This window comes from Gilliamella sp. A7, from assembly GCF_002142015.1.
Taxonomy (GTDB): domain Bacteria; phylum Pseudomonadota; class Gammaproteobacteria; order Enterobacterales; family Orbaceae; genus Gilliamella; species Gilliamella apis_A.
In genome coordinates, this window is the sequence record NZ_NASN01000012.1 from 1 (window position 1) to 57,671 (window position 57,671).

General features: G+C 34.2%; 55 protein-coding genes (1 of these 55 running past the window's edge). 28 read left to right on the forward strand and 27 right to left on the reverse strand.

Annotation, left to right across the window (positions count from 1 at the left end):
• The first annotated feature begins 799 nt into the window (after positions 1 to 799).
• From rppH to gltP, 10 genes are all read left to right on the forward strand, one after another.
• Positions 800 to 1,372, forward strand: coding sequence for an RNA pyrophosphohydrolase (rppH, locus tag B6D18_RS04845; protein ID WP_086363414.1), 573 nt, complete (start codon positions 800 to 802; stop codon positions 1,370 to 1,372).
• Positions 1,369 to 2,238, forward strand: a complete 870-nt coding sequence (lgt, locus tag B6D18_RS04850) for a prolipoprotein diacylglyceryl transferase (RefSeq protein WP_086363415.1) — start codon at positions 1,369 to 1,371, stop codon at positions 2,236 to 2,238. Before rppH ends, lgt begins: the two co-directional genes overlap by 4 nt.
• Positions 2,235 to 3,029 (forward strand): thymidylate synthase, encoded by a 795-nt coding sequence (gene thyA, locus B6D18_RS04855; RefSeq protein WP_086363416.1) that lies wholly within the window; start codon positions 2,235 to 2,237, stop codon positions 3,027 to 3,029. Before lgt ends, thyA begins: the two co-directional genes overlap by 4 nt.
• Before the next feature lie 236 nt (positions 3,030 to 3,265).
• Positions 3,266 to 4,216, forward strand: a complete 951-nt coding sequence (locus B6D18_RS04860; protein ID WP_086363417.1) for a Kdo(2)-lipid IV(A) acyltransferase — start codon at positions 3,266 to 3,268, stop codon at positions 4,214 to 4,216.
• Positions 4,217 to 4,268: 52 nt separating this feature from the next.
• Complete coding sequence (rlmM, locus tag B6D18_RS04865; protein WP_086363465.1) at positions 4,269 to 5,342, forward strand: 23S rRNA (cytidine(2498)-2'-O)-methyltransferase RlmM; 1,074 nt, start codon at positions 4,269 to 4,271, stop codon at positions 5,340 to 5,342.
• A 20-nt stretch (positions 5,343 to 5,362) separates the two neighbouring features.
• A complete protein-coding gene (locus B6D18_RS04870) occupies positions 5,363 to 7,231 on the forward strand; it encodes a penicillin-binding protein activator (RefSeq protein WP_158092521.1) in 1,869 nt (622 codons plus the stop codon).
• Positions 7,191 to 7,565 (forward strand): YraN family protein, encoded by a 375-nt coding sequence (locus tag B6D18_RS04875; RefSeq protein ID WP_086363419.1) that lies wholly within the window; start codon positions 7,191 to 7,193, stop codon positions 7,563 to 7,565. Before B6D18_RS04870 ends, B6D18_RS04875 begins: the two co-directional genes overlap by 41 nt.
• Positions 7,566 to 7,581: 16 nt before the next feature.
• Positions 7,582 to 8,160 carry an SIS domain-containing protein gene (locus tag B6D18_RS04880; protein WP_086363466.1) on the forward strand — a complete coding sequence of 193 codons (579 nt, stop codon included), beginning with the start codon at positions 7,582 to 7,584 and terminating at the stop codon, positions 8,158 to 8,160.
• A gap of 97 nt (positions 8,161 to 8,257) precedes the next feature.
• The gene (gyrA, locus tag B6D18_RS04885) at positions 8,258 to 10,951 is read left to right on the forward strand and encodes a DNA topoisomerase (ATP-hydrolyzing) subunit A (RefSeq protein ID WP_086363420.1); all 2,694 of its coding nucleotides are present in this window, start codon (positions 8,258 to 8,260) and stop codon (positions 10,949 to 10,951) included.
• Positions 10,952 to 11,041: 90 nt separating this feature from the next.
• The gene (gene gltP, locus B6D18_RS04890) at positions 11,042 to 12,352 is read left to right on the forward strand and encodes a glutamate/aspartate:proton symporter GltP (RefSeq protein WP_086363467.1); all 1,311 of its coding nucleotides are present in this window, start codon (positions 11,042 to 11,044) and stop codon (positions 12,350 to 12,352) included.
• A 129-nt stretch (positions 12,353 to 12,481) separates the two neighbouring features.
• On the opposite strand, the gene rpmG is transcribed toward gltP, so the two are convergent.
• The gene (gene rpmG / locus B6D18_RS04895) at positions 12,482 to 12,649 is read right to left on the reverse strand and encodes a 50S ribosomal protein L33 (RefSeq protein WP_034884348.1); all 168 of its coding nucleotides are present in this window, start codon (positions 12,647 to 12,649) and stop codon (positions 12,482 to 12,484) included.
• Positions 12,650 to 12,664: 15 nt separating this feature from the next.
• Entirely contained in the window at positions 12,665 to 12,901 is a 237-nt protein-coding gene (rpmB, locus tag B6D18_RS04900; protein WP_034884345.1) for a 50S ribosomal protein L28, read from the reverse strand.
• A gap of 382 nt (positions 12,902 to 13,283) precedes the next feature.
• Here rpmB and aroE point away from each other — a divergent pair, with 382 nt between their 5' ends.
• The 5 genes from aroE to argA all read left to right on the forward strand — a co-directional run bounded on the left by aroE (position 13,284) and on the right by argA (position 18,338).
• Entirely contained in the window at positions 13,284 to 14,114 is an 831-nt protein-coding gene (gene aroE / locus B6D18_RS04905) for a shikimate dehydrogenase (protein WP_086363421.1), read from the forward strand.
• Between the two features lie 138 nt (positions 14,115 to 14,252).
• On the forward strand, positions 14,253 to 14,606 hold the full coding sequence (locus B6D18_RS04910; protein ID WP_086363422.1) for a DUF1870 family protein: 354 nt from the start codon (positions 14,253 to 14,255) through the stop codon (positions 14,604 to 14,606).
• Positions 14,607 to 14,805: 199 nt separating this feature from the next.
• Entirely contained in the window at positions 14,806 to 15,321 is a 516-nt protein-coding gene (aroL, locus tag B6D18_RS04915) for a shikimate kinase AroL (RefSeq protein ID WP_086363423.1), read from the forward strand.
• A 249-nt stretch (positions 15,322 to 15,570) separates the two neighbouring features.
• The gene (locus B6D18_RS04920; RefSeq protein WP_086363424.1) at positions 15,571 to 16,773 is read left to right on the forward strand and encodes an MFS transporter; all 1,203 of its coding nucleotides are present in this window, start codon (positions 15,571 to 15,573) and stop codon (positions 16,771 to 16,773) included.
• 236 nt (positions 16,774 to 17,009) lie between these two features.
• Positions 17,010 to 18,338 (forward strand): amino-acid N-acetyltransferase, encoded by a 1,329-nt coding sequence (gene argA / locus B6D18_RS04925; protein ID WP_065578259.1) that lies wholly within the window; start codon positions 17,010 to 17,012, stop codon positions 18,336 to 18,338.
• A gap of 234 nt (positions 18,339 to 18,572) precedes the next feature.
• Here argA and mutH read toward each other — a convergent pair whose 3' ends face one another.
• The 5 genes from mutH to rpiA all read right to left on the reverse strand — a co-directional run bounded on the left by mutH (position 18,573) and on the right by rpiA (position 23,056).
• The gene (mutH, locus tag B6D18_RS04930) at positions 18,573 to 19,247 is read right to left on the reverse strand and encodes a DNA mismatch repair endonuclease MutH (RefSeq protein WP_086363425.1); all 675 of its coding nucleotides are present in this window, start codon (positions 19,245 to 19,247) and stop codon (positions 18,573 to 18,575) included.
• Between the two features lie 74 nt (positions 19,248 to 19,321).
• Positions 19,322 to 19,870, reverse strand: a complete 549-nt coding sequence (locus B6D18_RS04935; protein ID WP_086363426.1) for an NADPH-dependent FMN reductase — start codon at positions 19,868 to 19,870, stop codon at positions 19,322 to 19,324.
• 81 nt (positions 19,871 to 19,951) lie between these two features.
• On the reverse strand, positions 19,952 to 20,488 hold the full coding sequence (locus B6D18_RS04940) for a Dps family protein (RefSeq protein ID WP_086363427.1): 537 nt from the start codon (positions 20,486 to 20,488) through the stop codon (positions 19,952 to 19,954).
• 597 nt (positions 20,489 to 21,085) lie between these two features.
• Positions 21,086 to 22,327 (reverse strand): phosphoglycerate dehydrogenase, encoded by a 1,242-nt coding sequence (gene serA / locus B6D18_RS04945; protein ID WP_086363428.1) that lies wholly within the window; start codon positions 22,325 to 22,327, stop codon positions 21,086 to 21,088.
• A 69-nt stretch (positions 22,328 to 22,396) separates the two neighbouring features.
• Entirely contained in the window at positions 22,397 to 23,056 is a 660-nt protein-coding gene (gene rpiA / locus B6D18_RS04950) for a ribose-5-phosphate isomerase RpiA (RefSeq protein ID WP_086363429.1), read from the reverse strand.
• Positions 23,057 to 23,267: 211 nt separating this feature from the next.
• Here rpiA and B6D18_RS04955 point away from each other — a divergent pair, with 211 nt between their 5' ends.
• The 4 genes from B6D18_RS04955 to B6D18_RS04970 all read left to right on the forward strand — a co-directional run bounded on the left by B6D18_RS04955 (position 23,268) and on the right by B6D18_RS04970 (position 26,365).
• A complete protein-coding gene (locus B6D18_RS04955; RefSeq protein ID WP_065578265.1) occupies positions 23,268 to 24,173 on the forward strand; it encodes a LysR family transcriptional regulator ArgP in 906 nt (301 codons plus the stop codon).
• Positions 24,174 to 24,255: 82 nt separating this feature from the next.
• Positions 24,256 to 25,326 carry a uroporphyrinogen decarboxylase gene (gene hemE / locus B6D18_RS04960; RefSeq protein ID WP_086363430.1) on the forward strand — a complete coding sequence of 357 codons (1,071 nt, stop codon included), beginning with the start codon at positions 24,256 to 24,258 and terminating at the stop codon, positions 25,324 to 25,326.
• Complete coding sequence (locus tag B6D18_RS04965) at positions 25,323 to 25,916, forward strand: YjaG family protein (RefSeq protein WP_086363431.1); 594 nt, start codon at positions 25,323 to 25,325, stop codon at positions 25,914 to 25,916. Before hemE ends, B6D18_RS04965 begins: the two co-directional genes overlap by 4 nt.
• Before the next feature lie 176 nt (positions 25,917 to 26,092).
• Complete coding sequence (locus B6D18_RS04970) at positions 26,093 to 26,365, forward strand: HU family DNA-binding protein (RefSeq protein ID WP_065558407.1); 273 nt, start codon at positions 26,093 to 26,095, stop codon at positions 26,363 to 26,365.
• Between the two features lie 157 nt (positions 26,366 to 26,522).
• Here B6D18_RS04970 and ybaK read toward each other — a convergent pair whose 3' ends face one another.
• The 4 genes from ybaK to glyQ form a co-directional block, all read right to left on the reverse strand.
• Positions 26,523 to 27,008, reverse strand: coding sequence for a Cys-tRNA(Pro) deacylase (gene ybaK / locus B6D18_RS04975; protein WP_086363432.1), 486 nt, complete (start codon positions 27,006 to 27,008; stop codon positions 26,523 to 26,525).
• Between the two features lie 86 nt (positions 27,009 to 27,094).
• A complete protein-coding gene (locus B6D18_RS04980; RefSeq protein WP_086363433.1) occupies positions 27,095 to 27,472 on the reverse strand; it encodes a hypothetical protein in 378 nt (125 codons plus the stop codon).
• Between the two features lie 498 nt (positions 27,473 to 27,970).
• Entirely contained in the window at positions 27,971 to 30,043 is a 2,073-nt protein-coding gene (gene glyS / locus B6D18_RS04990) for a glycine--tRNA ligase subunit beta (protein ID WP_086363435.1), read from the reverse strand.
• Between the two features lie 10 nt (positions 30,044 to 30,053).
• Complete coding sequence (gene glyQ, locus B6D18_RS04995; RefSeq protein ID WP_086363436.1) at positions 30,054 to 30,986, reverse strand: glycine--tRNA ligase subunit alpha; 933 nt, start codon at positions 30,984 to 30,986, stop codon at positions 30,054 to 30,056.
• Between the two features lie 203 nt (positions 30,987 to 31,189).
• Here glyQ and envC point away from each other — a divergent pair, with 203 nt between their 5' ends.
• Positions 31,190 to 32,401 carry a murein hydrolase activator EnvC gene (envC, locus tag B6D18_RS05000; RefSeq protein WP_086363437.1) on the forward strand — a complete coding sequence of 404 codons (1,212 nt, stop codon included), beginning with the start codon at positions 31,190 to 31,192 and terminating at the stop codon, positions 32,399 to 32,401.
• Complete coding sequence (locus B6D18_RS05005) at positions 32,398 to 33,210, forward strand: divergent polysaccharide deacetylase family protein (protein ID WP_086363438.1); 813 nt, start codon at positions 32,398 to 32,400, stop codon at positions 33,208 to 33,210. Before envC ends, B6D18_RS05005 begins: the two co-directional genes overlap by 4 nt.
• Positions 33,211 to 33,216: 6 nt before the next feature.
• Here the strand turns inward: B6D18_RS05005 and rapZ are convergent, their stop codons facing one another.
• The 4 genes from rapZ to dsbB all read right to left on the reverse strand — a co-directional run bounded on the left by rapZ (position 33,217) and on the right by dsbB (position 36,105).
• Positions 33,217 to 34,065, reverse strand: coding sequence for an RNase adapter RapZ (rapZ, locus tag B6D18_RS05010; RefSeq protein ID WP_086363439.1), 849 nt, complete (start codon positions 34,063 to 34,065; stop codon positions 33,217 to 33,219).
• 101 nt (positions 34,066 to 34,166) lie between these two features.
• Positions 34,167 to 34,763, reverse strand: a complete 597-nt coding sequence (locus B6D18_RS05015) for an XTP/dITP diphosphatase (RefSeq protein WP_086363440.1) — start codon at positions 34,761 to 34,763, stop codon at positions 34,167 to 34,169.
• A gap of 77 nt (positions 34,764 to 34,840) precedes the next feature.
• Positions 34,841 to 35,497 carry a bifunctional tRNA pseudouridine(32) synthase/23S rRNA pseudouridine(746) synthase RluA gene (gene rluA, locus B6D18_RS05020; RefSeq protein ID WP_086363441.1) on the reverse strand — a complete coding sequence of 219 codons (657 nt, stop codon included), beginning with the start codon at positions 35,495 to 35,497 and terminating at the stop codon, positions 34,841 to 34,843.
• Between the two features lie 74 nt (positions 35,498 to 35,571).
• The gene (gene dsbB, locus B6D18_RS05025; protein ID WP_086363442.1) at positions 35,572 to 36,105 is read right to left on the reverse strand and encodes a disulfide bond formation protein DsbB; all 534 of its coding nucleotides are present in this window, start codon (positions 36,103 to 36,105) and stop codon (positions 35,572 to 35,574) included.
• 150 nt (positions 36,106 to 36,255) lie between these two features.
• Between dsbB and rluC the strand changes: the two genes are divergently transcribed.
• Together rluC and B6D18_RS05035 are read left to right on the forward strand one after the other, a co-directional pair.
• On the forward strand, positions 36,256 to 37,236 hold the full coding sequence (rluC, locus tag B6D18_RS05030) for a 23S rRNA pseudouridine(955/2504/2580) synthase RluC (protein ID WP_086363443.1): 981 nt from the start codon (positions 36,256 to 36,258) through the stop codon (positions 37,234 to 37,236).
• 26 nt (positions 37,237 to 37,262) lie between these two features.
• The gene (locus B6D18_RS05035; protein ID WP_086363444.1) at positions 37,263 to 37,922 is read left to right on the forward strand and encodes a histidine phosphatase family protein; all 660 of its coding nucleotides are present in this window, start codon (positions 37,263 to 37,265) and stop codon (positions 37,920 to 37,922) included.
• Between the two features lie 60 nt (positions 37,923 to 37,982).
• Here the strand turns inward: B6D18_RS05035 and B6D18_RS05040 are convergent, their stop codons facing one another.
• From B6D18_RS05040 to proS, 3 genes are all read right to left on the reverse strand, one after another.
• The gene (locus tag B6D18_RS05040; RefSeq protein WP_086363445.1) at positions 37,983 to 39,434 is read right to left on the reverse strand and encodes a M48 family metalloprotease; all 1,452 of its coding nucleotides are present in this window, start codon (positions 39,432 to 39,434) and stop codon (positions 37,983 to 37,985) included.
• A gap of 139 nt (positions 39,435 to 39,573) precedes the next feature.
• A complete protein-coding gene (locus tag B6D18_RS05045) occupies positions 39,574 to 40,155 on the reverse strand; it encodes a dual specificity protein phosphatase family protein (protein WP_086363446.1) in 582 nt (193 codons plus the stop codon).
• An 18-nt stretch (positions 40,156 to 40,173) separates the two neighbouring features.
• Positions 40,174 to 41,889 (reverse strand): proline--tRNA ligase, encoded by a 1,716-nt coding sequence (proS, locus tag B6D18_RS05050; protein WP_086363447.1) that lies wholly within the window; start codon positions 41,887 to 41,889, stop codon positions 40,174 to 40,176.
• Positions 41,890 to 42,063: 174 nt separating this feature from the next.
• Here proS and B6D18_RS05055 point away from each other — a divergent pair, with 174 nt between their 5' ends.
• Positions 42,064 to 42,459, forward strand: a complete 396-nt coding sequence (locus B6D18_RS05055; protein WP_144063952.1) for a hypothetical protein — start codon at positions 42,064 to 42,066, stop codon at positions 42,457 to 42,459.
• 178 nt (positions 42,460 to 42,637) lie between these two features.
• A complete protein-coding gene (locus tag B6D18_RS05060) occupies positions 42,638 to 43,996 on the forward strand; it encodes an L-serine ammonia-lyase (protein ID WP_086363449.1) in 1,359 nt (452 codons plus the stop codon).
• Positions 43,997 to 44,113: 117 nt separating this feature from the next.
• Here the strand turns inward: B6D18_RS05060 and B6D18_RS05065 are convergent, their stop codons facing one another.
• From B6D18_RS05065 to xerD, 5 genes are all read right to left on the reverse strand, one after another.
• Positions 44,114 to 45,598 (reverse strand): NAD(P)H-hydrate dehydratase, encoded by a 1,485-nt coding sequence (locus tag B6D18_RS05065; RefSeq protein WP_086363450.1) that lies wholly within the window; start codon positions 45,596 to 45,598, stop codon positions 44,114 to 44,116.
• 70 nt (positions 45,599 to 45,668) lie between these two features.
• Positions 45,669 to 47,063, reverse strand: coding sequence for a UDP-N-acetylmuramate:L-alanyl-gamma-D-glutamyl-meso-diaminopimelate ligase (gene mpl / locus B6D18_RS05070; protein WP_086363451.1), 1,395 nt, complete (start codon positions 47,061 to 47,063; stop codon positions 45,669 to 45,671).
• Between the two features lie 120 nt (positions 47,064 to 47,183).
• Positions 47,184 to 48,917, reverse strand: coding sequence for a single-stranded-DNA-specific exonuclease RecJ (recJ, locus tag B6D18_RS05075; protein ID WP_086363452.1), 1,734 nt, complete (start codon positions 48,915 to 48,917; stop codon positions 47,184 to 47,186).
• Positions 48,918 to 48,996: 79 nt separating this feature from the next.
• The gene (gene dsbC / locus B6D18_RS05080) at positions 48,997 to 49,701 is read right to left on the reverse strand and encodes a bifunctional protein-disulfide isomerase/oxidoreductase DsbC (protein ID WP_086363453.1); all 705 of its coding nucleotides are present in this window, start codon (positions 49,699 to 49,701) and stop codon (positions 48,997 to 48,999) included.
• Positions 49,702 to 49,727: 26 nt separating this feature from the next.
• Entirely contained in the window at positions 49,728 to 50,642 is a 915-nt protein-coding gene (gene xerD / locus B6D18_RS05085; protein ID WP_216818856.1) for a site-specific tyrosine recombinase XerD, read from the reverse strand.
• A 209-nt stretch (positions 50,643 to 50,851) separates the two neighbouring features.
• Here xerD and B6D18_RS12475 point away from each other — a divergent pair, with 209 nt between their 5' ends.
• On the forward strand, positions 50,852 to 51,478 hold the full coding sequence (locus B6D18_RS12475) for a Pr6Pr family membrane protein (RefSeq protein WP_144063953.1): 627 nt from the start codon (positions 50,852 to 50,854) through the stop codon (positions 51,476 to 51,478).
• Positions 51,475 to 52,125: a glutaredoxin 2 gene (grxB, locus tag B6D18_RS05095; RefSeq protein WP_086363456.1), complete on the forward strand. Its 651-nt coding sequence runs from the start codon at positions 51,475 to 51,477 to the stop codon at positions 52,123 to 52,125. The genes B6D18_RS12475 and grxB overlap by 4 nt, the downstream gene beginning before the upstream one ends.
• Positions 52,126 to 52,275: 150 nt before the next feature.
• On the opposite strand, the gene B6D18_RS05100 is transcribed toward grxB, so the two are convergent.
• Positions 52,276 to 53,316, reverse strand: coding sequence for a tagatose 1,6-diphosphate aldolase (locus B6D18_RS05100; protein WP_086363457.1), 1,041 nt, complete (start codon positions 53,314 to 53,316; stop codon positions 52,276 to 52,278).
• 184 nt (positions 53,317 to 53,500) lie between these two features.
• On the opposite strand from B6D18_RS05100, the gene B6D18_RS05105 reads away from it, so the two are divergent.
• Positions 53,501 to 54,820: an MFS transporter gene (locus B6D18_RS05105; protein ID WP_086363458.1), complete on the forward strand. Its 1,320-nt coding sequence runs from the start codon at positions 53,501 to 53,503 to the stop codon at positions 54,818 to 54,820.
• A gap of 71 nt (positions 54,821 to 54,891) precedes the next feature.
• Here the strand turns inward: B6D18_RS05105 and B6D18_RS05110 are convergent, their stop codons facing one another.
• The 3 genes in view from B6D18_RS05110 to B6D18_RS05120 are tightly spaced (at most 16 nt apart) and all read right to left on the reverse strand, a layout consistent with a single transcriptional unit that may run on beyond the window.
• The gene (locus B6D18_RS05110; protein WP_086363459.1) at positions 54,892 to 55,692 is read right to left on the reverse strand and encodes a pyrroline-5-carboxylate reductase; all 801 of its coding nucleotides are present in this window, start codon (positions 55,690 to 55,692) and stop codon (positions 54,892 to 54,894) included.
• 16 nt (positions 55,693 to 55,708) lie between these two features.
• Positions 55,709 to 56,560 carry a VOC family protein gene (locus B6D18_RS05115; RefSeq protein WP_086363460.1) on the reverse strand — a complete coding sequence of 284 codons (852 nt, stop codon included), beginning with the start codon at positions 56,558 to 56,560 and terminating at the stop codon, positions 55,709 to 55,711.
• Between the two features lie 12 nt (positions 56,561 to 56,572).
• A protein-coding gene (locus B6D18_RS05120; protein ID WP_086363461.1) for an ABC transporter ATP-binding protein crosses the window boundary here: on the reverse strand, positions 56,573 to 57,671 show its 3' portion. 542 nt of this gene lie beyond the right edge of the window; 1,099 of the gene's 1,641 nt are visible here — the last part of the coding sequence; its start codon lies beyond the right edge, outside the window; it ends in the stop codon at positions 56,573 to 56,575.

Consider the following 57,671-nt stretch of genomic DNA (forward strand, 5'->3'; position numbering starts at 1 on the left):
CTGACCCCATGCCGAACTCAGAAGTGAAACGCCGTAGTGCCGATGGTAGTGTGGGTATTACCCATGTGAGAGTAGGGTGCCGCCAGACTTTTAAATATACGAGCCCAGCAGCAATGCTGGGCTTTTTCGCATTCTAGGATTAGTGTATTTTTTGTTAGTATGCTTATCAGAGCAATTTCTTTATGAGCAAATATAAGAGCAAATAATAGATAATTTAAATTTTCTATATTTATTTTGGATAATGACATATATATTTGAAAAATATATAATTACTGAATAACTAAGATGTAACGTGTTTGTAAAACGTCATGATAACAACTTTTTGTTGTATATATTTTTATTTATGAATAGAATTTTATTTAATAATTAATCTTAATATAGTCCATATTTTCAAATGTTACTTCTACTTGCATTAAGAAATTTTAGCTATGCTGTTTTTTTTTAAATTGATGTCGATATTTTATTTTTCACGAACCTTAATTAGCAATAATTTATACATTTATCCTCAATTATTTGTACTAGATTAATAATGAGTACACTATTTTGATTTAAACTCCAGAACGTATGATTATTGATATTATCGAATAGTTTTTTATAGATGATAGATTACTAATAAACAGGATTTTTAGAGGCTTTTACTATATTTGTTATCTTTTGTTAATAATTAAAATTATTAAATTATTAACAAAATCTGTTGTATGATATTATATTTATTCTATTAGTATCATTTTCCTATTTATTTATTGTTGTATGTGTGAAACAATTTAACAATATAAAAATAAATTTTTTGAGGTAGTCAGTGATCGATAATGATGGCTACCGTCCAAATGTAGGAATAGTTATTTGTAACAGGTATGGTCAAGTGCTTTGGGCTCGGCGTTATGGGCAAAACTCTTGGCAATTTCCTCAGGGCGGAATAAAACTTAATGAAACGCCAGAACAGGCAATGTTTCGTGAACTAAATGAAGAAGTAGGATTACTACCTAAAGACGTGAAAATTTTGTCAGTTACCAATGGTTGGTTAAGGTATAAATTACCAAAACGTATGATTCGTTGGGATAATCAACCGGTATGTATTGGTCAAAAACAAAAATGGTTTTTATTAGAATTAATTTCTGATACATCAGTAATTAATTTAAATATGTCTTCAACTCCTGAGTTTGATGATTGGAAATGGGTAAGTTATTGGTATCCTATACGACAGGTTATTGCTTTTAAGCGAGATGTATATCGCAAAGCAATGAAGGAATTTTCTTTATCTGCATTTACTATCCAATCTGAAGTAGAAGAGTCTGTAACAAATCTTTCTAAGAAAAAACGGTTTAACTACTTTGCTCACAAACGAAAAAATAAACAGCGTGTTAAAAAATGAATCAATTTTTACAATTTCCCAATTTTGATCCAATTGCTTTCTCTATCGGACCCATTTCATTACATTGGTATGGTGCAATGTACCTATTTGGTGTTGTTGGTGCTTTGTTTTTAGCTAAACGTCGTGCCAATAAACCCAATAGTAATTGGACATCACAACAAGTTGAAAACCTATTGTTCTGGGGGTTTTTAGGACTCTTTATCGGTGGACGATTAGGTTATGTATTATTTTATAATTTTGATTCATTTATTGAAGATCCGACTATCCTATTCAGAGTTTGGGAAGGGGGGATGTCTTTCCATGGAGGTTTGATTGGTGCCATTTGTGTTATTGCCATCTTTGCTAAAAAAACACAAAAGACGTTTATGCAAGTAGCTGATTTTGTGGCCCCATTAGTACCTATCGGATTAATGTTTGGTCGATTTGGTAATTTTATTAATGGTGAATTGTGGGGTAGAGTAACTAACTCTTCAATTGGTATGTTATTTCCTACTTCAGCGCATGCTGATTTTATGTTTGTTCAAGCAAATCCAGAATGGTTTTCTTTATACAGCCAATTAAATGGCGTTTTACCCCGTCATCCTTCACAACTTTATGAGATGTTTTTTGAAGGAATAGTACTATTTATTATTTTAAATTTATTTATTCGCAAACCTCGTCCAGTTGGTGCTGTTTCTGGACTGTTTTTAGTTTGCTATGGCATATTTAGGTTTATAATTGAGTTCTTTAGACAACCCGATGAACAATTAGGATTATTTTTAAATATAATCAGTATGGGACAAATCCTCTGCCTCCCTATGATCATTGGTGGTGTCTTAATGCTTTTATATGCATATAGATTTAACAATAAGGCTATTAAAAAATGAAACAGTATTTATCACTAATGCAAAAAATTTTAAACGAGGGAACGGCTAAGTCAGATCGAACAGGCACAGGAACATTATCGATCTTTGGTCATCAAATGCGATTTAATTTGCAAGATGGTTTTCCATTAGTGACAACAAAAAAATGTCATTTACGTTCAATTATCTATGAATTACTTTGGTTTCTTAAAGGTGATACTAATATCAATTATTTAAAAGATAATAAAGTAACTATTTGGGATGAATGGGCCGATGAAAATGGTGATCTTGGTCCTATTTATGGTAAACAATGGCGAGCTTGGGGGGCAGACAATAATCGACTGATAGATCAAATCTCGCAACTAATCGAACAAATTAAAAATGATCCAGACTCTAGACGAATGATAGTTTCGGCATGGAATGTAGGTGAGCTTGATCAAATGGCGTTAGCACCATGTCATGCTCTGTTTCAATTTTATGTCGCTCAAGGTAAACTATCGTGCCAACTTTATCAACGTTCTTGTGACGTATTCTTAGGGTTACCATTTAATATTGCTAGTTATTCATTATTAGTTCATATGATTGCTCAACAATGCGATTTAGAAGTTGGTGATTTTGTTTGGACAGGTGGCGATACTCATTTGTACTCCAATCATATGGAACAAACACATTTACAATTAAGTCGTGAGCCAAAACCATTGCCTAAGCTTGTCATTAAACGCAGACCTCCTACGATTTTTGATTATGAATTTGAAGATTTTGAAATTGTTGATTACGATCCTTATCCAGCAATAAAAGCACCAGTAGCAATATAAAGCTTAAAATATTCTTATAAATGCCCTTCTGGTATATTTTTCTGAATCATAAGTAAAAATCGATTATTAGGGATTAATCAATTTAATCCTTAATATTTGCTTTTCTGAATAATCTTTTCAGAAATTTCATGATAAAAAATTTTGATTATGTTTGATTATTTTATTTTTTTGCCGCATAACTGAAGATATTGGTATATAATAACTAACATTTGTTTAAATGGTTATTTAATCTTAATATGAGTCAAAATCAAGAAATTCATCCTATTTTTACAAAACGATTATTGCATCCTCGCTATTGGTTAACCTGGTTTGGCATTTTTATTTTATATTTGATCGTTTTATTGCCATATCCGATTATTTATCAATTAGGAAAAGGCTTAGGATTACTTTCAATGAAATTGATTGGTAAGCGTAAAGAGACCGCAAGGCAAAACTTAAAATTATGCTTTCCTGAAAAATCTGAACAAGAACGAGATAAGATATTAAGAGATAATTTTATTTCTACAGGACTTGCTATATTTGAAACTGGTATGGCGTGGTTCTGGTCCGACAAAAGACTTAAAAAACACGCTTCAATTGAAGGTGATTCACATATTACTCAGATACAACAGTCAGGACAAGGTGTTTTGTTAATTGGAATTCATTTTTTAACACTAGAGCTCGGTGCTCGTATTTTAGGTATGAGTCATCCTGGTGTTGGTGTTTATCGACCAAACGACAACCCTGTTATGGATTATGTACAATTAAAAGGGCGCTTGAAATCAAATAAATATATGTTAGATCGCTATAATACTAAAGGTATGATAAGAGCCTTAAAGAATGGTGAACTGCTTTGGTATGCGCCAGATCATGATTATGGGCCTAAAAATAGTGTTTTTGCACCACTTTTTGCGGTAGAAAAAGCAGCAACGACCATTGGAACTCGAATTCTAGTCAAATTAAGTCAGCCGGCAATTATTCCTTTCACACCTAAACGCGAAAAAAATGGTCACTATACGGTTTACGTTACACCTGAGCTAAAAGATTATCCTATAGATGATGATGTGCTAGCGGCTACTTTTATGAACAAAGCGATTGAACAAGAAATTTTAAAAGCACCAGAACAATATATGTGGTTACATCGACGCTTTAAAACCCGTCCTAAAGGTGAGGCGCCTTTGTATACAAATAAAGTCCAATCAGATTAATTTGATGACTTTATAATATTTTCAAATAATTGAAAGAAAGAATATGCAAAAACTGAACAAAATAATTCTCTATTGTCGACCAGGATTTGAAAAAGAGTGTGCAGCAGAAATAACGGATAGAGCCGCACAAAAAGAAATATTTGGTTTTGCCAAGGTTAAAGAAAATAGTGGTTATGTAATATTTGAGTGTTACCAAGACGATCAAGCTGAGTTATTAATTAAACAAATTTCATTTCGAACGTTGATTTTTGCAAGACAAATGTTTGTTGCTGGTGAATTATTAGCTGATTTATTAACTGAAGATCGTATTACGCCAATAATTAATGTTTTATCAGGTACTGTTGATAGAGCTGGTGATTTACGTGTTGAAGTTGCTGATACTAATGAAGGTAAGCAATTAGCAGGTTTTTGTCGTAAGTTTACAGTTCCACTTCGTCAGGCATTACGCAATAAACGTATATTGTTAAAAGTACAAAATCCATCACGACCAGTTATTCATTTATTATTTATCAATAATAATAGTTGTTATGTTGGCTATTCTCTGAGCCAAAATAATTCTCCTTTTTATATGGGAATACCGAGGTTAAAGTTTCCAGCTGATGCACCAAGTCGTTCAACATTAAAATTGGAAGAAGCTTTTCATATTTTTATTCCTTATGAAGAATGGGATGAACGACTTAAAGGCGGTTTAAATGCTGTTGATTTAGGGGCTTGTCCAGGTGGTTGGACTTATCAATTAGTCAAAAGAAGTATGATGGTATATGCTATAGACAATGGTCCTATGAATGAAAAATTAATGGAAACAGGACAAGTTAAACATTATCGTGAAGATGGCTTTAAATTTGTACCTAAAAAGCATAATATTTATTGGTTGGTGTGTGATATGGTTGAAAAACCAGCCAAAGTAACAGAGTTGGTAGCCAAATGGCTAACTAATGGTTGGTGTAGAGAGGCAATTTTTAATCTCAAATTACCAATGAAAAAACGTTACGAAGAAGTAAAACAAAATTTACTATTACTAATAGAAGAACTAAATAGCAACCAAATAAATGTACAAATTCAGACTAAGCAACTTTTTCATGATCGTGAAGAAGTCACTGTACATGTACAGCGGATTTGGGGATGAGAAATTATAAGAGAATGGGTATGAAATTAAAACAATCCTTTTATGCTATTGTTATTTTAGCATTATTTTCACTTTTGGTTGGGTGTCATCTTAACTTATTAAGAAGCACTGAATATGATGAAACTAAAGACTCTAATTATTATTTGTCGCAGGTAGATACTAGCTCAGGAAGTGCCAAAATTGATTGGCAGTTATTGGCGATAAGAGCATTAATAAATGAGAATAAACTCTCTCAGGCAACTAAATTATTATCTCAACTACCAACTAATCTTAATGCAGAACAACAAAAAGACCAATGGTTATCTCAAGGCGAAATAGCAATTAGAAAAGGGCAACGATTCAATCTCAACCAATTCTCTATCGATAAATTAAATGATTCACAATCATACCGTTATTATTCAATTAAATTAGCCTTAGACAAAAAAGCTAAAAAGATTAATGAGCAAGCATATGATTATTTATCTTTACAAAAATTCGCACCTGAAAAATTAAAAAAACAAATCTTAAATAATACCTGGAATTTCTTTAGCAAATTATCGCCAACTCAATTAAGTAAAATTTCTGTACTTGAAAATGATTTAACATTAAAAGGTTGGATTGATTTATGCTATACATATCAACGCAATAGTAAAAAAGCTTCTGTTCAAAGAGGCGATAGTCCAGAAGAGCTTGAAGCAAAAAATACAAATCGCAAAAATCAAATAAAACAAGCTATTTTGGATTGGGCGGCAAAATATCCTCATCATCCAGCACAAGATATTATTGCGATTATCACTGGGGAACAAACGCTTGCCGTTGATAATGTAAATGCTAAAAAAGTTGCTTTACTATTACCTCTAAATGGATCTTCTCAAATATTTGGTAACACCATTCGTCAAGGATATATTGATGCCGCTAAGTTTTATCCACAAGAGCCACAACAAAATATTATTGTTTTAGATACAACATCTGTTTCAATGGATAATTTAATTCAGCAAGCACAAGAACAAAATGTTGGATTAATCGTTGGTCCATTATTGAAATCTGAAGTGAGTCAAATAAAGCAGTTAGCACCAACTATTCCTGTTTTAGCATTGAATAAAGTTGATGATGGAACGGTTTCTTCTAACAAAATGTGCTTTTTTGCGCTATCTCCTGAAGATGAAGCAAAAGATGCAGCTGATCATATTTTTTCACAAAATAAACAAAAACCATTGTTAATTGTAACCCAAAATGATTTGGGTCGACGAGTAGCTCAAAGTTTCGCAAAACAATGGTTGCAAATTTCTAATGGTTCGCAAGCTTATGTGCAATATGTTGGTAGTTTAGATACCTTACGTGACAATATTAACCACAGTAGCGGAATCAGTTTAACGGGTAGTCCAATTACATTTAATAATGACGATGGATTAACTTCAATGACGTCAAGTGGTCCCTCAACCGGATTTGATGCAATTTATGTATATGCATCTTATGACGAATTAACCTTGATAAAACCAATGCTAGATATGGAGGCTGGTAAGACAATAGGTAATGGCGCTTCATCGATCGCGCTTTATTCAAGTTCTAAAAGTCATGTAGCAAATGCTTCGAATGACTTTTATTATGATATGAATCAAACTGAATATTCCGATATTCCTTTAATTATTAATTCATCAGAAAGAACAATGGCAATGATTCCTAGCAGTATTCAAAAAGACTATTCTTTAACACGATTATATGCTATGGGAATTGATGCTTGGCGAGTGGCTAATCGTTTTAATCAATTAGATTCTTATCAGTCTAATTTTTTAGCAGGTATGACAGGTAAATTATCAACCAGTGATCAATGTGAAGTGACCCGAGCTCTTGCATGGCAACAATATACTTATGCAGCATCCCAATCGTCTTCGAAACAGAGCGAGAACTAGAGATATCGGCAAGCACTATGAACATATTGCTTGCCAGTTCTTAGCCAATCATGGACTTGAGTTGCTTGATCAGAATAGCCAATTTCAAATTGGTGAAATTGATTTGGTCATGCGAGATAAAACTTGTTTAGTTTTTGTTGAAGTTAGATATCGCCAAAATGCTAACTTTGGCGAGGCTGAAATGACTATTTCGCTCACTAAGCAAAACAAAATTAAACAAGCAGCTCAACTTTGGATGTTAAATAATAACTTAAATATTGAAGATACAGAGTTTAGGTTTGATGTTTTTGCCATAACGGGAAAAAGTCAAAAATGGATAATTAATGCGTTTTAATGATCAGGTGAAAAACGTGCAAGATTTAATAAAAAACTATTTTACTGAAAGTATTCAAACTCAAATTGTTATGGCCGAATCTCTAGGCTCTTCAATTGAAAAAGCGGCTAATATTATCGTTGGTGGATTACTTAATGGTAATAAAATTATGGGATGTGGTAATGGTTCTGCTGCCGCAAATATACAAAGTTTTACCTCACGATTAATTACTAGTCTTGATATTGAAAGACCGAGTATTCCGGCTATTGCATTAGTTTCGGATAATGTATTATTAAGTGCGATATCTAATCACGAAGAAATTTATGCTCGACAAATTCAAGCTTTAGGACAACAAGGTGATATTTTAGTTATTTCAACTTGTGAAGGGAATAGCCGTTCGATTATTCGCGCTGTTCAAGAAGCTGTAATTAAAGATATGAAAATTGTTGCCTTAACTGCATTTGATGGTGGAGAAGTGATAGGATTACTTGGCCAGAATGATATTGAAATTAGAATTCCATCTTACAAAAAGGTGATGGCTTATGAAATGCATGCAATGATTTTAAACTGTTTAAGCCAATTAATTGAAAATACATTGTTTATTCATGCAGAATAAGTTGAAATAAAAACAGTTTTGTTCTGCATTAATAGCTATTTTCGTGCTATAATTATGAACTATTTTAAGATTTAAGTTAATAAGAGAACCAGGTGTTATGACCGAACTAGCCAAAGAAATAACCCCCGTCAATATTGAAGACGAATTAAAATCCTCTTATCTTGATTATGCGATGTCTGTTATTGTCGGGCGAGCTTTACCTGATGTCCGCGACGGACTCAAACCTGTTCATAGACGGGTTTTATTCGCTATGCATGAAGCTGGATACGACTGGAATAAACCTTACCGAAAATCTGCTCGTGTTGTTGGGGACGTAATCGGTAAATATCATCCACATGGTGATTCGGCCGTTTATGATACCATTGTTCGTATGGCACAACCATTTTCATTACGTTATATGCTTGTTGATGGCCAAGGTAACTTTGGTTCTGTCGATGGTGACTCGGCAGCAGCAATGCGTTATACCGAAATTCGTATGCAAAAGTTTGCCGGTGCATTATTAACTGATTTAGATAAAGAAACAGTAGATTTTTCACCAAACTACGATGGATCAGAAATGATTCCTGACGTGTTACCAACTCGCATTCCTAATTTATTAATTAATGGTTCGTCAGGTATTGCTGTTGGTATGGCAACCAATATCCCTCCTCATAATCTAGCAGAAGTTATCAATGGTTGCTTAGCATTTATTGAGGATGAAAATATTTCTGTTGATGGATTAATGGAATATATTCATGGTCCAGATTTTCCTACTGCTGCTTTAATTAACGGCCGTAAAGGTATTGAAAATGCTTATCGAACTGGCCGTGGCATTATTTATATTCGTTCAAAGGCGACGATTGAAGTAGATGATCATAGTGGTCGTGAAACAATCATTGTTAATGAGATCCCTTATCAAGTTAATAAGAAAAAACTGATCGAAAAAATAGCTGAGCTAGTTAAAGACAAAAAAGTTGAAGGTATTTCAGCATTGCGTGATGAATCAGATAAAGATGGTATGCGCATTGTTATTGAAATCAAACGTGATGCAGTTGGCGAAGTCGTTTTAAATAATCTTTTCTCATTAACTCAACTACAGGTTTCTTTCGGGATTAATATGGTTGCCTTACATAAAGGTCAACCGAAACTATTAAACTTACGAGAAATGATCGAAGCGTTTGTTCTTCACCGCCGTGAAGTCGTAACGCGTCGAACTATCTATGAACTTCGCAAAGCTCGTGAACGAGCACATGTGTTGGAAGGTTTAGCGATAGCATTGGCTAATATTGATCCTGTTATTGAATTAATTCGTGCTGCGGCGACTCCTTCTGAAGCGAAAGCTAAATTATTATCGCAAGCTTGGCAACTAGGTAATGTTGCGGCAATGCTTGAAAAAGCGGGGAATGATGCCGCTCGTCCTGAAGATTTAGCACCTGAGTTTGGTATTCGTGATGGCCATTATTATCTTTCTGAAGCTCAAGCTCAAGCAATTTTAGATCTTCGATTACATCGTCTAACAGGACTTGAACACGAGAAAATTCTAGATGAATATAAAGAACTATTAGTTCAAATTGCTGGTTTGTTACATATTCTAGCGAGTCCAGAAAGACTAATGGAAGTTATTCGCGAAGAGCTTGAAGCAGTTCGTGATCAATTTCAAGATGCAAGACGAACTGAAATTACAGCAAGTAGTGCGGATATCAATATTGAAGATCTTATTGCTCAAGAAGATGTTGTAGTTACGCTTTCTCATCAAGGTTATGTAAAATACCAACCGTTATCCGATTATGAAGCTCAGCGTCGAGGCGGTAAAGGTAAATCGGCAACGAAAATTAAAGAAGAAGATTTTGTCGAAAAATTATTGGTTGCAAATACTCATGACACGATTCTTTGTTTCTCAAGTCGTGGCAGATTATATTGGATGAAAGTTTATCAATTACCTGAAGCCAGTCGAGGCTCCCGTGGTCGTCCAATTATTAATTTATTACCATTGGAAGCAGATGAACGTATTACAGCGATTCTACCTGTTCGTGAGTTTGATGATGAGCATTGTGTGTTTATGGCGACAGCTCAAGGTACGGTTAAGAAAACTTCATTAATTGAATTTAGTCGTCCGAGAAGTGGTGGCATTATTGCTATTAATTTACGTGATGATGATGAGTTAATTGGTGTTGATTTAACTAGTAACGAAACAGCAGATACTGTTGATGATGAAGAACTCAATGATGATGTTATTGTTGATGAGCTTGACGATGGTGATGAGGTCTCGCAGATTTCCAATACTGAAGATATTATGTTATTCTCAGCCAATGGTAAAGTTGTACGATTCCCGGCCAATAAAGTTCGTTGTATGGGTAGAACAGCAACAGGTGTTCGAGGTATTAAATTAGAAGGTGATGATAAAGTTGTATCACTTATTGTCCCTCGTGGTAATGGGGCAATTTTAACCGCAACTCAAAATGGTTATGGTAAACGTACTGAACAAGAGTTATATCCAACTAAATCACGAGCAACGAAAGGCGTAATCTCTATTAAAGTGAGTGAGCGAAATGGTGCTGTAGTTGGTGCAGTACAGGTTGAAGAAACCGACCAAATCATGCTGATTACTGATGCCGGAACCTTAGTACGAACTCGAGTATCAGAAGTTAGTGTTGTTGGACGAAATACGCAAGGGGTTACGTTGATTCGAACAGCTGAAAATGAGAAGGTTGTCGGATTACAGCGAATTGCTGAAACAGAGGATGATGTTGAATCGGAACTATCGCCACAGAGTGAGGATAGTAATGATTCAACCCAAGAATCCGAGCAATAATTTTAATTATAAAAAAGGATTAGCCACACAGACTAATCCTTTTTTATTTTCTAAAACAGTGATAAGGAATAGAATTACATGTCTTTCTTAATAAAAAAAATCTTAACTAATCTTGCATGGCAAATATTAATTGCTTTGATTTTAGGTGTAGCTGTTGGTGCTTTTCTTTATGAACTAGCGGATCCTAATCATGCGTTACATTCATATTACCAATTTTCAATTGTTAATATTTTTCAACCAGCAGGTGATATCTTTATTCGTTTAATTAAGATGATTGTTTTACCAATTATTCTTAGTACACTGACATTAGGTATCGCTGGAATAGGTGGATCTAAACGTTTAGGAACATTAGGATTTAAAACCATTCTTTATTTCGAAATCATTACAACAATTGCTATTTTATTAGGCCTTTTATGGGGTAATGTTTTTGCACCGGGTGCAGGTATTGATTCTTCAACTTTAGCTACAACTGATATTAGTAAATATACTAAAGCAGCCGAAGAGTTAAGTGGCAAACCTCACGGTTTGATTGTCATGATCTTAGATATGATTCCAGCAAATATATTTAAAGCAATGACTGATGGCGCAGTTTTACCGGTTATTTTCTTCTGTGTATTTTTTGGTTTAGGTTTAATGTCTTTACCAGATAAACAACGCGAACCATTTGTGTTCTTCTTGAAAGTAGTTTCAGATACTATGTTTAAAGTGACCAATATGATTATGCGTTATGCTCCAATTGGTGTATTTGCATTAATTACCGTAACTGTTGCTAAATATGGCTTTGCTTCTTTACTACCGTTATTAAAATTGATTATAACTGTATATTCTGCAATGATCATTTTTACATTATTGATATTAGGTGCAGTTTGTAAACTATGTAAATTCAATATCTTTACCTTATTAAAAATATTGAAGGAAGAATTAGTTATTGCTTTTTCTACAGCAAGTTCAGAAACAGCATTACCAAAAATTATTGAAAAGATGGAAGCCTATGGGGCACCAAAAGCTATCACAAGCTTTGTTATTCCTACTGGATATTCATTTAATCTTGATGGTTCGACATTATACCAAAGTATCACGGTTATCTTCTTAGCACAGTTATTTGGTATGGATTTAAGTATCTTAGATCAAATTATCATTGTAATAACATTAATGATTGCTTCAAAAGGAATAGCTGGTGTACCAGGCGCTTCTATTTTAGTACTATCAGCAACACTTGGTAGTGTAGGTATTCCACTTGAAGGTATCGGTTATATTATGGGTGTTGAACGAATTTTAGATATGGGTAGAACAGTTGTTAATGTTGTGGGTAACGCATTAGCGGCAATTGTTATTGCGCGTTGGGAACATGTCTTTGATGATAAAAAGGCAAGAGCCTATGAGCAAGAATATTTAAAATAGAAATTTACTCTAAAAAGCTTCAGGTAACTGAAGCTTTTTTTATACATCTAATTTAATAAATTTAATGGTGAGATTATTCAAAATATAAAAAAACCCAGCTTAAGCTGGGTTTTTTATTGCTAGATAAAACTATTTAATTTTAGCTTCTTTATAAACAACATGCTGACGAACAACAGGATCATATTTTTTGATCTCCATTTTTTCAGGCATGGTTCTTTTGTTTTTGCTAGTGGTATAAAAATGACCGGTACCAGCAGAAGAAACTAATCTAATTTTTTCACGTACACCTTTAGCCATGATATGGTTTCCTTATTAGTACTTTTCACCACGGGCACGAAGTTCAGCTAAAACTGCATCAATACCCTTTTTATCGATAGTACGCATACCTTTAGCTGATACACGCAATTTTACAAAACGTTTTTCACTCTCAATCCAGAAACGGTGAGTTTGAAGGTTTGGTAGAAAACGACGTTTAGTAGCATTCATCGCATGAGAACGATTATTTCCCACTAAAGGACCTTTTCCTGTTACTTGGCATACTCGTGACATGTCAATAATTCTCCAAAATTTCTATGCTTAAGCCTAGGGCGTAATATGTTAATGGAATTAACCTCGTCAGGCTTTTAGTTCGCTGCAGTTCTTTTGAGAAGCAGTCTCACCTCTCACACTACACCCATAATAATGAGGTAGCGAAGTATACGCTTTTACAGGCAAATTCTCAAGCATTATCTTATTTATGCACAAAAATAAGTTTCTAATTGAAAAAAATAAATATACCGAGAGTTGTTATTATTAGCAAAACATATTATATGTTAACTCATGTTGTGTTGTTAAATATAAAACTATTTAATTTTATAATAAATATGTTTTAATACTATTGAATTCAGATATTATCTGTTAAGCCTAATTTTCTTACTTTCAAGGAGATAGTATGAGTCAGTTCACACCATACAGTATCTATGGCATTATCGGTTATCCATTAGGGCATAGTATGAGCCCACTTATTCATACAACATCATTTCAAGATTATGGTATTCCTGCTGTATTGGTACCATTTCCTACGCCACCCGAAGATATTGCTACTTTATTTAAATCAGTAAGATTACTTAATATTCGTGGTTTATGTGTCACTATTCCACATAAGCAAACTATTATCCCTTATTTAGATGAAGTTACCGAACACGTCAAAAAAGCGGGAGCTGCTAACTTAGTTTATTGGGATGGTGACAAACTTTGTGGTGATAACACTGACATTATTGGTTTTATGCAACCACTAGCACAAAAAAAACTACCTGATGAATATAAGAAAGTCTTACTACTTGGCGCTGGTGGTGCGGCTAGGGCTGCGGTTGTTGGTTTACAAGACCTTGGTTATCACGACATTACGGTAACGGATATTGTTACTGATCTTCCAAAGGCATTAGCTAAAGAATTTAATCTTAAAACGGTTGCATGGGAAGATAGAGATAAAGTGGAAGCGCAAATTATTATCAATTCTACTCCATTAGGTATGCAAGGCAAATTTGAAGATCAGACACCTTACGAACAAGCTTGGTTTAAAGGTAAAGGGATTGCATACGATATTGTATATACCCCATACAATACTAAATTTAGACAAGAAGCAGAAAAAGCGGGATGGGAATCGATTTCTGGTCGAGAAATGTTTATTGGTCAAGCAAATGCCCAATTTAAAATTTGGACAGGTAAAGATCTTTCTGAGAAAGCAAAACAAGCTGTAATTGATGCCTTAGCAGGAAAATAAAATTATAAATAGTCTCGCTCTCATTTTATGGGAGCGATATTTTAAGGTTTTAGGTATTTAATCATCATTTTAAATATTTATTAAATTAATAAAGTAACTATGTTTAGTAAATTTAAAATTGATTAAAAAGGAGTAGTTATGACTAATTTAGAATTACAAGCATATCGCCGTTTTTTAATGTTAAAAGTGTCAGAAGCAAGTGAATACATTGGTAAAACTGATGTCGAAACATGGCGTGAGTGGGAAAACGGTTCATTACCTATTCCTGAAAATGTGGCAATAGCTATGAAAGAATTAAAAGCTTTTCGCAATGAGAAAATAAAACTGATTATAAATAGCATTAATGACCGTGTAGGTAGTAATACCATTCGTTATTTTATGACTTATCCAGAATTCAAAAAAGTTAACCCAGACTTAGATGTGCTGCAATGGCGATTACATCAATCAATTGCCACTGAACTTTATTTTAGAGGATTAGAAAAATTGTGTTAATGATTATGTTTGACACAGAAGGCTATGATTAAAATCGAATGTGTAACAAATTATTTACAGTTGTTTTTTATTTATTTTTATTTAAATCATATTGTTATATTGATGTTAAATTAGACTGTAAAAAAATATTGCAAAAAGTTAAATGAATCTCTAGCATAGATAACTTATTTCCAGATCTGTATATTTAAAAGGACCCACAATGAAGAAAACAATTTTTTTAGTTGGCGCAAGAGCCGCTGGCAAAACAACAATGGGTAAAATGTTAGCCAATAAGTTATCCTTTTCTTTTATTGATACAGATTGTCATCTACTCGAAACAACGCAGAAAACTGTAGCGGAAATTGTCGAAAAAGAAGGATGGGAAGGGTTTCGAGCTAGAGAAAGCCAAGTGCTTATTGAGACAGCTAAACCCAATAAAGTTATTGCAACTGGTGGTGGTATGGTACTAGCTGAGCAAAACCGTCAGTTTATGAAACAGCATGGCACAGTTATTTTTCTCTCAGCTCCTGCAGCGACATTAGCGGCACGTTTGATGAAAGATCCAAATGTAGCGCAGAGACCATCATTAACGGGTATGTCGATATCCGATGAGATGGAGAAAGTGCTTGCTGAACGTTTACCTTTATACCACGATGCCGCTCATCATGTTGTTAATGTTGACCAAGATGAGAATTTAATTCTTACTGAAATATTGGAAAAACTGCAAACTAATTAAATTACCATTTTTTAAATATAAATTATTTGCCTCGGCATAATGTTAGTACATCAATTTGTAATTTAAACAATCTACATATCATAAATTTATTAATTGTGAAGATTCTTGAATTACAGCAAATAAAATAGTCTATTAACAGTAAGTAATTGATATATATTACTTTAAGATAGTAGTAAACACTTGTATATTAATTGCGATTGCGTTTTTTAAGTCGCTTAAACTAGTTAAATTAATATTGGAGCTTTACACATGAATAATCAAAGAGTCAATTCTTATGGGATTGCTGGCTCTATATATGCTAATTACATAATACAAAGTATTGCTTTAATTGTTATTATGCAGTTCGCAGAAAGCATTTCAAAACAGCTTAATACTGATGTAAATGTCGGTCTTGGCTATGTTGCATCAGGAATCGGTATTGGAAAAATTTTATTAATGTTTGTCGGTGGAATGCTATCTGATAAATTTGGACGAAAATTATTTATCTATTTAGGTATGGCTTGTTATATTGTCTTTTTCGTCAGTATGCCATTTTGTCATAATATAGATATTGCCTTTTGTTTAGCTATTGCCATCGGTATAGGTAACTCTTTCTTAGATACAGGGTCTATGCCTGCATTAACTGAATGTTTTCCTCGCTCATCGGGTTCGGCTAGTGTTTTGATTAAAGCTTTTATCTCAATGGGAAGTTTTATTCTGCCACTAATTGTTGGATTATTTTATAAATACGATATTTGGTATGGATGGGCATTTTTGGGTTTTACTGCCTATCTAATTATTAATGCAATTAATTTGCTACCAAAAAAATTTCCACCTAAAGATACCAGAATTAAAGGTAATCAAGGTTCTGATGATTACTTTATTCGTAAACCAAATTTTGCTTTTGAAGGCATTTTATTGATAATTATGGGATTCACAACTACCGCAACCTTTGTGATCATTTGGCAATGGCTACCTGCGATTGCAATTAAAGCGGTTAATATGCCAACAATTGAAGCTAAACAGCTTATTAGCTTTTATAGTTCTGCTTCAATCGTTTCTGTCTTTATCACTGCTTTTATAGTGAAAAAATTCTTGAAACCAATTTATTGTATTTTTATCTTACCTGCAATGTCATCATTGGTTTTACTATTATTTTATTTTGACCTATCGCCATTAATGTGTTTAATCACCGCAATCGGGATGGGATTTTTTGCTGCTGGAGGTGTTTTACAATTAACCTTAGTTGTGATGCAACAAATGTTTCCAACACGTAAAGGGCTTGCTGTGGGTTGTATGTATACTTTAAGTGGCCTATCTTTCTTTATTATCCCGAGAGTTATCCCTGAATTGGCTGAAATTAATGTTAGTTATGCTATCTTAGCTGATTTAATAATGGCCGTAATGAGTACCTTACTAGGACTGATTGTTTACTGCAGATTTGTGAAAGTTATTGATATGAAGAAGATTTAAATGTGAATCACTCGAATAACTAAAATGATTACTGAGCCGTCTTAATGACGGCTCTTGTCTATAAGCATCTTAATAAATTAATGTTTTATCATTTCCTAGCGAATTTAATAAAAGTTTTTTCCTACGTCAGTATCGAACTTTAGCTTGTTGAACTTATCAAAAAAGACTTGCTATTAACTAAAAAATAAATAAAAATACAAAAAATATGAATAAATATTCATTTTGGTGGTGATAAGATGAAAGAAAGAACAACTGAATTGGTTGATGGTTTAAGGCATTCGGTACCTTATATTAATGCTCATCAAGGAAAAACTTTCGTTATTTTATTAACAGGTGCAGTACTAAAGAGTCATAATTATGCAAGCATTATTAGTGACATTGGTTTATTGCATAGTTTAGGCATTAAATTGGTTATTGTGAATGGGGCTCGTAACCAAATAGATGAATCACTCAAAAGTCATAATATCCAACCTAGATATCATAAAAATACTCGAATTACTGATGCAGCAACTTTAGACATTGTTAAACAGGTGACCGGGTTATTACAGCTCAATATAACAGCAAGTTTATCAATGAGCTTAAATAATACGCCGTTACAAGGTGCACATATCAATGTTGTTAGCGGTAATTTTGTTATTGCACAGCCATTAGGTGTTGATGACGGAGTGGATTATTGTCACACCGGGAAAATTCGGCGAATTAACAATGAGGCAATTGATGAACAATTGAATCGAGGATCAATTGTATTATTAGGGCCTGTAGGAGTATCAGTTACTGGTGAAAGTTTTAACTTATCGTCCGAAGATGTTGCCGCTGAAGTTGCTATTCGCCTTAAAGCTGATAAATTAATCAGTTTTTGTGCTGAGCAAGGCGTGCTTGATGAAAACAATCATGTTATTACCGATCTTTTTCCGATTGATGCCGATAATTACGTTAATAACAAAGAGCAAAGTGGTAAGCATTTATCTAGTGAAGCGCGTTTTTTACGTGCTGCATCAAAAGCATGTCGTAATGGTGTACGTCGTAGCCATTTAGTCAGTTATCTTGTCGATGGTTCTATTCTGCAGGAACTATTTTCACGTGATGGTATTGGAACTCAAGTGTCAATGGAACATTCAGAACAAGTCCGTACCGCAACGATAAATGATATCGGTGGTATTTTAGAATTGATCCGTCCACTTGAAGAACAAGGTATTTTGGTTAAACGCTCAAGAGAACAGTTAGAAATTGAAATTGATAAATTTACCATTATTGAGCGTGATAATATGACGATTGGCTGTGCAGCTCTTTATCCATATCCGGAAGAAAAAATGGGCGAAATGGCTTGTGTAGCGATTCATCCTCAATATCGAAACTCGTCACGAGGTGATCTATTATTAGAAAAAATTGCAGAAACGGCTCACAATTTAGGGTTAGAAAAGATCTTTGTGTTGACTACTCGTAGTATTCACTGGTTTCGTGAAAAAGGCTTTAATCCAGCTGAAGTCGATGACCTGCCTATTAAAAAGAAACAACTCTATAATTATCAGAGAAATTCTAAAATTTTAATGTTTGATTTAGTTTAACTATATCTAGTTTTAAAAGTCCAATTTATTCAAAGTTGGACTTTTTTATTTTGACTAACTGTAAGATTGCCTAATTATTAATTTAAGGTAAACGATGGCTATATCAATAAACTATCAATATGATTCTATGTAGAAGGTAAAAAATTGCTTATTGTTTATGGAAGAAATAGCATTATTGAATAATAGAAAGGATACGCAAGATTAAAGGGGAGATGAATGCTATGTTGACTCACTTTAAATATAACAATTCGCATTTTGCAGAATTTGTAACGTAAATGATTTTTTTAAATAAAATCCTCGTGGACGCGTTAATATAATTTGGCCGTTTTCACCAATAGCTTCAGTTAAAACTTTTCCATTAGCAGCTTTAGGACGGATCTGTAAATAAGTACCATAACGGGCAGTAATCTTTTCAACCTGACCAAGTACAATCATATCCATCAACTCTTGCCAATCTTGTTTAAGTTGTTGCTCTTGTTGTTCAGTTGGTGTCCATAATATGGGGTGGCCAACTTTTCTCTGGGCTAGGGGTATACTTCGTTCTCCTTCAATAGGGATCCACAGAACTTTACTTAGTTTATATTTCACATGGCTTGTTTCCCAAATTACACCATGATTAGCCATTAATGGGAGGACACTGACAAAAGTTGTTTCAAGTGGTTTACCTTGTTTATTAACTGGAATAGTTTTTAATTCGATGCCTAAATTAGCAAAATCACGTTCGGCTTTACTACCAGCATTAGCACCTAAAAAAGTTTCAATTAAATTACCTACCCATCCTTTTTGCTTATTAAGATTAGCTGGAATAGCAATATTTAAATAGTTAGCTATCTCACCAAAACTATAACCTGCAGCGAGTCTGGCTCGGTTTAACAATTCTTGTTCATTGCAAGGTTGGAAATTTTTCATTTAATCTGTTTTAAATAACTTTAATCATATCCACAACTCATTATATTGGCTGTGGATATTAAAATAAATCATTATTAACTTAGTTTTTCAACCCAATTAGCATAACTATTAATGATCAATGAAAGAAATGCTTTCGTTTTTTCACTAATATTACTGTTTTCATCAAAAGCGCTGTTAATATTACCAATATAAGCTTCTGGTTGTTGTAGTGTTGGCATATCAAGAAAAACTAATGATTGTCGTAACTGATGATTTGCTCCAAAACCACCAATAGCACCTTGAGAGACAGAAACTACCACAGCTGGTTTTTGCGACCAAACATTTTTACCATAAGGGCGAGAACCCACATCTAAAGCATTTTTAATCACTGCCGGCAAGCCTCGATTATACTCTGGTGTCACAAATATAACACCATCACAATTGGCAATTTGTTGACGAAAACGTTCATAAGATTTGGGTGGTGAATCTACATCAATATCTTCGTTATAAAACGGTAAATCACCAATCTCAATAATATTTAAAGAAAGTGATTGTGGCGCTATCTGTTGTAATACTTTTGCGACTTTTAAATTGTAGGAATCTTTACGTAAACTACCAACAAGTACAGCAATTTTTTTACTCATTTGTAATTCTCCCTTATTCAAAAGATAAAGAGACACAATATGTGTCTCTTATTCGGGATGATCACTCATCGCCACTAGATTTTAGTGACCAGAAGAGTCTAATTTACGCCCAGTTTCAAATAAGAACCATGCGCGTTTTTCAGTTTGATCTATCCATTCTTCAATTAAACTTGCTGTTGCTGAGTCATTATATTTATCACAAATATCATGGGCTACACGCATACGAGTAGTTAGTTTAATATTATCTTGGCAGAGTTCAGCTATCATATCTGACGGTTCAACAAAATCAGCATCGTTATCAGAGATACTCTGTAATTTCGAAATATGACCAATTGAACGTAGCGTTGTGCCGCCTAATTTTCGTACACGTTCAGCAATTGGGTCTGTCATTGCAAATAACTCTTCTCCATGATCATCTAACATTAAATGATAATCACGAAAATGAGGGCCACTAACATGCCAATGAAAGTTTTTGGTTTTTAAATATAAAGCAAATACATCTGCTAATACAGAGTTCATGGCACCGGAAATATCTTTTGATGCCTTTTGACCTAAATCAGTTGGAAACAAAATAGCTGCTTGTTGTAGCCTTTTTGCCGAAGTCGTACTTTTAGCCATATTAGATTCTCCTGTTAATTGAAAAGTAAAATAACTTTGTAATATCAAATTACGCCAACTCATCAGTAAAAAACAGTCATTGTTAACTATTGCTGTTATATCAATAATCTATGAATAAATTAACTAAAAATTATTTACTAAATATTTAAAAATAAATTTCAAAACAACGATTAATTTTGCAAATTATGATCACATTAAAGCCATTTTAAATAATTTATAGCATCAATATTTTTATCAATTAGATGACAAAATTTATTTGCTAAACAAATATTAGTTGACTTACTTTAACTCTGAATGACAATCTTGACTGATACTATTTACTATTTTTAAAAATCTAAAACCATTAGATAAGAAAAATATTTATAAAATATAAATCAAAAAAATTGAGGAAAGGGGTTTTTTAGCCTGAAATTATTGGTTAAATTTGGTAACGAAAGCTACATTTTTATTATTATATTAAAATTGTTTTAATCGTTACCAGTCATTTTTAATGAATAGCATTACGGAATTTTCGAGTATATGATTTTGTGATGGCCGTTATTAGTGATATATAATTTTTTAAATAATAACGACCGAAATCATTTTTAATGATAAAAATTAAAACAATAATCTTGCTCGAATTGTACCTGTAACACTTTTCAGCTTAATTAATAACTCTTCGGCTTTATTTTGTTCAACTCTATCAATATCAATAACAACATAACCTATTTTAGCATCAGTTTGTAGATATTGGGCAGAAATATTTAGACCTTGTTCAGCAAATAATGTATTGATAGCCGTTAATACCCCAGGTTGATTATGGTGAATATTGATAAAACGGCTTGAACCTTTTGCTGGAATCGGTAATGAAGCTTCAGGGAAGTTAACCGCTGAAAGGGTTGCACCAGTATCGGAATATTTCGCTAATTTAGTTGCAACCTCAATACCGATATTTTCTTGTGCTTCACTGGTTGAACCGCCAATATGAGGAGTAATAATAACATTATCAAATTTACATAAAGGTGATTCAAAAGGATCATTATTGGTAGCAGGTTCCGTTGGGAAAACGTCAATTGCAGCACCGCTTAGTTTATTGGTTTCTAAAGCTTGTGTTAGCGCTTCGATATCAATCACGCTACCACGTGATGCATTGAGCAATATTGCACCTGTTTTCATCATATCAATTTCAGGCTGGCTAATCATGTTAATTGTGGTTGGATTTTCTGGAACATGCATACTGACAATATCACTGATAGCAAGTAATTCTTGCATTGTTGGAATTTGTTTGGCATTTCCTAGTGATAATTTGGTTTCAATATCATAAAAAAAGACATTCATCCCTAATGATTCAGCTAATACACTCAACTGGCTACCAATATGACCATAACCAATGATACCCAAATTTTTACCTCGAGCTTCGTGCGAGCCTGTTGCTAGTTTATTCCATTTACCCTGATGGGCTTTAGCGTTAGCTTCCGGTACCCGGCGAAGTAATAATATTGCTTCAGCTAATACTAGCTCCGCTACAGAGCGAGTATTTGAAAATGGCGCATTAAAAACCGGAATACCTTTAACTGTCGCTGCGTCAAGTTCAACTTGATTAGTGCCAATACAAAAACAACCAATACCGGCTAATTTTGGCGCTGCATCAATGATCTCTTTAGTTAAATGTGTTCTGGAACGAATACCAATAAATCTGGCATCTTTTAAAGCTGTTTCAAGCTCAGATTTCGATAGTGCCCCCTTATGATACTCAATGTTGTTAAAGCCCGCCGATTTAAGTGTTTCAACTGCACTAGGGTGGATACCTTCAAGTAATAGAAACTTGTTTTTGTCTTTCGTTAATGCCTGAACAGCCATTTATTCCTCTCTATGCTTAATATTTTAATTGATTGTAAACACAAAATTATCCATCAAAAATGCAATCTTTTATTTTGTTAATTCTTTTACACCAGAACTAGTACCGACTAAGGCAATATCAGCCCCTTTATTGGCAAATAATCCAACAGTAACTACTCCAGCAATGCTGTTAATACGATTTTCCAATTCCATTGGTTTGGCTATAATGAGATCATGAACGTCTAAAATGACATTACCATTATCGGTAATAACACCTTGGCGATAAATTGGTTTGCCACCAAGTTTGAATAATTCTCTAGCAACATAAGAACGAGCCATAGGAATGACTTCTACTGGTAAAGGGAATTTGCCAAGGACATCGACAACTTTAGATTCATCAACGATACAAATAAACTGCTTAGCTAAAGCTGATACGATTTTTTCACGGGTTAGAGCTGCTCCACCACCTTTAATCATTTGCATATGATGATTAATTTCGTCGGCACCATCGACATAAATATCTAAGCTATCTACTTCATTACAGTCTAATACAGGAATTCCATAGCTTTTTAATTTTTCAGTTGATGCTTCTGAACTAGAGACAGTTCCTTTTATCTGATCTTTTATTGTCGCAAGTGCATCAATAAAATGCGCCGCAGTAGACCCAGTTCCAACGCCAACTAATGAATCAGGCTTAACATATTTTAGCGCTGACCAGCCTACAGCCTTTTTTAGTTCATCTTGTGTCATGATATCACCGTATGTAAATATGATTTTGATCAAAAAAATTTTAAAATTTTAAAAGCAAAATTGTTCAATATATGGCATAGTAACTAATTGGAAAGCAAAAATCATTAGTATTTTAAGAAAATCTATAAAGTTTTAGATCGATTTCAAATTTTTTGCAAAATAAAAATAGCTTGAATGACCAAGCAGAGATCAAATCATTAGTAAAGAGATTATGAAGCGTCCAGATTATAGAGCATTACAAGCATTAGATGCAGTGATAAAAGAACGAGGTTTTGAACGAGCGGCTGATAAATTGTGTATAACACAACCAGCGGTTTCGCAACGTATTAAGCAATTGGAAAGCTTTTTTGGTCAGCAGTTATTAGTACGAACTATTCCTCCAAAAGCGACCAAACAAGGCGAACATCTTCTCGGATTATTACATCAAGTCGAATTATTAGAGCAGCAATGGTTAGGAGATAATGAACAAAATACTACCCCATTGTCACTATCAATTGCTATTAATGCTGATTCGTTAGCAACATGGTTTTTACCAGCATTAAAACCAGTTCTTGATAAAAATATTTTACGTTTTGATATTCAAGTTAAAGATGAAGAGCATACCTTAGAACTTTTACGTTTAGGTACTGTTGTTGCGGCAATTAGTATTCAACCAAATCCTTTACCAGGATGCTTATCAGATTTATTAGGCGCATTAGATTATATCTTTGTTGCTTCGCCTGAATTTGCAAAAAAATATTTTCCGAATGGGGTAACCCGTTCATCGCTTTTAAAAGCACCTGCAGTTGCTTTTGATCACTTAGACGATATGCATCAAGCCTTTTTACAGGAAAATTTTAATTTGACACCAGGCAGTGTAATTTGCCATATCACTAGTTCGTCAGAAGCTTTTGTCCAGTTAGCTAAACAAGGTTCTGCATGTTGTATGATTCCTATGTTACAAGTTGAGCAAGAGTTAAAAACAGGGGAATTAGTTAATTTAACTGAAGGTTTATTTCAAAGACGAATGCTGTATTGGCATCGCTTTGCTCCTGAAAGTAGTGTAATGCAAAATATTTCCGAAACGTTAATTCGTTATGCGCAGCGGATATTATCTCAACCTGCGGAACGAAAATAACTGTCGCATAAACTATTTTTAGCTAACAAAATTGTTATTTTAACTATTTTATTAACTACCAGCAAATTTATAGAACTAAAAGATGAGCCAATTGAAAAACGATTGTTACTTACGTGCATTACAGTGTTTGCCGGTAGATTACACGCCAGTTTGGATGATGCGTCAAGCTGGTCGCTATTTGCCTGAATATCGACAGCTTAGAGCTAAAGCGGGTGATTTTATGACAATGTGTCAAACACCTGAACTTGCATGTGAAGTGACTTTACAACCATTGCGACGCTTTGATCTTGATGCCGCAATTATCTTTTCTGATATCTTAACCATTCCTGATGCCATGGGACTTGGATTATATTTTGAAGCTGGTGAAGGACCAAAATTTGAAAAAACGATTTCTAGTTTGGCTGATATAGCACAATTGCCAATACCCGATCCGGAACAATCGCTCAAATATGTGATGGATGCCATTCGTTTAACTAAGCAAGAGTTATCCAGTAAAGTACCATTAATCGGCTTTTCTGGTAGTCCATGGACATTAGCCACGTATATGATTGAAGGTGGTAGTAGTAAAGCTTTTACAAAAATAAAGAAAATGCTTTATTGTGAACCAAAAGCTCTACATCTATTATTAGAAAAATTGGCTAATAGTGTGGCACTGTATCTAAATGCACAAATTGATGCCGGTGCACAAGCAATTATGATATTTGATACTTGGGGCGGGATACTTAGCCATCAGAGTTATCGTGAATTTTCTTTGCATTATATGCAATTAATTCTTTCGCAATTAAAGCGTGGTAAGAAAAGTGATAATATTACTTCTTATGTCCCTGTTACGCTATTTACGAAAGGGGGCGGTTTATGGTTGGATACAATTTGTAAATCAGGATGTGATGCAATAGGTGTTGATTGGACTGTGGATTTGAATCTAATTGCTCAAAAGGGTAATATTACTATACAAGGTAATTTAGATCCTTCAATATTGTACGCTAACAAAGAAACCATAGAGTCTCAAGTTGAATCGGTGCTGACTGATTTTGGTCATTATAATGGTCATATTTTTAATTTAGGGCATGGTATTCATCAAGATACCCCAATTGAGCATGTACAATATTTAGTTAATGCAGTACATCAACAGTCCAAAAGGTTCCATTTATGATTAAAAATCCAGTTCAATTAAGAATAGCAAAGTTAGCTGTATGGCAACAACGTTTATTCATGGTTTGCTTATGTGAACGAATGTATCCAAACTTTGTTTATTATTGCCATTTACAACAAGATGAACAATCAGCTGTCGGTTATAAAAAAATTCTTGATTTAATTTGGGAGTCTTTATTAGTAGAAAATGTTAAAATCAATTTTGATTTACAACTCGAAAAACTGGAATTGATAATTCCAATCCTCAACGAAGATAGTCCGTATATAGTTTATCCTGCTATTGATGCTTGTCAGGCGCTGAGTGAGATTTTACATTCTTATATCAGTGGTGAAATAGTCGAACATTCTGCTAAAGTGAGTAGTATCTCGGCAACGACAGTAGCTGAATTTGAAATGACAAGGGACAATATTGAACTTTCGGAGCAAGAACAATCGCAATTACCTAGTGTTATTGAAGAATTTGACTTACAATGGGATATTTTTCGATTATTAAGTAATGAAAACAACGAAATGGTTGATCTAATTAAAGGCTTAAAGGAGGATATAAGATCTACTAAAACGAGTAATATTGGTGTTTTTTTGAGCGATTAAATCGCTTGCGGAGTGATTTTTTTAATTTTTATTAAATTTTTCTTTAACATTATACAAATATAGACTACATTTAACAGCAATGTAATCTGAATGATGTTTACAGAAGCAAAATTAAGTGATTAACTTTGCTAAAAATGTTAACTTTAACAATAAAATAAATATGTAAGGATATCTCCATGAATAAAACAGAACTTGTAGATGCTATCGCTAGTAAAGCTGATATTACTAAAGTTGCCGCTAAAACAGCGTTAGAAGCAACTCTTGCTGCTATCACTGAATCACTAAAAGCTGGTGAGCCGGTTCAACTAGTTGGTTTTGGTACATTTAAAGTTAATGCTCGTAAAGCTCGTACTGGTCGTAATCCAAAAACTGGTAAAGAAATTAAAATCGCAGCAAGTAAAGTACCAGCATTTGTTTCTGGTAAAAGCTTAAAAGAAGCAATCAAATAATGTTATTGTTTTTTTCCTATCATTATTGATAGGGTAACATCAAAGGCCATACATGGATAAGTTATGGCCTTGTTGTTAATGTCCCAATTCTCTTCTTTTCTCTTTTTTACAAACTATAAGTTTTTCTTAATTATTATGAGTCTTTATCAATGGTCATTTAAGTGGTTAATTTGCTAAATTTAGCATTCAATAGGCTGGCTAAATCATGTGGGGATATTTCGATTTCTAATCCTCGTTTGCCACCAGAAACTAACATTGTTTGGTACTGTTTAGCACTAATATCAATCAGCGTAGGTAGTAATTTTTTTTGACCCAATGGGCTAATTCCTCCCACGACATAACCAGTGGTTTTTTGTGCTAAATGTGGAGCGGCCAGTCCAATTTTTTTACAATCTAATATTTTAGCAACTAGCTTGAGATCTAAAGAACAATCAACCGGTAGAACACAAACTGCTAATGTTTTATTATCGCCATTGATGCTCACAATTAAGGTTTTAAATATCTGACCGGCAACAATATTAAGCTCTAATCCAAGCTTATTTACTGCTTCTTGACCATAATGAGTCTGATCGGCATCGTGCTGATATTGATGAATCTTAAATTTAATTTTCTGATTTTTTAGTAATCTAATGGCTGGCGTCATAATAATAACCGTAACATAAAGATTTTGGTGAGAATTAGAAATTAATCATCCCTATTAAGTGCGATTAATAGAGATGATGATTATAATTAGGACATTATTTGTTGATTATTTTCGTCTAATTTTGATGATTCAACATTATTATTTACGCTATATAAGCGATAAAAGAAGCTAAATATAAAGAAATCAGCAAACACAGCCAATGAAGTAGATATAGCATCAACAACAATATTTTTTTCTAATAAAGAACTAATACCACTCAGTATTGCAATAACAATAGTATCGATTAAAATCATTAAAACAGGGGCTTTCCAATTTTGGAAGAAAATCTTGTGGCAGGCACTAAATCTTTGAAAAAAAAGCATTGAGTTAGGTTGTGCCGCTGAAACGAGAAAATAATTAAAAATCGATTTATAAATTACAAAAGCTATGCAAGCTATAACCACGATTAATAGTAATGATATCATTTGGGGGAGAAGTAATCCTATTATGCTGAGGATTAGTAATAATAAAATAATGATAGGAATACAAATTAACATATATAAAACAGAAAAACCAAGTATATTCAGGCATATTGGAAGTATTCGCGAGAATATTAAACTTGGATTAAGTTTGTTACTCATTGATAAATTACAGATAATGCTCAATATGATTGAAACCAAAACTACATTCACCAAATATAGAACTAGGAAGGATTGCATAACATAATTGGAGACCATACCGAATTGATTCAATAATTCTAAATCTACCATTAGGCGTTCGAGATCAATTATATAATTTATAATTAGGGTATTAATTAACCCAAGTACAATACTTGATATCGCTATTAGGGAAAATCGATTACGGATAAAGTTAATCGTTTGTTGAAAAATAGTTGAAAATGAGAAGTTTTTTTGTGAATTCATCATGTTTCCTTTAATGTGGTAATACAAGTATTACCACTGCGTATAAATTGAATTTAATAATTATGATTGCAGTAATGAAATATCAGCAACTTTTAAAAATAAATTTTGTAATTTCTTTAAAAGAGCTAATCGGTTAAGTTTAATTTTTTCTTCATCAACCATCACCATAACTTTCTCGAAAAAGGTATCTATAGGTGCTTTAAGTGATGCTAATTCAACTAAAGCCTCTTGATATTGTCCCTTAGCAAAATAAGGTGCTAACTTATCTGTTAATATTGCTATTTGCATCGCTAATTCGCCTTCAGCGCCAGCTTCGAGTAATGAAGCGTTAATACTTTCAGGGATAGTGTCTGCGGTTTTCGATAAAATATTTGATACTCGTTTATTAGCTTCAGCTAATGAAGAAGCTTCTGGTAACGTTCTAAAATGTGTTACAGCGTTGACTCGGGCATCAAAATCAGCCGGTCTAGTTGGATTGATGGCTAGCACTGCTTGAATCGTATCAATAGCAAATCCTTTTTCTTGATACCAAGCTCGGAATCGACCTTGCATAAAGTTGACAATGTCATCAACAACATTTTGATTAGTTAATTTATCACCATATAATGATGTGGCAAAATTAGCTAATTCAACTAAATCAATAGGTAAACATTTTTCAACAATAATACGTAATACGCCAATAGCAGCACGACGAAGCGCAAAAGGATCTTTATCTCCTTTTGGATGTTGTCCAATACCAAAAATACCCGCTAATGTATCCATTTTCTCAGCAATTGAGACAGCGCTAGCAACTGCTGTACCTGGTAGTTCATCACCAGAAAAACGCGGTTTGTATTGTTCTTCAATAGCCGTGGCAACTTCAATACTTTCACCATCTTTAATCGCTAAGTATCGTCCCATAATGCCTTGTGTTTCAGGGAACTCAAATACAGTATTGGTGACTAAATCACATTTAGTTAATTTCCCTGCTCGTTTAGCTTGTTCAATGTTAGCCTCTATTTTTTCAGCAACAAAACCAGATAAGGCTTCAATACGAAGTGCTTTATCTTTAACTGTACCTAGTTGTTGTTGGAACAAAACAGTTTCAAGGCGAGGAAGACGATCTTCTAAGCTTTGCTTCAAGTCTGTTTTATAAAAGAATTCAGCATCTGCTAAACGTGGACGAACGACTTTTTCATTCCCAGAAATAACAACTTGCGGATCTTTGGACTCAATATTAGCAACAAAAATGAAATTTGGTAACAATTTTCCTTGTTTGTCGTAAACAGGGAAATATTTTTGATCGCCTTTCATGGTATATACCAATGATTCAGCTGGAACCTCTAAAAATCTTTCTTCAAATTTAGCAGTCAATACCACTGGCCATTCAACTAATGATGAAACTTCTTCAAGTAAGCTTTCGGTTAAGTCTGCTTTACCATTAAGTTTAGCTGCTGCTTCTTCAGCTTGCTGTTTAATGATTGATTTTCGTTTGTCATAGTCAGCGACAACTTTTCCGCGTTGCTCAAGAATTTCTGGATATTGGTCAGCATTATCAATAGTAAATTGTTGCTCGCCCATAAAGCGGTGACCACGAATGATTCGGTCTGATTCAATATCTAAAATGATACCGGGTACAAGTTCATCACCATATAACATAGTGACTGTATGGCTAGGTCGAATAAATTCAACTTGACGAGCAGCCCAACGCATCGGTTTAGGGATCGGCAATTTATTTAAGGCATTTTTAACCATATCACAAAGTAAATTGACAACTGGTTGACCTTTTTGATTGTGAGTATAAGATAGCCATTCACCTTTATCGGTTTGAACTCGTTCTGCTTGTGAAACATCAATCCCACAACCACGAGCCCAACCTTCGGCGGCTTTTGTCGGGTTACCATTTGCATCAAATGCTGCACTCACTGCTGGTCCCCGTTTAACAATTTGACTATCTGGTTGAGTATCATTTAGATTCAAAACTTTTAACGCTAAACGGCGTGGTGATGCATACCAAAGTACTTCACCGTGCTCTAAATTAGCATTATCAAGTTGTTCAATAAAATTAGCTGCAAAGCTTTCGGCTAAAGAACGGAGTGATTTTGGTGGTAACTCTTCAGTACCGATTTCCACTAAAAATGTTTTTTGCATAATATATCAACTCCTACTCTGCTGCATTTGGGTTAGAACTTGAATTTTGGCACATTGGAAAGCCTAGTGCTTCACGAGATGCGTAATATGCTTCAGCCACCATTTTGGTTAATGTCCTGATTCGCAAGATATAACGTTGGCGTTCGGTTACCGAAATTGCTTTACGAGCATCTAATAAATTAAAACAGTGAGCCGCTTTTAAAATACGTTCGTAAGCTGGTAACGGCAGCGGTTTTTCTAATTCAAGTAATAATTTTGCTTCTTTTTCATGTTGTTCAAAACAATAAAATAAGAAATCAATATTAGCGTATTCGAAATTATAGGTTGATTGTTCGACTTCATTTTGATGAAAAACATCACCATAAGTAGTTTTACCGAATGCTCCATCGCTCCAAACTAAGTCGTAAACACTATCTACACCTTGGATATACATTGCTAGTCGTTCTAATCCATAGGTAATTTCACCGGTGACAGGTTTACATTCTAGGCCCCCGACTTGTTGAAAATAGGTAAATTGTGTTACTTCCATGCCATTTAGCCATACTTCCCAACCTAATCCCCATGCACCTAGTGTTGGGTTTTCCCAGTTATCTTCTACAAAACGGATATCGTTGATTGTTGGATCAAGGCCAAGTTCTTTTAAAGAGCCTAGATAGAGTTCTTGGATGTTATCTGGTGATGGTTTTAAGATAACTTGAAATTGATAATAATGCTGTAACCTATTCGGATTTTCACCATAACGACCATCAGTTGGGCGTCGCGATGGTTGAACATAAGCTGCATTAATTGGTTCTGGACCAAGTGCTCGTAAACAGGTCATTGGATGAGAAGTACCGGCACCGACTTCCATATCTAATGGCTGAATCACTGTACAACCTTGATTAGCCCAGTAATCTTGTAACGTAAGTATTAACCCTTGAAAGGTTTTGACATTAAACTTTTGCATGATGTTATCTTTATGGTTGTGTTAATTTTTTCTACAAATTAAATAGTGCTACATTTTATACTTTTTATTAGAGCTTGTGAAATGCCTAATTACTTTATATTGATTAAGCTACACAAGATAGTTTTCATTTTGCATCTTTAGCCATTTGTCGGTATAGTGAAGTCATCTATATTGCTTGGTAAAAAATCAAAAATAATAAGGCCATGTCTATTTATCATAAACTGTTGATTATATTTTTTTGGGGATTAATAAATACACATTTTGTGTATGCCGATGATAATCAACAATTACAATCGTTACGTCGTTCAATCGAAGAACAAGAAAAACGTCTAGCTGAGCAAAAAAAAGAGCGGGCTCAATTAGTTAATGATCTTAAAGAGCAAGAGACCGAAATAGCTAAATTACTTTCATCAATAGAGAAAAATAGTCTTACACTTAAAAAGCTAAATAGTGAAATAAATTCTTTAATTAAGCAAATCAATGAATTAAAAATTAAACAACAACAACAACGCAATGAGTTAGCAAAACAGTTAGAAAGTGCCTTCAAACTAGGAAAAAACACCAACTTTAAACTTATTTTTGCTAGCGAACAAAGTGAGCGTAATGAGCGTCTTATTACTTATTTTCGCTATATTAATGAAGCTCGGCAACAGCAAATAAATATGCTTCGCGAAACACAAATACAACTTAGTGACAAGAAAACGGCTTTGAAAAAGACACAGAGTACTCAAAAAGCATTAAATACAAAACAGAAACAGGAACAATTAGCTCTTGAAAAAAATCACCAAAGTCGTAAAAAGACGATAAGTTTGCTTGAAGCCTCGATGCAGAAAAATCAACAGAAATTAGACGAGCTTAAAGATAATGAAGCAAAATTACAGGCTAGAATTGCCCAAGCGGAACGGGAAAGTCGAAAAATAGCTGAAGAAGAGGCAAGGCAAGCAAGAAATATAGAAGAAAAACAACAAAAGAATACCAATTATACACTTAATGCCAACGAACGAGCATTAATGGCTCGAGTCAGTGGTATTGGTAAACCACAACACCAATTTAATTGGCCAGTAAATGGAAATACTGTTCATCGATTTGGTGAAACATTACAAGGTGAACTACGTTGGAAAGGGATGGTCATCAATGCCAGAGATGGCACTCAAGTTAAAGCCATTGCTGATGGGCGCGTTATCTTAGCTAGTTGGTTACAAGGTTATGGATTTGTTGTTGCACTTGAACATGGTAAAGGCGATATGAGTTTATATGGTTATAACCAACGCGTGTTAGTTGAAGTAGGCGAAAAAGTTCGAGCTCAACAGCCAATTGCTATTGTTGGTTCAAGTGGTGGTCAAAATACCTCTGGACTTTATTTTGAAATTCGTCGAGATGGTAAAGCATTAGATCCAAGTGGCTGGTTAAAATGATAAAACATCTGTTAAAAGTAGTGGTATTATTTTTATTATTTAATACTAATAATGTATTAGCAGCAAAATTGGCATTAGTAATAGATGATTTTGGTTATCGGCAGCACAATGAAGAACAGATTATTTCATTCTCATCTAATATCACTATTGCCGTTCTACCTCATTCACCTAATGCTAGACGAATTGCGACCATGGCCCATGAACATGGTAATGATGTCATTATTCACTTACCCATGGCCCCTTTAGGTAAGCAACCATTAGAAAAAAATACTCTATTTCCTTATATGAGTGAGTTGGAAGTAAAAAGAATCGTTGATGATGCGGTTTCCCGTGTGCCATATGCTATTGGGGTGAATAATCATATGGGCAGTTTAATGACTGCAAATTTAAATGGTATGCATAACGTCATGAAGGCATTAAGTCACTATTCAATGTTTTTTTTAGATAGTAAAACGATAGGTAAGACTCAAGTAAAAAACGCAGCAAGTGAATACAATATAGCGGTTATTGGACGCGATGTCTTTTTAGATGATCAACAAAAAGAATATGCTATTGCTCAGCAGTTTGATTTGGCAATAAAAATTGCCCAAAAAAATGGTTATGCCATTGCTATTGGCCACCCTCATCCACAAACCGTGAATGTCTTACGTACTAAATTAGCTAATTTACCTGACGATATTGAATTAGTGAAAGTTAGTCAGTTGATTACATCACCAACTAAAGCTAAACTTAAACCGACAATTAAAGATATATTTGAAAAATATAAAAAACGATTTACAGATATATCAAATCTTAATTCTTTAGAATAACAACAGTTATTGCTTTTCAAGCGTGCGATGACGAATTTGAACTTGTTTATTTTGCGCTTTAAAAAACTCGGCTAATTGTTCCGCAATAAAAACAGAGCGGTGTTGTCCACCGGTACAACCAATGGCTATAGTCAGATAGCTACGGTTATTTTTTTCTAACATAGGCAACCATTGTTGTAGATAATTGGCGGTTTGATAAATGAAATTCGCTACCTCATCATGTTTTAATAAATAGTTTTTAACTGGTTCATCTAAGCCAGTTAATGGCCGTAAATTGATATCCCAATGGGGATTAGGTAAAAATCTAACATCAAACACAAAATCAGCATCGACAGGTAAACCATGTTTAAATCCAAATGATTCAAAGATCATGGTTAATTCTCGTTCTTTTTTACCTAAAACTCTGGTTCTAAGAATAGTTGATAACTCATGAACTGAAAGGTTGTCAGTATTTATCATCAAACTCGCATGTGATTTTAAAGGTTCTAAATAGGTTTCTTCTAAATCGATAGCTTCTTCTAATGAATATTTTTGATTAGTAAGGGGATGTATTCGTCTGGTTTCGCTATAACGTCGAATCAGTGTATTACGACTACAATCAAAAAAGATTATTTCAGGTGTAACAGAAGAGGGTAAACGTTGGAGAATATCATGATTAAAATCAAAATTATCAGGCAAATTTCGAATATCTAGACTGACAGCAACAGGGATATTATTATCTTTCAATGATTCAGCAAGTTGTGGTAATAAAGCGATCGGAATATTATCAACACAATAAAATCCCATATCCTCTAATGCGCGTAATGCAATTGATTTTCCTGAACCTGAACGGCCACTTACTATCAATAATATCACAATATCAACTCCAAAATAATTGGTGCTCTAGTATATACCGTTTAGTTCAACATGTGCAATTATTGGAAATAAACAGTGATCGGAAAAGCCAGATTATCTGGCTAGTACTCAGTTTTTATTTTGGCAATTAATTGTTTAAGTGCTTGTCCACGATGAGAAATTTGGCTTTTATGCTCTTTGGTTAGTTCTGCTGCACTACAATTAAGTTCTGGAATAAAAAATAATGGATCATAACCAAACCCACCATTGCCATGTGGTTCATTCAAAATTAATCCGTTCCATTTACCTAAACAAATAATAGGCGTTGGATCATTTTCGTGTCGCATAAAAGCCTGCGCACAATAAAAGTATGCGGTTCTTTTTTCTTTTGCTACATCTTTTAATGCAAGTAATAATTTCTCATTATTACTTTTATCATTGCCATGTTCTCCGGCATAACGAGCTGAATAGATGCCTGGCTGACCATTAAGCGCGTCAACAACTAAACCAGAATCATCAGCAATCGCCGGTAATTGTGTCAGCTTTGCAGTGTGTCTAGCTTTTAAGATAGCATTTTCAATAAATGTTAAACCGGTTTCTTCTACATCAGGAACATTGAATGCACTTTGGGCTACAACATCAAAGCCTGCATTGGCTAAAAGCTGTTGTAATTCGTTAACTTTTCCTTGATTGTTGGTAGCTAAAACAATTTTTTGCATTTTATGACTCCATAATTAATTTGTGTTATATAGCTATTAGTAAATTGAATATTACTGATAGAAATATTGCTTAAAATTTAAAAATCGGGCTCACAGCAAAATGTCATACTCTCCCCGGTTTTAGGGTGATTTATTGTGAGTAGTTGTGCATGTAACAATAATCGTTTTGACATCGAAAATGCTTCAGGATGAGCATAAAATTTATCCCCTAATATTGGATGTCCGATTGCTTGCATATGAACTCGTAATTGATGGGAGCGTCCTGTGAACGGAAATAGTGCAACTCTAGTGGTATTATCATCATTACGAGCAATAACTTGATAATGGGTTAATGCATATTTGCCGTTTTCGTGGTCAACCATTTGTCGTGGACGATTAGGCCAATCACAAATTAATGGTAATTCGACTTGGCCAGTATCATTTTCAAGATGGCCATGAACTACTGCAATATAATTTTTTTTCGGTATTCGTTCGCGGAATTGTTTTTTAATTTCTCTATCAGCCAATTTTGATAAAGCGGCAACCATGATGCCACTGGTCGCCATATCGAGACGATGGACTGATTCAACATAGCTATATTTTTGTTGTAAACGATGGATAATGCTATCTATAAATTGTGGTTTATTGCCTGAAACAGATAATATACCGGGTTGTTTATTAACAACAACAATATGATCATCTTGATATAAAATAGTTAGCCACGGATCAATGGGGGGATGATATTCCAAAAGCATGAATGTGTGATAATTTGTAAAATTAAATTGCCACACATTCTAACAAACTTACCAAAAAGCGCTAGTCGAAAAGTTTATTTACTCCAGATTGATTTTTTATTCGGTGAAAAAAACTGAGAAAAGAGTATCACCAAACTCACCAAAAGGTAACAAGCAAAAATAATGATCATCCATTGCGACATTTCAATAGTTAAAAAAGACCAAATTTTGTCTGCACATGAGCCATAAGCATTAAACATGCTTGGTAACCATTCATTTAACGCTAACCAAGAAGGAAATTGTACATTAATAGAACAGGTATCACCTAGATTTGGTTCAAACTGTAAATGGGCATGAAACATTGCTAAGTTAAAACCTTTAATGGCACTAAATAACCATACCAAAATACCCGTTAAACGAAAAATTAGTTTGCTAGGCGCAATCAGCCCAATTAAGCTACCAAGCATAATGCCGTAAATTGCACAACGTTGATAAATACATAATGTACAAGGGGCTAGACCTAAGCCATGTTGAAAATAGAGAGCGGTTATTTCAAAAATAAAGGTGGAAAGAAATAATAAAAACCAAGCAACTCTACCGCGAGAGTATTGATTGAGCAGAGATAACATACTGTTTTATTCCTCCGGATTCCGTTATAATCGTGTCAAATTCATTTTATTGAAATTAATCGATATTAATTTTTAGCCAGTAGTAGTGTAGTTTATTTTTTAATAATGTGAAACGACTTTTATTTATAAACGGTGGATTAATCTTTTCTTATGGACTCAAAAGTTCAACAAACAAAACAACAAGTCTCATTTATCACAATTAGTGAAGAAAATGAGGCCCAACGCATTGATAACTTTCTAATTACACACCTTAAAGGTGTGCCTAAAAGTATGATTTATCGCATACTTAGAAAAGGTGAAGTTCGCGTTAACAAAAAAAGAATAAAACCAGAATACAAGTTAGCTATTGGTGACCAAGTGCGTATCCCTCCTATACGTATTTCCGAAAAAACGGTGCCAGAGATTTCCACAAAGCTAAATAAAGTTGCTGATTTGGAGAAGGCAATCATTTATGAAGATGATGTTATTTTAGCCATTAATAAACCATCTGGAATTGCCGTACATGGCGGTAGTGGTCTAAGTTTTGGTGTTATTGAAGGCCTAAGAGCCTTACGACCAGAAGCAAAATTTTTAGAATTAGTGCATCGAATTGACCGCGAAACATCAGGTATTTTATTGATTGCGAAAAAACGTTCTGCGTTAAAGTCTCTGCATGAACAATTACGTTTGAAACAGATGCAAAAGAATTATTTAGCTTTAGTGAAAGGTAATTGGCCTTCTGAATGCAAAGTTGTACAAGCACCATTATTAAAAAATGTTCTTAAAAGTGGTGAACGAGTGGTTAAGGTCAATGCCGAAGGTAAGCCTTCAGAAACGAGATTTAAAGTAGAAGAACGTTTCGGTTTTGCAACCTTAGTTAAGGCGAGCCCCGTAACTGGTCGTACTCATCAAATTCGTGTGCATACTCAATATGCTAATCATCCAATTGCATTTGATGATCGCTATGGTGATAGTCAATTCGATGCATTATTAGCTGATAGTAAACTTAATCGATTATTTTTACATGCCGCTAATGTAAAATTTATTCATCCGAAAACTTTACAAGAGATGCAATTAAATGCTCCGTTGGATGATGTATTGCAAAATTGTTTGACAAAGATTAGAGATGACAAACATCAACAAACAGAATGATTAAAATGAGAAGGTAATTAATAAGCATGAAAGATCTTAATTTATACTTAATTAGACATGGTCAAACAGAATGGAATATTAAAGATCAGATGCAGGGGTCACAAAATTCACCTCTTACTGAAAATGGCATTTTAGGTGCCAAAATAACCGGAAAGCATCTAAAAAATACGCCATTTATACAAGCCTATTCTAGCCCTCAACAACGAGCAATGGAAACTCGAGACTATATTGTTAATGAAAATGATAATGTAATTCCTTCTTTTGAACTTGAAGGTTTACGAGAGATGGATTTTGGTCTTTGGGAAGGTAGACATGTACCTTTACTAAAAAAAGAATTCCCAGAATTTAATACCTATTTAACTGAACCAGAAAAGTTTGATGCATCTGTTAATCAGGGTGAAAATTACCTTGATGTGCTATCTCGTATGAAAAATGCTTTAAATGAAATTGTTAAAAATGCACCGCAAGATAATGGTAATATTTTAGTTGTATCACATGGTACGGTGTTACGAATATTACTTTGTGTTTTAAATGGTGGCGATTGGCGTCAACATCGTGATGAAAACTATTTTCCTCGAATGTTAAATACCAGTATTAGCGTGGTTAATTATAAACAGAACAACGATCAACAAGATGGTGAATATTCAGTTAAATTTTATAATAATGTTGATCATTTAGACGATTAATTATTATTCTTTGACATTTTCAGGCTAATGCTATTAGTAACATTAGCCTGAAATGTGAGTCTATTTTCTACTATAGACAGCATAACGTTTTTGCAACTGTTTTAATTGATTAATTCTTGCATCAAATTTTGAAATTAAGGTTTGATTACCTTTTGCTTGAGTTTTAGCGTTAATCAATAATCGAATTGCGTCCGGAAAATTTCCTTCTAGTGCTACTGATTCAGCTTGTGCGCTCATCTCTTGAGCTCTTGATTTTAGTCCGCCATAAGCTATTATTAATAAATCCCAACCGTTAGTATCATCACTATGATCAAAAGTATATCGATGTAATAGACTTACTGCTTGTTGATAATTACGAGTTTTTATATAAGCATTAGCTAGATTTAATTGCAATGCGGAACTATCAGGTGATCTTTTTAATGCCGATTGTAGGCGACTAATAGCCGTACTACCATTATTAAGTGCCAAATCAATATCTGTCATTAAATCAATATACCAAATATTATTTGGATTATTATCTAATAGTGGTTGTAATTGTTGTTTGGCTTTTTGGTAATTATTATTATTGTAATCAATTAAAGCATTAGCATAAATTACCGCTATTTTACTTTGTTCATTATTCAGTTTACGATAATCTTCAATCAATAATCTAGCATTAGTTTGATTACTCATCCGTATTGCTATTCTAGCTTTGGCTAAGTAATAATTTAAAGATGGTATAATATTCTTTTTTGAGTATTGTAACGAACGATTACGAATATCCGATAAACGACTATTTGGTAAGGGGTGAGTCATTAGGATTTCAGGTGGTTTACTGCTAAAGCGACTTTGATCGGCAAGTTTTTGTAAAAATTCAGAAGAAGCATAAGGATCAAAGCCTGCTTTTGCCAATGTTCTAAGTCCAACTCTATCTGCTTCTTGTTCATTTGATTGGGTAAAATTAATCATACTTTGTGTTGAACCCGCCATGGTGGTTGTTATTCCCGCAATCCCCACTTCCGGATTAGCTAAAGTTAATAATAACGAACCAAGTGTGGCTCCCCAAACGTAAGGACTATTATTATTTTGAGCCTCCATAGCTCGAGCTAAATGTCGTTGTGTTACATGCCCGATTTCATGAGCCATTACCGATGCTAATTGACTCTCATTATCGGTATCCAATATTAGTCTTGAATGAACAACAACATTACCACCAAAAAAGGCAAAGGCATTAAGCACATTACTTTTCATGATATAGAAATGAAAAGGAGTTTGTACCGATTCAGACTTGGAAACCAATTTTTTACCCAAATCATTGATGTATTGATTCAAAACCGGATCATTAATAATTGGAGCACTACCTCGTAACAAGCGCATATAATAATCGCCCATCTCTTTTTCTTGACCGATGCTTAATGTTGCTGCAGCTGCGGTTCCCATATCGGGTAGTTTAATGTTATTAGCATAAACGATAGACGTATTTTGTAATAGCAACGATGTAGATATTATTAATGCGATTGCTTTTTTTAACATACTTTTAACTCATATAAAGATTAATATTTAAGTATTCTAGCTTAAAAAAAAGACAATATCACTTTGAATTTTTTATCAATTTGAGCTATTACTACTATAGTATTTTATTTGCTCGATTTAATAATATTAAATAATAGTGTTATTCAAATACTGCTTGGCGAATTTGATCAATATCAACATTGTTAATGTAGTTTTTGATATTGGGATAAATATTATAATGGTGTCCAAACTCAGGTTGCATTAATTCATCAATAGCTTGATGTTTACTCCAGTTTTGAAAAATTAAACGATACATAGCAATCACTGCCCCTGTGCGATCACTACCATGCCAACAATGAATTAATATCGGTTTTGGTGAGGTTTTGATTGCTTTAAGGATTTGAATGATTTTTTCATCGGAAATATCTCCAGCACGCATATTGATCCAAACCTCACTGATTTCAGTATTAGCAACTTTATCCCGATCGCTATGCCATAATCGTAGATTAATTATGGTTTTAATGCCGAGTTTATCAAGTTGTTTTATCTGTTTTAATGATGGTTGTTCAGAGCGATATATGTCATTAGATACTTGATGGAAGTTATTAGGAAAAAGGTTAGAATTAACATTCGACTGGCAACTGCTAATGATAAAACTTAAGCAACACAACAACATAATGTTCACTATTTTGGCAATTTGCAAACTAAAGTGAGCCATTACTTGTTGTGCCCTATTCATCATTACTACTGTTCTTTATGTTTATTGTTGACGACTTTTAATAAATTCAATAATTTGGTTTACTTTTACCAATTCTTTATCTCCGCCTGCACGATGTTTATATTCTACATCACCATTATCAAGGTTACGATCACCAATAACAATAGTGTGTGGAATACCAATTAATTCAGCATCAGCAAACATTACACCTGGGCGCTCTTTACGGTCGTCAAATAGTACTTCAACACCAGCAGCTTGTAGATCGGCATAGAGTTTTTCTGCCGTCGCCTGTACTCTTTCTGACTTGTGCATATTCATTGGAATAATAACAACGCTAAATGGTGCTATGGCTTCTGGCCAAATAATTCCACGATCGTCATGGCATTGTTCGATTGCAGCGGCAACTATTCGGCTAACACCAATACCATAACAACCCATGATCATCACATGATTTTGTCCATCTTCACCTTGCACTGTTGCTTTCATTGCTTCTGAATATTTAGTACCAAGTTGGAAAATATGTCCAACTTCAATACCACGTTTAATTTGCAATGTACCTTTGCCGTCAGGACTTACATCGCCTTCAACTACATTACGGATATCTTCAATGCGAGGTAAAGCAACATCGCGTTCCCAATTGATATTGAAATAATGTTTATGGTCAATATTGGCACCAGCACCAAAATCACTCATTACAGCAACATCACGGTCAATAATCATTGGCATATTTAGGTTTATTGGTCCTAGAGAGCCTGGTCCTGCATTGACTAATGTGCGAATTTCATCTTCGGTTGCAAATTCAAGTGGAGACGCCACAATATCGATTTTTTCTGCTTTGATTTCGTTTAAAGTATGATCACCACGAACTAATAAAGCCACAAGTTGGTAACCACTCTCTTTAGTGGCTTTAACCATTAACGTTTTAACGGTTTTTTCAATTGGTAAATTGAATTGAGCTACTAATTCATCAATAGTTTTGGCATCTGGAGTATCAACTAGCTGCATCTCTTTAGTTGGAGATTGGCGAGTTTGAGTTGGTGCTTGTGCTTGTGCCATTTCGATATTTGCCGCATAATCAGATTCAGTTGAAAAAACAATATCATCTTCACCACTATCAGCTAATACTTGGAATTCATGTGACCAGTTACCGCCAATCGAACCAGTATCAGCTCTTACCGCTCTAAAATTTAAGCCAGCACGAGTAAATACAGCACTGTAAGCCTTATACATATCATCATAGGTTTCTTGTAATGATTCTTGAGAGGTGTGGAATGAGTATGCATCTTTCATAATAAATTCACGCGAACGCATAACACCAAAGCGAGGTCGTACTTCATCGCGGAATTTGGTCTGAATTTGATATACATTAAGAGGTAATTGCTTATAAGAGCTTACTTCATTGCGAAGTAAGTCAGTGATCACTTCTTCATGAGTTGGGCCTAAGACGAAATCACGATCACCACGATCTTTAATGCGTAGTAATTCAGGACCATATTGTTCCCAGCGACCACTTTCTTGCCATATATCGGCAGGTTGTACCACAGGCATTAATACTTCAATTGCACCAGCTTTATTCATCTCTTCACGAACAATATTTTCGACTTTTTTCAGCACGCGATAACCTGTAGGTAACCAGGTATATAATCCGGCAGCAACTTTACGGATCATACCGGCACGTAACATTAATTGATGGCTAATTACTTCAGCATCTGCTGGTGTTTCTTTTAATGTAGATAGAAGATATTTACTGGTTCGCATACATTTATCCTGAAAACTAATTTATACATAGATATAATAAAAATGTTAACTAGTTTAACAGTACCATGCGCAACACAAAAGTAATTTTATTGGTAAATATGGTTATAAATGTTTATTTGTGATAAATTTTCCTTTATTGAGAATCAGTTACTAAACAATATGGATAAATGGAAATTGAACATACGTAAATTAATAGAACGTTTATTCTTTCTCTTTTTAATAGGTCTTATTTTATATTTGCCGATTAAATTTGTTAAATATCATTTGTTTGATTTAAGTTATCAAGAGATATTAGAGTTTTCTTGGCGAACTGATGGTTGTCGCGTTTTAGACACAATGAAATATACAACGAAATGTCCCTGTCCTAGTTTTATTGAGTCTGATGACTATATTACCATTAGTGATGATGGCGATTTATATTTTGAAAATGAACTTTTTGGTAAATTGATATTAAAAGACAAACCTAGTTTTTTTCCTGACCCCTCTGAAATATTGTCAGGTGGCTTTATGGAAATTATACGGTCAGATTTAGGTGTTGTTTGTTACTATGATTCGGTATCAAAATTTTGAGAGTTTTTTAGCTAAAATTAGCTGTCAAAAACCCCGTTCCTCAAAAATTTTTTATGTTAACAATTTAATCTCAATTAATGGCTTGATTCGACAATAGTTATCACCATAATATAGCACTAAATATAAGTCGTTTTTAACTATAATTACGAGCAAGTCATTGATTACAAAAAGGGATAAAATGGGTTCGGTTTTTGATATATTCAAAATTGGTATAGGTCCTTCTAGTTCACATACCGTTGGTCCAATGAGAGCAGGTAAGGCATTTATTGATCAACTTATTGATAACGGGCAAATGTCGTTAGTGACTAAAATTGTTGCTGATATTTATGGCTCTTTGTCACTGACAGGTAAAGGTCACCATACTGATGTTGCAATTATTCTCGGATTATCAGGTGAAAAACCTGATACTGTTAATATTGATCAGATTCCCCACATTATTCAAACTATGAATCAATGCTGTCGGCTACCAATATATAATGGTCAATACCAAGTCGATTTTTCAAGTCAAAGCATTATATTTCATTCTACTTTTCTACCATTACACGAAAATGGAATGACGTTAAGTGCTTATCATCATGACGAACTAATTGTGCAAAAGACTTATTATTCAGTGGGTGGTGGTCAAATTGTTGAAGAGGAATTGTTCGGTCTACAAGAACAGAATGTAATAGATGTACCTTACCCTTTTGCAACCGCCGCACAATTATTGCAGCATTGTGATGATAACTCATTGTCGGTATCTAGTATTGTTTTAAAAAATGAGTTACAACATCATACTCATGAGGAAATCATAAATTATTTTTCTTTAGTTGGACAAACAATGCTTGATTGTATTAAGCGAGGCATGAATACCGAAGGATTATTGCCTGGTACTCTTAAGGTTTCTCGTCGAGCAAATGCATTGTATCGTCAATTATTAACAAGTAAAAGTAATAATGATCCAATGATTATTATCGATTGGGTAAATATGTTTGCACTAGCTGTTAGTGAAGAGAATGCCGCTGGTGGTAGGGTCGTGACAGCACCGACTAATGGGGCTTGCGGTATCATTCCTGCTGTACTGGCATATTACGATAAATTTATTGATCCTGTATCACCAGATATTTTTATTCGTTACTTTTTAACCTGTGGAGCTATTGGATTACTCTATCAAAAAAATGCCTCCATTTCTGGTGCTGAAGTAGGCTGTCAAGGTGAGGTTGGCGTGGCTTGTTCTATGGCGGCAGCAGGATTAGCTGAATTGTTAGGGGGGAATCCTCAACAGGTGTGTATGGCTGCCGAAATTGGTATGGAACATAACTTAGGTTTGACTTGTGATCCCGTTGATGGTCAAGTACAAGTTCCTTGTATTGAACGTAATGCGATTGCAGCGGTGAAAGCCATTAATGCCACTCGGATGGCATTAAGACGTACTACCGCTGCGATTGTTTCGCTTGATAAAGTGATTGAAACTATGTACGAAACAGGCAAGGACATGAATGCTAAATATAGAGAGACTTCTCGTGGCGGGCTAGCTATTACGGTTCATTGTAGTTAATAGTGAATCGTATGAGATGTGACAATTTATCATCAGTAATATTATGATTAAATCATAGCTGCGATTTCATTTATGAAATATTTTTACAAAGTATTAAAAGTATCCATATTTTTGTAGCTAAACGGATAGTACCTCGTTTAGACTATCAATTATATCACTAGCTAATAAACTGTATTTATTTAGTTTTTTAGAAGCAACGTCGCCAGCTAAACCATGTAAATAAACACTTACTGGAGCAGCTTTGGTTGGTGGTAGATGTTGAGCTATAAGTCCAGCCATTATTCCTGTTAAAACATCACCAGCACCGCCAGTCGCCATACCACAATTACCAGATTGGTTAATATAAGTGGTTTGTTCAGGTATTGTGACGACGGTTTTTGCATCTTTTAATACGCAAATTACGTTATAGTCTTGCGCAAATAATTTAGCAGTGTTGACTAAATTATTTTTAATAGTTTCAATTGGTTGTTTAACTAGCCTTGCCATTTCTGCCAAATGAGGGGTAACAATAATAGTTGACTGAGCTTGTTTCAATAATCTTAACTTAGGTACTAACGTATTAAGCCCATCAGCATCAATGATTACTGGAATCTTTGAATGCTGTAATACATAGGATATGATTTTATGAGTATCATCGGATACTCCCATACCAGGTCCAATAACAATGACTGAAGCCCAATTTATTAGTTCATCAAGTTTTTTTATATTAATTTTATTGGTAATAAATGGGGTTAATAGAACTTCGGGAATTTGGGTTAATAAAATATCACGATTGCACATGGGGGTGTAAATATGTACTAATCCAGCTCCAGTTTTATATGCTGCTTTAGCTGAAAGGTAGGCGGCTCCAGACATATTTTCAGAACCAGCTATAACTAACACTTTGCCATAGCTACCTTTATGACTATTGTTTGATCTTTGTGGCAATAATTTACGCAATTCATTAGATTGATAAGTATAATGACTGGCTGGAGTATTTGCATAGATGCCGATATCGGCAATAGTGATTTCGCCTGCTAATTCAGCCCCCGGATAAAGCGATAAACCAATTTTTGCGTAGGCAAAAGTGACAGTTTGTTTCGCTTTTACCGCAACTCCAAGGATTTTACCTGTATTGCTGCAAAGCCCCGAAGGAATATCAATAGCAAGAACATCGGTATCGCATTGATTTATCTGCTCAATGGCATGAACAAAATCGCCGCTAACTATACGATTAAGCCCTATACCAAAAATAGCATCAACGATAGTGGTATATTCAGTAAAGCCTTTGGGGAGTGAAGTGATAAAGTTGATATTATAATGCTGTGCTATTTTAATTTGTTGTAGTGTTTCCTTCGATGCCTGTTCTAATTGACCAATTAAATATACATCAACATCAATATGTTGTAATTTGAGTAAGCGAGCTACAGCAATACCATCACCGCCATTATTGCCATATCCACAAACTACGGCAACTTTATTTAAATTATAGTCATTTTCATTAAGTTGATTAACTACAGCTAATGCTGCTCGTTCCATTAATACTAGTGAAGGTAAGCCAATATTATTTGCAGTATAAGCATCATAATGCTTCATTTCAGATGAGGTGACTAAGTATTGCATGAGATTACCTCTCACTATATATGAGATGCCACGTTGCGTGGCAAAATCATATCGTTAAATAAATCAATTATTAGATTAAAGTTTGTTCATCTAATTGATCTTTTAATTGTTGTTTTTTTAAGTTTTCTAAAATCTTATTATGAATACCATTAAAACCACCATTACTCATAATCAAGATTGCATCAGATGGTTTGGCTGATTTAGTAATCATCTCGACTAATAAATCAATATCGCCTGACCAATAAGCCGGTTGAATACAAGCATCAACCACATCTGCAACTAACCAAGGTAGTTGTTCTGGTTGAAACATATATATTTCATCAGCACGACCTAATGATGGTGCTAATTCATCTTTAGATATGCCTAGTTTCATGGTATTCGAACGAGGCTCTAAAACTGCTAATATTCTTCGATTTGCACCAATTTTGCTACGTAATGCTTCTAAAGTAGCTAAAATTGCAGTTGGATGATGGGCGAAGTCATCATAAATCTCAATATCATTAACTTCACCATATAACTCTAAACGTCTTTTAGCATTCAAAAACGATCCGAGAGCTAAACAAGCATCGGCTGGTTTAATACCGACATTATGTGCTGCTGCAATAGCCATTAAGGCATTATGCATATTATGTTCACCAACAAGCGAATAGTTAACTTCGCCAACCAGTTCATTGTTAAAGTAAACGGCAAACTGGCTCGCATCATTAGCGATTTTTTTCGCCATCCAGCTATTTTCTGATTCGGTGAATGATTGCTCACTCCAACAACCTTTCGCTAAAACTTGTTTTAAATTGACATCTTCTTGCGGTGAAATTATCAACCCTTTACTTGGTACTAAACGAACTAAGTGGTGAAATTGTTTTTGAATTGAACTAAGGTCATCAAAAATATCTGCATGATCAAATTCCAAATTATTCATAATTAAAGTTTTTGGGCAATAATGCATGAATTTAGAACGTTTATCAAAAAATGAACAATCATATTCATCGGCTTCAATAACGAAAAAGTTACCTTCACCCAGTCTTGCTGATACTTCAAAATTACCAGGTACGCCACCAATGACAAAACCTTGGTTATAACCTTGTTTCTCTAAAATCCAGTTAACCATACCTGCGGTAGTTGTTTTACCATGTGTTCCAGCAACAGCAATCACCCAGCGTTCGCGTAAAACGTTGTCATGTAACCATTGAGGTGCAGAAATATAAGGAATATTGTTGTCTAAAATATATTCAACACAAGGATTGCCTCTTGATAGAGCATTACCAATTATCACCAGATCAGGAGTAGGAGTTAGTTGTGAAGGGTCATCACCTTCAATAATATCAATATGTTCTTTTTGTAGCAGCGTACTCATTGGTGGGTAAACATTTTTGTCTGAACCCGTGACTTTATGACCCAACGAGCGAGCGATTAATGCAATGCCTCCCATGAATGTGCCACAAATCCCAAGAATATGAATATGCATTTTTTGGTCCTTAATGTTGTATAAAATATTGTACTGATGATAAAACTTATCTGTTGCCAGTATTTTTAGTAACTGATTTGATTTTCGTAGTAAACTATAATTATAGTCGATTTTAATCGCTTATGCGATAGGCCAAATATGCCTAATCATCAATTTTGCCGCCTGATTTCCTCGAAAGTCATCAACATCTAATTGATAGACAATTTTTACATTTTTTATGGTATTATCTGGCCATTGGGTTAAATTTACATTGAAACATACGCCTTCAATAATTGGACCACCATTTTGGGGTTCTAACACTAATTTAAGATGTTTTTCAGCAAATAAACGTTGTTGATGGACAATAAAATCGCCATCGAATGTCGGTTCTGTAAATCCTTCACCCCATGGACCCGATTCTTTTAATTGTTTAGCCATTGCATAATTAAAATCTTGGCTGTCTATTTCACCATCGGTTTCTATTATTTGCTCAAGTGTATTGGCATTTAAATGTTTATCTATTAATGTTTCAAAGTGTTTTCTAAATTGTTCTAAATCGTTTTCGTGAATGCTTAATCCGACTGCCATCGCATGTCCACCAAAACTTATCAGGAGATCGGGATGATTTTGATCCAGCTCATCAAGTAAATCTCGTAAGTGAATACCGGCTATTGATCGTCCAGAACCTTTTAGTATCCCATCTTCAGTAGACGCAAAACAAATGACCGGTCGATAATGTTTATCTTTTAAACGAGCAGATAAGATGCCAATGATACCTTGGTGCCATTCGGGATGATAGACAACTAATAAGTTAGGAAAAGAAGATAGTTGGTGTTCTAACCCTTGAATATAGGATAACGCTTCTTTATACATTGTTTGTTCAATTAACTTACGATCATTATTTAGTGTATCTAGATCACTAGCTTGTTTTAGAGCAATATCGTAGTCGTCACATAACAATAATTCAACGCTAAGAGACATGTTATCCATTCGACCTGCTGCATTAAGCCGTGGGGCAATATAATAAGCCAGATCGGTTGAGGTAAAAGATACGGGATCTTTTCGAGCAATATGTAATAGTGCTTTTATTCCTGCACAACAATAACCAGATCGGATTCGGTTAATACCTTGATGAACCAATATCCTGTTATTGTGATCGAGTTTTACTACATCAGCGATAGTACCTAACGCGACTAAATCTAATAAACTAGCGATGTTATAATCTTCTAAATTATGCGTTTTGAACCAGTTTTCATGGCGTAATTTTGCCCGTAAAGCTGACATAAAGTAAAATGCAACACCAACACCAGCTAAGTGCTTAGATGGAAAAGAACAGTTTGGTAAATTAGGATTAATGATTGCATCAGCTGCAGGTAGTTGTTCAGGGCACAAGTGGTGATCAGTAATGATTACAGTTAAATTTGATTGTTTTGCAAATTCAACCGCTTCAATAGCCGAAACACCATTATCAACCGTAATAATCAGATCGGCTTTTTTTAACAGTGCTCTTTTTATAACACTTATACTTAGACCGTATCCATCATCAAATCGATTAGGAATAATATAATCGACATGTTGGCATCCCATCTTTTTTAACGCTTTTACTGTTAGTGCTGTACTGGTTGCGCCATCAGTATCAAAATCACCGACAATCATAATTCGCTTGTTATTCTGCATAGCTGAATAAACAATTTCAACAGCGGTATGGGTACCATCTAAGTTGTCATAATTGCATAAATTACGCGTGGTATAATCTAACTCTTGCATAGATGTTATGCCACGTAATGCATAGACTCGTTGCAATAAGAGTGGAATATCCGGTGATAATTCAGGTAACACTTCAGGTAATTGGCGTTGTTTTAATTTATTTTTCATATTTTAAATGTTAGCGCATGTGCGCTAACATACATTTTTATTTTATATTTAAATTTTAATTCTTATAAATTATAACTTTTTAATTTTTAGCTTTCTTTTTTAAAATTTCGATTAATTTATCAGCAGGGACATAGCCTGAAACTAACTGTCCATCAGGTAATACTAATGCAGGAGTACCACCGATACCTAATTTTTTACCAACGTTGAATTGTTGTGTTACGTAAGGTACCATACTATTCGCTGGAGAAATTGAATTCCCCTTATAGGCATTATCGAAAGCTGTTTTTCGATCGGTGACACTCCAAATAGATTGCATATTTTTACCGACATCACTATCAGCACCAGCTCGAGGAAAGGCAAAATAGTGAACGGAGATACCCGCATCTAAGTATTGATTTATATTTTCATGAAGTAATTTACAATAGTGACAAGTGTAATCGGTGAAAACCGAAATAATATATTTTTCTTTTGGTGCTTTATAAACAATGGCATCTTTTTCAATTGATTTCATTAATTTTAAGTTATTACTGTTAGCAATATTTACTGGTTCACCGCCTTCAAGACTATAGATTGGTCCTTGAGTTAAAAATTTACCATCATCTGTTACATAGAAAATGCCCTCAGGTGTGATAACACTTTTTAAACCTTGTACTGGGTTATTTTCGATAGTAATTTCTTTATTAGAAAAACCTAATTTTTCCATCGATTTGGTTATATCGGCGTTATTGGCTAATACTGAAGTTGAGATTAATGCTAAACCTAAACTTATGACTAATTTTTTCATTCAGTTATCCTTAGTTATCTAAACTGTTATGCACGAGGATGATGTTTGCTGTGCAATTGTTTTAATCTTTCTGTTGCAACATGTGTATAAATTTGTGTAGTTGATAAACTACTGTGCCCCAGTAACATTTGTACTACTCGTAAATCGGCGCCATGATTAAGCAGATGCGTTGCAAAGGCGTGCCTAAGTACATGAGGTGAAAGGGCTTCGATATTAATGCCGGTTAGTATGGCATAATATTTGATTCTATGCCAGAATGTCTGTCGTGTCATTTTCTTGCCTAAACGACTTGGAAAAAGCACATCGACTGGCCCATTTTTTAGTAGATCATTGCGAGCATATTGGAAATAGTATTCAAGCCAATAAATTGCTTCTTCACCCAAAGGAACTAAACGTTCTTTGTTGCCTTTGCCTACAACTCTCACTACTCCTTGTCTTAGGCTGACGTCACTAATTTCTAAGTTAACTAATTCTGAAACTCGTAATCCTGTGGCATAAAGCACCTCTAACATAGCTTTATCTCTCAGCTCAATTGGATCATCAATACTTGGTGATTCAAGTAGGGCATCAACCTGTAATTCAGTTAAGTCTTTAGGTAACTTTTTGGGTAACTTGGGTGATGACAATATAGCTGATGGATCATCGGTACGATAGTTTTCTTGATATAGATATTGGAAAAAACGTTTAGTCGCACTCAATAAACGCGCCGAACTACTCGCTTTATAACCTTCTTTAACTCGTTGTAGTAAAAATTCTTGCAAGTTAACGGATTGTGCTGTGAGAAAATTAACTTGTTGTAATTGTAGTGATTGGCTTAGTGCAAAGAGATCAAGTTTGTAAGATTCAATCGTATTTTCAGCAAGATTTCGTTCTAACCAGATTGAGTCTAGAAATTGTTCAATTAATATTTTATTTTGTGATGATACATCTTTATCAGACATTAAAAGCCAACTCATTTTCAATAGTTGTTAATATTATATACTAACTGTCAATAACTTGAAGTTGTCACATTATTATTGAGATTAGAATGTATAAAAATGAAACGTTTAATCAATGAAAAAATTAACTTTAGTTGATATTGCAATAATATTTTTTATCTTTTCTATAGCCTACTATATACTGAATTATCTGTTATTTTTTATGATAAGTTATGTTAAAACGAAATATTAATCTTTTTATTGCGTTATATACTTTTTTTATTATTGGTCTTGAAACTTATATTTATTGGCATACAAAGCTGAGACCGTGGCAACCAAGTACTCCAACTGGGCGAATAATCTTTTACTACAGTTTTTTTACGGTACTTTCTAATCTAATGTTGGCATTTAGTTGCCTATGCTTAACTTTCAAGCCTAATTGTAATCGATATAGTTTCAAGGTGATACGCTTGAATGGCTTAGTCGGGGTGATTATAACCGCGATAGTTTATAACTTAATTTTAAGGGGAATACATAAACCACCTAATACGTTATTACAATTTACCAATGAAAGTTTACATGTGATTCTACCGATTATTGGCGTATTAAGTTGGTTAGTTTGGGGACCATTTCGACGTATTCAATTTAATGTCATTGTTGGCTCGTTTTTGTCGATGTTAATTTATGGTATTTATATTTTTATACGAGGTTATCTTACTAATCAATATCCATATCCTTTTATTAATGTAGTTAGGGTTGGATATGTTAAAGCGCTATATGCGGCAGGATCGGTTTTTGTGCTGTTTTTAGGTCTGGCTTTTTTGTTATGGGTCATTGATTGCTTTAGGAGAAGAATATGAGATTGTATATTTATGAACATTGCCCTTTTTGCGTACGGGCAAGAATGATTTTTGGTTTAAAAAATATTCCAGTTGAACAGCATGTCTTTCTCAGTGATGATGTAAAATCACCGACAAGTATGATTGGTGAAAAAATGGTGCCGATCTTACAAAAGGAAGATGGTAGCTATATGCCTGAAAGTCTTGATATTGTTGCTTATGTTGATAGTAATTATGGTAAAAGCCCTATCTTAAGTGGAGCTAAAAATCCAGAAATTGAAGCATTAATTAAAAAGTTTCAACAATATGACTCTAAATTAGAGTGTCCTCGATATGTAAAATTAGGCTTGGCTGAATTTGCTACTCAAGCTGCTATTGATAATTTTATTACTAATAAGAGTAAAAAATTGGGTTCGTTTGCTGATTGTCTTGCCGAAACTGATGCATTAATTGCTAAGATATCTGATTTATTAAATCAGCTTGAACCATTAATTGTGGCATCGAATGCATGTAATGGAACATTATCTTGGGATGATATATGTTTATTCCCGATATTACGCAATCTAACCTGTGTTAAAGGACTTATTTTTCCTACTAAAATTAAAGCCTATTTAGAGTCAATGGCTGAACTAAGTAAGGTAAACCTGTTTTTCGAACAGGCGGTTTGATAAAAAGTAGAATCCAATTGTATACAGAACTGATGGTTAGCTAATATGCAACTTATTTATTAATAATAAGAAGAGTACAAGAAAAATAGGAATAAAACTTGTACTCTTATTTGTTATTTGAGTTATTTATATAAATCTCTATAAAAACGATTAATTACTTAATTTAAGATCAATAATTTCAATCTTGTCTTTACCACCATATACATCATACCAAGGGGTTGCATATTGTTTTAAAATCTTATTAAGTTGTTCAACATTTTCACGTCCGATGGTATCAAGCCAACGTTTTAAACCGTCTTTACCATTTTTTGCATATGCCTCAATCCCTTCAAACCAAGTGGCTCGACCACCTAGAATACCGCTATATTTGGCACCATGCTCACCGGCAAAAATGAGTTCTTCATGGAACGTTTTGGTTGGTACGCCTGCACTTAAATAGATGAAAGGACGAGTGGCAACATCACTTGCTTGTTTGAAATAATCGGCAGCTTCTTGTTGTGAATAAACTACTGGATTACTATCGTTAAATCCTGCAACGTTTTTGAATAATACTGGTACTTCAACTTTAAGTATATCAATGTAATAGTGATCTTTAGTAAATTCTTCAATTGTCTTGATAACTTTTTGTGGTTTTATTTTTGCGAATTCAGGGCTTTTATCATCAGTTACCACATTATCATAAACAATAGGCTCAACAAATACCGGAATATCGGCCGCCCTCGCTTCATTGCCTAAACGTTCTAAAAAGGCGTGTTTTTTATCTAAAATATCTTGCGGATCGTCAGGATTATAATAGACCAGTACTTTCGCTGCATCAGCACCTTTTTGAATTAGGCGTTGAAGTGAATCTTCCGGTAAAATATCTGGTAAACGTCCTGGTGTATTGGCATCGTATCCAGTTTTTTCATAAGACATAATTAAACCAGCATTTTTATTTTTTGCTGCCATGCCTTTAAAACCGAGTTCTTCATCCAGTAAAATGGCACTAACATATTTGGTTAATTCCTGAGAAACAAGCTCTTTAAATTCATACACCATATCAATATGATAACGTTCTTGACCTACAGCATTTTGCATCATTTTTACCATTGAACCACGTTGATCGATTGCTAATGCTGCAATTACGCCATCCTGGTTAGATAATTGTTGCATACGGTTGAATTTTCCACGAGAAATGCGTTTTGTTGCCATTTTAAAACTCTCCATTTAATAAGATTTTTTCATTGTAGGTTTTTATTTGGCCAATTATTAATCATTTAGTGCTAGTTTTAATTTTGTGTGAACTTTTTGATATTTTCTTTTAAATGGCAATTTGTTCCGGTATATTAGTACAGATTAATAGACTATTTGTAAAAAAATATTTACAGGGATGATTATGCCAGATTCTACAATAGCTACAAATGTGCGAACATTAAATGGTCAAGATTATAAAACGTTAGCCCTATCAGCATTAGGTGGTGCATTAGAATTTTATGATTTTATTATATTTGTCTTTTTTTCAATTACGATAAGCCATCTATTTTTTCCGAATGATATGCCTGCATGGTTAAGTCAAGTTCAAACTTTTGGCATATTTGCTGCTGGTTATTTGATTCGTCCTTTTGGTGGTATTGTGATGGCTCACTTTGGTGATATGTTTGGCCGCAAAAGAATGTTTACACTTAGTATTCTATTAATGGCGCTACCAACATTATTTATTGGTTGTTTGCCTACTTATGCCAATATCGGTATTTTTGCACCATTACTACTCTTAATGATGCGATTATGCCAGGGGCTTGCTGTAGGTGGTGAAGTACCAGGGGCGTGGACATTTGTTGCTGAACATGTACCTAAAAACAAAATTGGCCTAGCCTGTGGTATTTTAACTAGTGGTTTAAGTTTAGGTATTTTGCTGGGGTCATTAGTATCAACCATAATGAGTAAAAGTGTATCAATAGAACAAATGAATAATTGGGGCTGGCGAATTCCATTCATTATTGGTGGTATTTTTGGCTTAATTGCCATGTATCTTCGTCGTTGGTTAAAAGAAACACCGATTTTTCTAGAAATTCAAAAACGTAAGAATGAAGAATTATCTAAAAAATTACCAGTGATAACCGTTTTAACCCAGTATTTACCACAAACTATTTTATCAATGTTACTAACTTGGGTGTTATCTGCCGGTATTATGGTGATAATGTTAATGACTCCAATTTTATTACAAAAGCAATTTGGTTTTTCAGCAATTGACGCTTTACAAGGTAATATATTAGCTATCATTGGACTTATCATTAGTTGTACGTTTTATGGCATGATGATGGATAAATTTGCAATGGGCAAAGTGCTGGTTATTGGTTGTAGTATTGCTGCTATTATGATTGCTATATTTTATTTATCATTAGAAAACGCAAATCTTCTTTTTATCACTTATTTCTTAGCTGGTTTTAGTGTCGGCATTGTTGGCTCTTTTGCTTATTTTATGGTTAAGGTATTCCCAACTCAGGTTCGCTATAGTGGTGTATCATTTTCATTTAATATGGCTTATGCTATTGCTGGTGGTTTAACTCCATTACTGATCTCATTTTTTAGTGATTTTGTTAGTAAAATGGCACCGGCCATTTATGTGGTTGGATTATTTGTATTAGGCGCATTAATCGGACTGTTCTTATTAGTTAATAACAATAGCCAAAAATATGTGGCAAAAGATATTGCTTAACTTCTGATAGGTAAAGAAAAATTTTGAGGAACAGTTTTTTTATGTTCCTCAAAAATCATATTTAGATTATTTCACTGATTCTTACCAAGCTCAACTGTTCGTATTACACCAGCTTTAACACTGCGCTGTAATCCTGCTGCGAAGTCACTGTTATTAAGTTCATACAAACTGTGTATACCCACCCCAGCAGGTGAATTATTTATATCGAGTAATTGTCTTGGATGTTTTTGACTCAATTGCAGCATTGAGGCTGCACCGTGCAAATTTTCAAGAGCAATTCGTTTGGCCATGTCTCGGGGTAAGCCCACTAAAACACCTGCATCAACAAGAGATTCGTAAAAATAATATATATAATTAGGTCCTGCAACCGCATAACCAGTAAAAATATCTAGTAGTGATTCATCAATATATTCTAGTTTCCCAAAGCTATTGAAAAATTGAGTAACAGATTTCTGTTTTGCAACTTCCTGCTCATTAACATCGGTAGCAATACCTGAATAACCAAAACCGCTATCGGTGAGTGTGTTGGGAATCGTTCTAATAACAGGGATATCGACTTTTAATGATGCTTTTATTTGCGCAATTGTGACTCCAGCAATAATTGAAATGATAATGGTATTTCTGTTATTAGTACCAAATTGTTGAACAATGTCACTCCACGAATCTTGAGGTCGCACCCCTAACACAATAATATCTGCATTGACGATTTTGCTAGTAGGTGTAACTCCATAAGTTAATTGTAAATAGTCTAAACGAGATTTAACAATATCGTTCACTAAGATATTTTCTGGCTCATACGCTTTATTTTTTATTAATGCTCTAATAATCGCTTCCGACATATGGCCACTGCCTATAAATAAAATTTTACTCATATTTATCGGTTCCTGTTTATAATTGGCTAAAAATCATAACAACACCATATGTTTCACTAGCTGGTACGACAATAGTGTTATTTTGTAAATCAAATTTTATTTTCCCACTCTCAAGGGCTTGTTGAGTTTGTGATAATGATTTGGTTGTAAAACCTAAAGCAACTTTACGATCTTGGTCATTGTTCGCTTTGCTTAAGGATGAGCCAAAAAGACGCTGTGTTGCGCTTGGTGTAAGGTAATCGATATATTTGTCATCCGCTTTTAGCCGAACGCCTCCGTCGACGTCGATAATTTTTGCCGACGGAAATGTTTTTTCAAGTAACTTAATTGAGGAAAGGGGATTTTTAGCTTCAATGATAACTTGATTAATATTGATTACCCCATTTGGATGGTTTTGCCATTCTTTACGCCACACTAATTCTGGTGTTAATTGGTCACAAAAAAAGATTTGTCCATTTGGTGTATAAGTAGGATCAAGTCTGACAGTTTTGAAACAAGCATCAGCTAATGTGCCATCATTTAATTCGACTGGTCTATAAAAGGATCGCGGTTCTTCACCTTCAACTTTTATACCATTATTAACGAGTTGTTGATAAAGCTCATCGGCATTTGAGGTTTTAAAGACCAAGCCAGTTAGTCCATTAGCAAACCGCCAACTTTTATCAACTTTATTGGCATTTTGCGGTTCAAAACCTAAAAGTTCAAGATAGGTAGTCGAAAAAATGGCTAAATTGTTACTGGTGCCTAACGAATGGTGTCCTCGTGGGGTGATGGTAAACCCCAGCTTTTGATATTGAAAATTGGCTTTATTAAGCTGATCTGATACGGTGACTACAACATGATCAATTTGAGGGGTAAGTGTTGTCATTATATTCACTCCTTAAATATGAATAGCAGGGGACATATCAATTAGTCGAGGTGGATTCCAACCTTTTCCAGGTACTGCAGCCAATAAATTTTTGGTGTAAGGTTGCGATGGATTTAAAAAGACTTGTGATGCGATACCTTGCTCAACAATTTTGCCTGATTTCATTACCAGAATATGATCACAAATTTGTGCTGCAACTCGCAGATCATGGGTAATAAATAGCACTGTTAAGCCAAGTTTTTTACGTAATTCGCTTAATAGTTCCAGTACTTGTGCTTGTACTGAAACATCAAGTGCTGACACAGGTTCATCGGCAATCAATATTTTAGGTTCCAATGCGAGTGCTCGAGCAAGCCCTATTCGTTGTCGTTGTCCTCCTGAAAACTCATGAGGGTAACGGTTTAACGCTTCACTTTCTAAGCCAACCATGTTGAATAACTCTTTTGCTTTCTTTATTGCTTCTTGTTTGGTTATTCCGTGCAGTATTGGCCCAATAGTAACTTGGTCACCGATTTTTCGACGAGGATTTAATGATGCATAAGGATCTTGAAATACCATCTGGATATGACGTGCATAGTGTTTAAGTTTATTACCTTTTAAGTTACTAATATCTTCTTTTTCAAAGTGGATTTGACCACTGTCTATTTCCAATAATTTTATGATACATCTGGCTAATGTTGATTTACCTGAACCACTCTCGCCAACAATTCCCAACGTACTACCTTTATGTAACTTAAAACTCACATCATTCACAGCATAGGTTGTGCGCCGATTTTTTTTGAGAAAACTACTTTTGTGATAAATCTTTGAAAGATTATTTACTTCTAGAATAATTTCCTTGTTAATAAGACGAACATCTCCCGGCGTAAGTGGCGGAACTGCAGCAATTAATCCTTGTGTATAATGATGGTTGGGATGATTTAATAGTTCCTCCGCAACGCCTTGCTCAACAATCTGTCCTTGTTGCATAACCGCAACGCGAGTTGCAATATCGGCGACTACACCAAAATCATGAGTAATAAATAAGACCGCTGTTCCTTTACGTGATTGTAATTCGCTAATCAGTTTTAAAATGCAAGCTTGAGTTGTAACATCTAAAGCAGTTGTTGGT

What these genes read in the sequence shown, in the direction of transcription:
- B6D18_RS05015 (WP_086363440.1), bottom strand. Translation starts at nt 34,763, where the DNA reads ATGCAAAAAATTGTTTTAGCTACCAACAATCAAGGAAAAGTTAACGAA.
- proS (WP_086363447.1), bottom strand. Translation starts at nt 41,889, where the DNA reads ATGCGAACCAGTAAATATCTTCTATCTACATTAAAAGAAACACCAGCA.
- B6D18_RS04955 (WP_065578265.1), top strand. Translation starts at nt 23,268, where the DNA reads ATGAAGCGTCCAGATTATAGAGCATTACAAGCATTAGATGCAGTGATA.
- grxB (WP_086363456.1), top strand. Translation starts at nt 51,475, where the DNA reads ATGAGATTGTATATTTATGAACATTGCCCTTTTTGCGTACGGGCAAGA.
- ybaK (WP_086363432.1), bottom strand. Translation starts at nt 27,008, where the DNA reads ATGACGCCAGCCATTAGATTACTAAAAAATCAGAAAATTAAATTTAAG.
- B6D18_RS04920 (WP_086363424.1), top strand. Translation starts at nt 15,571, where the DNA reads ATGAATAATCAAAGAGTCAATTCTTATGGGATTGCTGGCTCTATATAT.
- mutH (WP_086363425.1), bottom strand. Translation starts at nt 19,247, where the DNA reads ATGAAAAATTTCCAACCTTGCAATGAACAAGAATTGTTAAACCGAGCC.
- recJ (WP_086363452.1), bottom strand. Translation starts at nt 48,917, where the DNA reads ATGAAAAATAAATTAAAACAACGCCAATTACCTGAAGTGTTACCTGAA.
- xerD (WP_216818856.1), bottom strand. Translation starts at nt 50,642, where the DNA reads ATGTCTGATAAAGATGTATCATCACAAAATAAAATATTAATTGAACAA.
- B6D18_RS05105 (WP_086363458.1), top strand. Translation starts at nt 53,501, where the DNA reads ATGCCAGATTCTACAATAGCTACAAATGTGCGAACATTAAATGGTCAA.
- B6D18_RS05060 (WP_086363449.1), top strand. Translation starts at nt 42,638, where the DNA reads ATGGGTTCGGTTTTTGATATATTCAAAATTGGTATAGGTCCTTCTAGT.
- B6D18_RS12475 (WP_144063953.1), top strand. Translation starts at nt 50,852, where the DNA reads ATGTTAAAACGAAATATTAATCTTTTTATTGCGTTATATACTTTTTTT.
- B6D18_RS04875 (WP_086363419.1), top strand. Translation starts at nt 7,191, where the DNA reads ATGCAGCATCCCAATCGTCTTCGAAACAGAGCGAGAACTAGAGATATC.
- hemE (WP_086363430.1), top strand. Translation starts at nt 24,256, where the DNA reads ATGAGCCAATTGAAAAACGATTGTTACTTACGTGCATTACAGTGTTTG.
- B6D18_RS04860 (WP_086363417.1), top strand. Translation starts at nt 3,266, where the DNA reads ATGAGTCAAAATCAAGAAATTCATCCTATTTTTACAAAACGATTATTG.
- rluC (WP_086363443.1), top strand. Translation starts at nt 36,256, where the DNA reads ATGGACTCAAAAGTTCAACAAACAAAACAACAAGTCTCATTTATCACA.
- B6D18_RS04935 (WP_086363426.1), bottom strand. Translation starts at nt 19,870, where the DNA reads ATGAGTAAAAAAATTGCTGTACTTGTTGGTAGTTTACGTAAAGATTCC.
- B6D18_RS04870 (WP_158092521.1), top strand. Translation starts at nt 5,363, where the DNA reads ATGAAATTAAAACAATCCTTTTATGCTATTGTTATTTTAGCATTATTT.
- B6D18_RS05005 (WP_086363438.1), top strand. Translation starts at nt 32,398, where the DNA reads ATGATAAAACATCTGTTAAAAGTAGTGGTATTATTTTTATTATTTAAT.
- aroE (WP_086363421.1), top strand. Translation starts at nt 13,284, where the DNA reads ATGAGTCAGTTCACACCATACAGTATCTATGGCATTATCGGTTATCCA.
- dsbC (WP_086363453.1), bottom strand. Translation starts at nt 49,701, where the DNA reads ATGAAAAAATTAGTCATAAGTTTAGGTTTAGCATTAATCTCAACTTCA.
- argA (WP_065578259.1), top strand. Translation starts at nt 17,010, where the DNA reads ATGAAAGAAAGAACAACTGAATTGGTTGATGGTTTAAGGCATTCGGTA.
- B6D18_RS05115 (WP_086363460.1), bottom strand. Translation starts at nt 56,560, where the DNA reads ATGACAACACTTACCCCTCAAATTGATCATGTTGTAGTCACCGTATCA.
- B6D18_RS05100 (WP_086363457.1), bottom strand. Translation starts at nt 53,316, where the DNA reads ATGGCAACAAAACGCATTTCTCGTGGAAAATTCAACCGTATGCAACAA.
- B6D18_RS05065 (WP_086363450.1), bottom strand. Translation starts at nt 45,598, where the DNA reads ATGCAATACTTAGTCACCTCATCTGAAATGAAGCATTATGATGCTTAT.
- B6D18_RS04910 (WP_086363422.1), top strand. Translation starts at nt 14,253, where the DNA reads ATGACTAATTTAGAATTACAAGCATATCGCCGTTTTTTAATGTTAAAA.
- rpmB (WP_034884345.1), bottom strand. Translation starts at nt 12,901, where the DNA reads ATGTCACGAGTATGCCAAGTAACAGGAAAAGGTCCTTTAGTGGGAAAT.
- gyrA (WP_086363420.1), top strand. Translation starts at nt 8,258, where the DNA reads ATGACCGAACTAGCCAAAGAAATAACCCCCGTCAATATTGAAGACGAA.
- lgt (WP_086363415.1), top strand. Translation starts at nt 1,369, where the DNA reads ATGAATCAATTTTTACAATTTCCCAATTTTGATCCAATTGCTTTCTCT.
- B6D18_RS04940 (WP_086363427.1), bottom strand. Translation starts at nt 20,488, where the DNA reads ATGGCTAAAAGTACGACTTCGGCAAAAAGGCTACAACAAGCAGCTATT.
- B6D18_RS05110 (WP_086363459.1), bottom strand. Translation starts at nt 55,692, where the DNA reads ATGAGTAAAATTTTATTTATAGGCAGTGGCCATATGTCGGAAGCGATT.
- glyQ (WP_086363436.1), bottom strand. Translation starts at nt 30,986, where the DNA reads ATGCAAAAGTTTAATGTCAAAACCTTTCAAGGGTTAATACTTACGTTA.
- rluA (WP_086363441.1), bottom strand. Translation starts at nt 35,497, where the DNA reads ATGCTTTTGGAATATCATCCCCCCATTGATCCGTGGCTAACTATTTTA.
- B6D18_RS04970 (WP_065558407.1), top strand. Translation starts at nt 26,093, where the DNA reads ATGAATAAAACAGAACTTGTAGATGCTATCGCTAGTAAAGCTGATATT.
- B6D18_RS04980 (WP_086363433.1), bottom strand. Translation starts at nt 27,472, where the DNA reads ATGATATCATTACTATTAATCGTGGTTATAGCTTGCATAGCTTTTGTA.
- serA (WP_086363428.1), bottom strand. Translation starts at nt 22,327, where the DNA reads ATGGCTGTTCAGGCATTAACGAAAGACAAAAACAAGTTTCTATTACTT.
- envC (WP_086363437.1), top strand. Translation starts at nt 31,190, where the DNA reads ATGTCTATTTATCATAAACTGTTGATTATATTTTTTTGGGGATTAATA.
- dsbB (WP_086363442.1), bottom strand. Translation starts at nt 36,105, where the DNA reads ATGTTATCTCTGCTCAATCAATACTCTCGCGGTAGAGTTGCTTGGTTT.
- thyA (WP_086363416.1), top strand. Translation starts at nt 2,235, where the DNA reads ATGAAACAGTATTTATCACTAATGCAAAAAATTTTAAACGAGGGAACG.
- rpiA (WP_086363429.1), bottom strand. Translation starts at nt 23,056, where the DNA reads ATGACACAAGATGAACTAAAAAAGGCTGTAGGCTGGTCAGCGCTAAAA.
- aroL (WP_086363423.1), top strand. Translation starts at nt 14,806, where the DNA reads ATGAAGAAAACAATTTTTTTAGTTGGCGCAAGAGCCGCTGGCAAAACA.
- mpl (WP_086363451.1), bottom strand. Translation starts at nt 47,063, where the DNA reads ATGCATATTCATATTCTTGGGATTTGTGGCACATTCATGGGAGGCATT.
- B6D18_RS05035 (WP_086363444.1), top strand. Translation starts at nt 37,263, where the DNA reads ATGAAAGATCTTAATTTATACTTAATTAGACATGGTCAAACAGAATGG.
- B6D18_RS05045 (WP_086363446.1), bottom strand. Translation starts at nt 40,155, where the DNA reads ATGATGAATAGGGCACAACAAGTAATGGCTCACTTTAGTTTGCAAATT.
- B6D18_RS05040 (WP_086363445.1), bottom strand. Translation starts at nt 39,434, where the DNA reads ATGTTAAAAAAAGCAATCGCATTAATAATATCTACATCGTTGCTATTA.
- rpmG (WP_034884348.1), bottom strand. Translation starts at nt 12,649, where the DNA reads ATGGCTAAAGGTGTACGTGAAAAAATTAGATTAGTTTCTTCTGCTGGT.
- B6D18_RS04965 (WP_086363431.1), top strand. Translation starts at nt 25,323, where the DNA reads ATGATTAAAAATCCAGTTCAATTAAGAATAGCAAAGTTAGCTGTATGG.